The organism is Buttiauxella noackiae ATCC 51607 (genome assembly GCF_001654865.1).
In the GTDB taxonomy this organism is placed as follows: domain Bacteria; phylum Pseudomonadota; class Gammaproteobacteria; order Enterobacterales; family Enterobacteriaceae; genus Buttiauxella; species Buttiauxella noackiae.
This window is the reverse complement of record NZ_LXEO01000015.1, coordinates 1-57,671: the sequence shown is the minus strand read 5'-3', so window position 1 is coordinate 57,671 and position 57,671 is coordinate 1. Positions and strand designations below refer to the sequence as shown.

58 protein-coding genes, 3 pseudogenes and 1 riboswitch (1 of these 62 running past the window's edge) are annotated in these 57,671 nt (G+C 47.0%); of the genes and pseudogenes, 32 read left to right on the top strand and 29 right to left on the bottom strand.

What is annotated here, in order from left to right; translation table 11 throughout:
* From M979_RS06540 to ycgZ, 4 genes are all read right to left on the bottom strand, one after another.
* Positions 1-2,136, bottom strand: the start of a protein-coding gene (locus tag M979_RS06540; protein ID WP_064554185.1) for a peroxidase family protein. It extends 3,189 nt beyond the left edge of the window; only the first 2,136 of its 5,325 coding nucleotides appear in the window; its start codon is at positions 2,134-2,136; the stop codon falls past the left edge of the window.
* A 1,112-nt stretch (positions 2,137-3,248) separates the two neighbouring features.
* On the bottom strand, positions 3,249-3,527 hold the full coding sequence (locus tag M979_RS06535) for a biofilm development regulator YmgB/AriR family protein (protein WP_034455564.1): 279 nt from the start codon (positions 3,525-3,527) through the stop codon (positions 3,249-3,251).
* A gap of 37 nt (positions 3,528-3,564) precedes the next feature.
* Complete coding sequence (locus M979_RS23260) at positions 3,565-3,771, bottom strand: hypothetical protein (RefSeq protein WP_157093209.1); 207 nt, start codon at positions 3,769-3,771, stop codon at positions 3,565-3,567.
* A 289-nt stretch (positions 3,772-4,060) separates the two neighbouring features.
* Positions 4,061-4,300, bottom strand: coding sequence for a regulatory protein YcgZ (ycgZ, locus tag M979_RS06525; RefSeq protein WP_034455567.1), 240 nt, complete (start codon positions 4,298-4,300; stop codon positions 4,061-4,063).
* A gap of 347 nt (positions 4,301-4,647) precedes the next feature.
* Between ycgZ and M979_RS06520 the strand changes: the two genes are divergently transcribed.
* From M979_RS06520 to M979_RS06510, 3 genes are all read left to right on the top strand, one after another.
* Positions 4,648-5,868 carry a diguanylate phosphodiesterase gene (locus M979_RS06520; RefSeq protein ID WP_064554267.1) on the top strand — a complete coding sequence of 407 codons (1,221 nt, stop codon included), beginning with the start codon at positions 4,648-4,650 and terminating at the stop codon, positions 5,866-5,868.
* Positions 5,869-5,957: 89 nt separating this feature from the next.
* Complete coding sequence (locus M979_RS06515; RefSeq protein ID WP_064554183.1) at positions 5,958-6,698, top strand: MerR family transcriptional regulator; 741 nt, start codon at positions 5,958-5,960, stop codon at positions 6,696-6,698.
* A 103-nt stretch (positions 6,699-6,801) separates the two neighbouring features.
* Positions 6,802-7,029 (top strand): hypothetical protein, encoded by a 228-nt coding sequence (locus M979_RS06510; RefSeq protein ID WP_034455569.1) that lies wholly within the window; start codon positions 6,802-6,804, stop codon positions 7,027-7,029.
* Between the two features lie 370 nt (positions 7,030-7,399).
* Here the strand turns inward: M979_RS06510 and M979_RS06505 are convergent, their stop codons facing one another.
* Positions 7,400-8,050 (bottom strand): helix-turn-helix domain-containing protein, encoded by a 651-nt coding sequence (locus M979_RS06505; protein WP_034455572.1) that lies wholly within the window; start codon positions 8,048-8,050, stop codon positions 7,400-7,402.
* 372 nt (positions 8,051-8,422) lie between these two features.
* Between M979_RS06505 and M979_RS06500 the strand changes: the two genes are divergently transcribed.
* From M979_RS06500 to M979_RS06470, 7 genes are all read left to right on the top strand, one after another.
* The gene (locus tag M979_RS06500; RefSeq protein WP_064554182.1) at positions 8,423-9,055 is read left to right on the top strand and encodes a winged helix-turn-helix transcriptional regulator; all 633 of its coding nucleotides are present in this window, start codon (positions 8,423-8,425) and stop codon (positions 9,053-9,055) included.
* Between the two features lie 373 nt (positions 9,056-9,428).
* Entirely contained in the window at positions 9,429-9,959 is a 531-nt protein-coding gene (locus M979_RS06495; protein WP_034455575.1) for a fimbrial protein, read from the top strand.
* An 80-nt stretch (positions 9,960-10,039) separates the two neighbouring features.
* Positions 10,040-10,717 carry a fimbrial biogenesis chaperone gene (locus tag M979_RS06490; protein WP_064554181.1) on the top strand — a complete coding sequence of 226 codons (678 nt, stop codon included), beginning with the start codon at positions 10,040-10,042 and terminating at the stop codon, positions 10,715-10,717.
* Positions 10,718-10,779: 62 nt separating this feature from the next.
* Positions 10,780-13,341 carry a fimbria/pilus outer membrane usher protein gene (locus M979_RS06485; RefSeq protein ID WP_083963895.1) on the top strand — a complete coding sequence of 854 codons (2,562 nt, stop codon included), beginning with the start codon at positions 10,780-10,782 and terminating at the stop codon, positions 13,339-13,341.
* Positions 13,338-14,300: a fimbrial protein gene (locus tag M979_RS06480; protein WP_064554180.1), complete on the top strand. Its 963-nt coding sequence runs from the start codon at positions 13,338-13,340 to the stop codon at positions 14,298-14,300. Before M979_RS06485 ends, M979_RS06480 begins: the two co-directional genes overlap by 4 nt.
* Before the next feature lie 42 nt (positions 14,301-14,342).
* Complete coding sequence (locus tag M979_RS06475) at positions 14,343-14,876, top strand: fimbrial protein (protein WP_064554179.1); 534 nt, start codon at positions 14,343-14,345, stop codon at positions 14,874-14,876.
* Between the two features lie 38 nt (positions 14,877-14,914).
* On the top strand, positions 14,915-15,538 hold the full coding sequence (locus M979_RS06470) for a helix-turn-helix transcriptional regulator (protein ID WP_034455577.1): 624 nt from the start codon (positions 14,915-14,917) through the stop codon (positions 15,536-15,538).
* Positions 15,539-15,622: 84 nt separating this feature from the next.
* Here the strand turns inward: M979_RS06470 and M979_RS22420 are convergent.
* Positions 15,623-15,813: pseudogene (locus tag M979_RS22420) on the bottom strand (hypothetical protein); the annotation flags it as partial.
* A gap of 11 nt (positions 15,814-15,824) precedes the next feature.
* On the opposite strand from M979_RS22420, the pseudogene M979_RS23595 reads away from it, so the two are divergent.
* Positions 15,825-15,923, top strand: a pseudogene (locus tag M979_RS23595) (metal-sensitive transcriptional regulator); the annotation flags it as partial.
* Between the two features lie 53 nt (positions 15,924-15,976).
* On the opposite strand, the gene M979_RS06465 reads toward M979_RS23595, so the two are convergent.
* A complete protein-coding gene (locus tag M979_RS06465) occupies positions 15,977-16,561 on the bottom strand; it encodes a recombinase family protein (protein ID WP_034455578.1) in 585 nt (194 codons plus the stop codon).
* A 557-nt stretch (positions 16,562-17,118) separates the two neighbouring features.
* Here M979_RS06465 and M979_RS06460 point away from each other — a divergent pair.
* From M979_RS06460 to brnQ, 6 genes are all read left to right on the top strand, one after another.
* Positions 17,119-17,772, top strand: coding sequence for a LuxR C-terminal-related transcriptional regulator (locus M979_RS06460; protein WP_064554178.1), 654 nt, complete (start codon positions 17,119-17,121; stop codon positions 17,770-17,772).
* Positions 17,773-17,938: 166 nt separating this feature from the next.
* A complete protein-coding gene (locus M979_RS06455; protein WP_034455580.1) occupies positions 17,939-18,472 on the top strand; it encodes a fimbrial protein in 534 nt (177 codons plus the stop codon).
* Between the two features lie 43 nt (positions 18,473-18,515).
* A complete protein-coding gene (locus M979_RS06450; protein WP_034455581.1) occupies positions 18,516-19,187 on the top strand; it encodes a fimbrial biogenesis chaperone in 672 nt (223 codons plus the stop codon).
* A gap of 28 nt (positions 19,188-19,215) precedes the next feature.
* Entirely contained in the window at positions 19,216-21,750 is a 2,535-nt protein-coding gene (locus tag M979_RS06445; protein WP_064554265.1) for a fimbria/pilus outer membrane usher protein, read from the top strand.
* Positions 21,751-21,758: 8 nt separating this feature from the next.
* Positions 21,759-22,784 (top strand): fimbrial protein, encoded by a 1,026-nt coding sequence (locus tag M979_RS06440; RefSeq protein WP_209439626.1) that lies wholly within the window; start codon positions 21,759-21,761, stop codon positions 22,782-22,784.
* Positions 22,785-23,099: 315 nt separating this feature from the next.
* Entirely contained in the window at positions 23,100-24,269 is a 1,170-nt protein-coding gene (gene brnQ, locus M979_RS06435; RefSeq protein ID WP_064554177.1) for a branched-chain amino acid transport system II carrier protein, read from the top strand.
* A 198-nt stretch (positions 24,270-24,467) separates the two neighbouring features.
* Here brnQ and arsH read toward each other — a convergent pair whose 3' ends face one another.
* Complete coding sequence (arsH, locus tag M979_RS06430) at positions 24,468-25,172, bottom strand: arsenical resistance protein ArsH (RefSeq protein WP_064554176.1); 705 nt, start codon at positions 25,170-25,172, stop codon at positions 24,468-24,470.
* Positions 25,173-25,258: 86 nt separating this feature from the next.
* Here arsH and M979_RS06425 point away from each other — a divergent pair, with 86 nt between their 5' ends.
* From M979_RS06425 to arsC, 3 genes are read left to right on the top strand one after another with little or no spacing between them, the layout of a single operon-like run.
* A complete protein-coding gene (locus tag M979_RS06425; protein ID WP_034455583.1) occupies positions 25,259-25,579 on the top strand; it encodes a metalloregulator ArsR/SmtB family transcription factor in 321 nt (106 codons plus the stop codon).
* Positions 25,580-25,625: 46 nt separating this feature from the next.
* Positions 25,626-26,915, top strand: a complete 1,290-nt coding sequence (locus M979_RS06420) for an arsenic transporter (RefSeq protein WP_064554175.1) — start codon at positions 25,626-25,628, stop codon at positions 26,913-26,915.
* Positions 26,916-26,967: 52 nt separating this feature from the next.
* Positions 26,968-27,396, top strand: a complete 429-nt coding sequence (gene arsC, locus M979_RS06415) for a glutaredoxin-dependent arsenate reductase (RefSeq protein WP_064554174.1) — start codon at positions 26,968-26,970, stop codon at positions 27,394-27,396.
* Positions 27,397-27,519: 123 nt separating this feature from the next.
* Here arsC and M979_RS06410 read toward each other — a convergent pair whose 3' ends face one another.
* Together M979_RS06410 and M979_RS06405 are read right to left on the bottom strand one after the other, a co-directional pair.
* Entirely contained in the window at positions 27,520-27,882 is a 363-nt protein-coding gene (locus M979_RS06410; RefSeq protein WP_064554173.1) for a VOC family protein, read from the bottom strand.
* Between the two features lie 114 nt (positions 27,883-27,996).
* Positions 27,997-28,467 (bottom strand): GNAT family N-acetyltransferase, encoded by a 471-nt coding sequence (locus M979_RS06405; RefSeq protein WP_064554172.1) that lies wholly within the window; start codon positions 28,465-28,467, stop codon positions 27,997-27,999.
* A 206-nt stretch (positions 28,468-28,673) separates the two neighbouring features.
* On the opposite strand from M979_RS06405, the gene M979_RS06400 reads away from it, so the two are divergent.
* Entirely contained in the window at positions 28,674-30,287 is a 1,614-nt protein-coding gene (locus M979_RS06400) for an ABC-F family ATP-binding cassette domain-containing protein (protein ID WP_064554171.1), read from the top strand.
* Between the two features lie 147 nt (positions 30,288-30,434).
* Positions 30,435-31,136: a GNAT family N-acetyltransferase gene (locus tag M979_RS06395; protein WP_064554170.1), complete on the top strand. Its 702-nt coding sequence runs from the start codon at positions 30,435-30,437 to the stop codon at positions 31,134-31,136.
* Positions 31,137-31,317: 181 nt separating this feature from the next.
* Here the strand turns inward: M979_RS06395 and M979_RS23740 are convergent, their stop codons facing one another.
* From M979_RS23740 to M979_RS06380, 4 genes are all read right to left on the bottom strand, one after another.
* Complete coding sequence (locus M979_RS23740; protein ID WP_273213459.1) at positions 31,318-31,482, bottom strand: YnfU family zinc-binding protein; 165 nt, start codon at positions 31,480-31,482, stop codon at positions 31,318-31,320.
* A 202-nt stretch (positions 31,483-31,684) separates the two neighbouring features.
* Positions 31,685-32,851: a methyl-accepting chemotaxis protein gene (locus tag M979_RS06390; RefSeq protein ID WP_064554169.1), complete on the bottom strand. Its 1,167-nt coding sequence runs from the start codon at positions 32,849-32,851 to the stop codon at positions 31,685-31,687.
* Positions 32,852-33,051: 200 nt separating this feature from the next.
* Positions 33,052-33,642, bottom strand: a complete 591-nt coding sequence (locus M979_RS06385) for a lipid-binding SYLF domain-containing protein (RefSeq protein ID WP_064554168.1) — start codon at positions 33,640-33,642, stop codon at positions 33,052-33,054.
* Positions 33,643-33,905: 263 nt separating this feature from the next.
* On the bottom strand, positions 33,906-34,175 hold the full coding sequence (locus M979_RS06380; protein ID WP_034455595.1) for a hypothetical protein: 270 nt from the start codon (positions 34,173-34,175) through the stop codon (positions 33,906-33,908).
* Between the two features lie 252 nt (positions 34,176-34,427).
* On the opposite strand from M979_RS06380, the gene M979_RS06375 reads away from it, so the two are divergent.
* The gene (locus M979_RS06375; protein WP_064554264.1) at positions 34,428-35,153 is read left to right on the top strand and encodes a substrate-binding domain-containing protein; all 726 of its coding nucleotides are present in this window, start codon (positions 34,428-34,430) and stop codon (positions 35,151-35,153) included.
* Here M979_RS06375 and M979_RS06370 read toward each other — a convergent pair.
* The 3 genes from M979_RS06370 to M979_RS06360 are packed head-to-tail and all read right to left on the bottom strand — an operon-like array spanning position 35,137 to position 37,932.
* Complete coding sequence (locus M979_RS06370) at positions 35,137-35,889, bottom strand: ABC transporter ATP-binding protein (RefSeq protein WP_034455596.1); 753 nt, start codon at positions 35,887-35,889, stop codon at positions 35,137-35,139. The two genes, M979_RS06375 and M979_RS06370, sit on opposite strands and share 17 nt — an antisense overlap.
* Complete coding sequence (locus M979_RS06365; protein ID WP_034455597.1) at positions 35,886-36,890, bottom strand: FecCD family ABC transporter permease; 1,005 nt, start codon at positions 36,888-36,890, stop codon at positions 35,886-35,888. The genes M979_RS06370 and M979_RS06365 overlap by 4 nt, the downstream gene beginning before the upstream one ends.
* Positions 36,880-37,932 (bottom strand): ABC transporter substrate-binding protein, encoded by a 1,053-nt coding sequence (locus M979_RS06360; RefSeq protein ID WP_064554167.1) that lies wholly within the window; start codon positions 37,930-37,932, stop codon positions 36,880-36,882. Before M979_RS06360 ends, M979_RS06365 begins: the two co-directional genes overlap by 11 nt.
* 142 nt (positions 37,933-38,074) lie before the next feature.
* Here M979_RS06360 and M979_RS06355 point away from each other — a divergent pair, with 142 nt between their 5' ends.
* From M979_RS06355 to M979_RS06345, 3 genes are all read left to right on the top strand, one after another.
* Entirely contained in the window at positions 38,075-38,866 is a 792-nt protein-coding gene (locus M979_RS06355) for an ABC transporter ATP-binding protein (protein ID WP_083963896.1), read from the top strand.
* A 90-nt stretch (positions 38,867-38,956) separates the two neighbouring features.
* Positions 38,957-39,134: riboswitch (cobalamin riboswitch) on the top strand.
* 178 nt (positions 39,135-39,312) lie between these two features.
* Complete coding sequence (locus M979_RS06350) at positions 39,313-40,269, top strand: ABC transporter substrate-binding protein (RefSeq protein WP_064554165.1); 957 nt, start codon at positions 39,313-39,315, stop codon at positions 40,267-40,269.
* Positions 40,269-41,273 carry a FecCD family ABC transporter permease gene (locus M979_RS06345; RefSeq protein WP_064554164.1) on the top strand — a complete coding sequence of 335 codons (1,005 nt, stop codon included), beginning with the start codon at positions 40,269-40,271 and terminating at the stop codon, positions 41,271-41,273. The genes M979_RS06350 and M979_RS06345 overlap by 1 nt, the downstream gene beginning before the upstream one ends.
* A gap of 3 nt (positions 41,274-41,276) precedes the next feature.
* Here the strand turns inward: M979_RS06345 and M979_RS06340 are convergent, their stop codons facing one another.
* Positions 41,277-41,786 carry an RrF2 family transcriptional regulator gene (locus M979_RS06340; RefSeq protein ID WP_034455602.1) on the bottom strand — a complete coding sequence of 170 codons (510 nt, stop codon included), beginning with the start codon at positions 41,784-41,786 and terminating at the stop codon, positions 41,277-41,279.
* Positions 41,787-42,008: 222 nt separating this feature from the next.
* On the opposite strand from M979_RS06340, the gene M979_RS06335 reads away from it, so the two are divergent.
* Positions 42,009-43,208: an NAD(P)/FAD-dependent oxidoreductase gene (locus M979_RS06335; protein WP_064554163.1), complete on the top strand. Its 1,200-nt coding sequence runs from the start codon at positions 42,009-42,011 to the stop codon at positions 43,206-43,208.
* Here M979_RS06335 and M979_RS06330 read toward each other — a convergent pair.
* Positions 43,205-43,993 carry a phosphotransferase family protein gene (locus tag M979_RS06330; RefSeq protein WP_064554162.1) on the bottom strand — a complete coding sequence of 263 codons (789 nt, stop codon included), beginning with the start codon at positions 43,991-43,993 and terminating at the stop codon, positions 43,205-43,207. The genes M979_RS06335 and M979_RS06330 overlap by 4 nt on opposite strands.
* A 22-nt stretch (positions 43,994-44,015) precedes the next feature.
* Positions 44,016-44,306: a VF530 family protein gene (locus M979_RS06325; RefSeq protein ID WP_034455605.1), complete on the bottom strand. Its 291-nt coding sequence runs from the start codon at positions 44,304-44,306 to the stop codon at positions 44,016-44,018.
* 145 nt (positions 44,307-44,451) lie between these two features.
* Here M979_RS06325 and dsbG point away from each other — a divergent pair, with 145 nt between their 5' ends.
* A complete protein-coding gene (dsbG, locus tag M979_RS06320; protein ID WP_064554161.1) occupies positions 44,452-45,216 on the top strand; it encodes a thiol:disulfide interchange protein DsbG in 765 nt (254 codons plus the stop codon).
* Between the two features lie 24 nt (positions 45,217-45,240).
* Here the strand turns inward: dsbG and M979_RS06315 are convergent, their stop codons facing one another.
* From M979_RS06315 to M979_RS06285, 7 genes are all read right to left on the bottom strand, one after another.
* Entirely contained in the window at positions 45,241-46,176 is a 936-nt protein-coding gene (locus tag M979_RS06315; RefSeq protein ID WP_064554160.1) for a zinc-dependent alcohol dehydrogenase family protein, read from the bottom strand.
* A 63-nt stretch (positions 46,177-46,239) separates the two neighbouring features.
* A complete protein-coding gene (locus tag M979_RS06310) occupies positions 46,240-47,691 on the bottom strand; it encodes a tagaturonate reductase (RefSeq protein WP_034455607.1) in 1,452 nt (483 codons plus the stop codon).
* A gap of 225 nt (positions 47,692-47,916) precedes the next feature.
* Positions 47,917-48,846: a VirK/YbjX family protein gene (locus M979_RS06305; RefSeq protein ID WP_064554159.1), complete on the bottom strand. Its 930-nt coding sequence runs from the start codon at positions 48,844-48,846 to the stop codon at positions 47,917-47,919.
* Between the two features lie 155 nt (positions 48,847-49,001).
* The gene (locus M979_RS06300; protein WP_064554158.1) at positions 49,002-50,447 is read right to left on the bottom strand and encodes a GGDEF domain-containing protein; all 1,446 of its coding nucleotides are present in this window, start codon (positions 50,445-50,447) and stop codon (positions 49,002-49,004) included.
* 171 nt (positions 50,448-50,618) lie between these two features.
* Positions 50,619-51,545 carry a glutaminase B gene (gene glsB / locus M979_RS06295; RefSeq protein WP_034455612.1) on the bottom strand — a complete coding sequence of 309 codons (927 nt, stop codon included), beginning with the start codon at positions 51,543-51,545 and terminating at the stop codon, positions 50,619-50,621.
* Positions 51,546-51,714: 169 nt separating this feature from the next.
* Entirely contained in the window at positions 51,715-52,509 is a 795-nt protein-coding gene (locus tag M979_RS06290) for a PhzF family phenazine biosynthesis protein (RefSeq protein ID WP_034455613.1), read from the bottom strand.
* Between the two features lie 81 nt (positions 52,510-52,590).
* Positions 52,591-53,409 (bottom strand): PhzF family phenazine biosynthesis protein, encoded by an 819-nt coding sequence (locus M979_RS06285; protein ID WP_064554157.1) that lies wholly within the window; start codon positions 53,407-53,409, stop codon positions 52,591-52,593.
* Between the two features lie 165 nt (positions 53,410-53,574).
* On the opposite strand from M979_RS06285, the gene M979_RS06280 reads away from it, so the two are divergent.
* Positions 53,575-54,768: a sugar transporter gene (locus tag M979_RS06280; protein WP_064554156.1), complete on the top strand. Its 1,194-nt coding sequence runs from the start codon at positions 53,575-53,577 to the stop codon at positions 54,766-54,768.
* 43 nt (positions 54,769-54,811) lie between these two features.
* On the opposite strand, the gene M979_RS06275 is transcribed toward M979_RS06280, so the two are convergent.
* Positions 54,812-55,483 (bottom strand): MarC family NAAT transporter, encoded by a 672-nt coding sequence (locus M979_RS06275; protein ID WP_034455616.1) that lies wholly within the window; start codon positions 55,481-55,483, stop codon positions 54,812-54,814.
* Between the two features lie 199 nt (positions 55,484-55,682).
* Between M979_RS06275 and marR the strand changes: the two genes are divergently transcribed.
* The 3 genes from marR to marB are packed head-to-tail and all read left to right on the top strand — an operon-like array spanning position 55,683 to position 56,777.
* Positions 55,683-56,117, top strand: coding sequence for a multiple antibiotic resistance transcriptional regulator MarR (gene marR, locus M979_RS06270; protein ID WP_064554155.1), 435 nt, complete (start codon positions 55,683-55,685; stop codon positions 56,115-56,117).
* Positions 56,118-56,138: 21 nt separating this feature from the next.
* Positions 56,139-56,513, top strand: coding sequence for an MDR efflux pump AcrAB transcriptional activator MarA (gene marA, locus M979_RS06265; RefSeq protein ID WP_034455621.1), 375 nt, complete (start codon positions 56,139-56,141; stop codon positions 56,511-56,513).
* Between the two features lie 48 nt (positions 56,514-56,561).
* Positions 56,562-56,777: a multiple antibiotic resistance regulatory protein MarB gene (gene marB, locus M979_RS06260; RefSeq protein ID WP_064554154.1), complete on the top strand. Its 216-nt coding sequence runs from the start codon at positions 56,562-56,564 to the stop codon at positions 56,775-56,777.
* A gap of 45 nt (positions 56,778-56,822) precedes the next feature.
* On the opposite strand, the pseudogene eamA reads toward marB, so the two are convergent.
* Positions 56,823-57,653: pseudogene (gene eamA, locus M979_RS06255) on the bottom strand (O-acetylserine/cysteine exporter); the annotation flags it as partial.
* Positions 57,654-57,671: the final 18 nt, after the last annotated feature.

Genomic DNA, 57,671 nt, shown 5'->3' with positions numbered 1-57,671 from the left:
TCCAAACTCGTTTTTCCGCTCGGCAAGCCCGCCAATCCAGAAGTCGACCATGTTCAGACCGGACTCTTTAGTCGCCCATGCGCCAGTACTGTTGAAGAAATCCATCGCATCGGCAGGCGGTTGAGAAGTGCCATCGCCAAACAGCAAGAAGTTCACCGCATCGCGTTTGCCTTGAATGGTGGTAGCACCAAGAATCAGCTCATGTTGGCCGTATGCGGCCATAAAGTTGATGATGGAGGCAGGGTTTTTCAGGTAAGTCGTGAAGTCGGCCCAACTGGTATAAGGGCGCAGTTCACTGTTGCCGCTAAGTTCAAAGAACTGCTCACGGGCCTGGTTCAGTGTTGGCATTGCCGTATCACGGCCACGAGCAATGTTAAGAGCGCCTAAATCAAGCGGTAAACCGATCAGGTTGTTTCGCAGTGCATCGGTAATAAACTCATCAATTTCGTTACCCACTTGCCGCGTCATGCCACGAACAATCGCGCCAATTGCTTGTTCGTCGGAAACCGCACCACCGTTAATTTCATTAAAGGCAACCGGATTCAGGAACGCTTCAATCAGGCCAATGTCACCGTTTTGCATATCAATATCAGTACGCGCCACGGTTTCTGTCAGCATCGAGTGGCCAAAACGGTAAACCACATGTGCGAACTCAGCAAAGATCAGCGGGTTAATGTCTGCCGTGTTGGAGAAGACAAACGGGTCGACTGCAGGTTGTACGGTGCGGGCGAACTCTTCGAAGACCAGGTGCTGATACTGCATCTCCGTGGTGAAACGGCCTGCCTGGAATAAATACTCACCGTTCCAGACCAGGGTGCTGGTATCAGCTGGCAGTTCCGTTATCTGGTGCGCTGGCATCAGCCATTGGTTGATAAGTTCGATATCACCAGTTGCCAGCAGGGTGGTTTTATACTCTTCCACCAGGCGGTTATGCTCGCTGTGAAATACGGCATGCACCGCGGTTAAACCGATGTTTTCATTACCGCGCCCGTCACCGGTGATGAAGTGCCGATCGAGCAGCTCGTCATCATAAGTTCCGGCTGGCTGAGCGCCGCCAATGACATCATCGTTGTCAGCTACCAGCCCGGCTTTTGGCGCAGCGGTGTGGGCAATGTCGTCCAGGAATGCATGCCCGGTGCGCAGCGTTCCGGCAGGTAAGAAATCACCATTCGCTTCAACTAACCCGGCGGTGGTAACGATCTGCACTTTGCCATTTTCACTTAAGATCAAGTTGCCGTAACGGTCAGTGGCCAGCAGCGGAACATTAAACACGTCCTGATCGGTGAGTTTGATACCGAGCAGGGTTTCAGCCTGGTTTTTGACATCAGCCCAGGTTGCCAGCCCACCGTTTGCGCCGCCTAATAAGTTGCCGGTTGGTTCAGGCTTGCCATCAATCATGACGTATTCGCGGATGAATATCTGATGTGACGGGTGGGAGGTGTAGGTCTGGTTTTGATCGATGAATGGAGTGGTGAGGTTTACAGTTTCATGGTTGGCATCAACTTTTGCCCTGGTTAATACCATAAAGTTAGTGGGCGACCCTTCCACATATAAGGGGTCATCGGGTTGCAGCGGAATGAATACAATGCCGTTTCCCTCCTTTGGAATTAAATCCAGACCGTGGTCAAAGAATTGCCCGAATAGTGTCATCCAGCCATTGAAAGCAGGGGACAAGCCCACATCAGGAGACAGGTTTGGAATCGACAGGCTACCATTTGCCGATGTGGTTCCACCTCCAGGGGCATCTTGTAAGTTGTTATGCGCTTCGACTGCTGCCGGGTTTGACGCGGTTTGGTCAGATATCAAGTTACTGATAATACGCGGGTCTGCGTCAGTGACCGTCCCACCGAGTTGAGTATAACTGGTCATGGCATCCGCATCTTGCCAGTTCAACGCGGTGAGTCTTGGCATGTTTTGATCGGCTGAACCATATAGCTCCTGACCCGGTAGAAGGTTATTCCAGGAGCCATCTACGGTGCGAATACCGTAGGGTAACAACGGGCTGGAAACTAAGTCCCGGAGTGCATCGCCATTAATACTACCGTCTGGGTTTGTCGCTGCTTCAGATATTTTTATCTGCTTGAGAATAAAAGCAAGATCGTGCAGCGTGACAGTAAAGTCATATTGTGAGGCCATAAATAATTACCCCTATCTTTACTTTGAACTAGCTATCATCACTCTTTCCTGTCGTTTTCAAAAAAGGGCAGGCGAATGAACCGTGTGTATTGAAATGAATTATCGAGTTGCAATGACGCAACCAATGTCCATGTTATGTAATTTAAAATATTGGCTACCTTATAAGAGTTATTCTCCCTGTAAAAATACTTAGCTGAATAAGTTTATTCCTTCTCTCGCAAAGATAATTTTATGTAAGTTACAGGCAGCCTTGACCTTTTGAATTTGCAGATGCATTCAAGGCGGAGGGTTTTAAATATTGATCACTCGTATATTGGCTGAGATTTTAACCCTGCATGACACTTTTGTTATATTCATAACTATGGTTTTTCTTTGGGTTACTTCTCTCATACTTTCTTATGAGAAAAAATAAAATTTGAAACAATTCAGTAGAGCAGTAATCACAATGCGTTACTTTTTTAATGTAAGAGTGGAGGGGGCAAGATTTTTTTCAGCTGAACAAGATGCGAAAATCGACCCAATTTATTGATAAATATAATTTTTAAATTTAACATCTATGCCTTGGGTGTTTAGCATTTTACCAAAAAAAGTCAAATGATAAAAAATCTCATCAGTCATAACGGCAAGTGATATTTTCATTTCTTTACGTTCCGATTTTTAGTCGGCAAAGTATTTATGCTACTACTTTCATAACTCGTTAATATTAATGTTTCGATGGCAGGTTATTTTCATAAGGTAATAATGCTGTGTAAATAGCACGCTAATTAAACATGTTCATTATTCGAATGAAAACCAACAACACCCATACCATTAACGTTGTGTAGGGAAAATAAAAGTAGCAAGAGGGCTGGTACCAACTCATTGCATTTGTCGTGGCTCATCAAATTGGATTTATTACTGATTGATTAAAAGATGGGTTATTTTTAGCGTCAGAGTGGCGCTGAAACAGTGGTGTTGACTGGTGAATCTGCGGTTAGTCGATTCTCCAGACGAAATTTTTATCTCACTACCACAAGATTTGCTGTCATCCCGGAGCGGGGATGACAGCGTACTTTTCTATTTGTCTTAAGCCAATCGTGCAAAAGTTGAAAATTGATACTATCGCTGCACGATTAAATGTCATCAAAAGTATGGTCAACGACAATCTCGAGGGTTTTACGCACGATGTCGATGGTGACGACATCATCAGTGGATTCAATTGCCTCAATCAAGCGCTGAATTATGGCTTTATTAGTTAAATGTCCATCAGTAGCAAGAATGCTGCGTATTACCGCTCCAAGTAATACGGCCTCATCAGCCAGCATGTCGCCAGCGTTACGAAAATATGCAGTTAAAGCCGTGTTTGGCAGGGTGGCATAAATTTCTGATTTATGAAGCGTCATCTGAGTCATTTACTTTCACCATGAGTAAGTTGAGTGTGTAGGACAGTCAGTGTTTTTTACTGCTGCCAGGATCAGGGCTATCGTCGAATAACGGATATGCCTTGTTTTTTTGTTTAACCGGGCTCTCCATGTCCCACTGCTTTTGAGTCGGAACTGGGTTACGTCGCGAGATACCCAGGCGTTGGTGACTGATATCGGCAATCACATCCGCTATCACATTTCGCCGTTGTGCATCTCTTTCTGACGCTTCCATTGTTTGCAGTCTTTCAATCAGGGACCGAGTGCTGATGGGTCCGTTATCGTAAAGGATTGATAGAACTGCCTCTCCAATCAGTTGATCGATTAGTTGCTCTCTTTTACTTCTGCTCATAACTGCGTCTCTTCTTGCCACCGAGTTTCGTTGCCGAAATGTGGCTTGAAATCAGCCCTCGCTCAGGAGGTCAGCTGAAGGTTGCCAGGCTTTTCTATATTGCCTGAAATAATGCTCCCGCAAGTGTTGATCTATTAAGCCATGTAATTTGCGCTATCAGGACCGTTTAAAGTTAACGGTCAAAAAGCAGGCCAATTAAAGTGTGGTAGTGACTCTCTTCTTCAGGACCCGATGCTTCTTCAACCCGACGTAACAATTTTGTGCAGATTGCTTTGCGGTTCAAACTGCGTCCGTCGCTCAGGATCTCCACCACTATTTCCCCGAGTGTTTCCTGCTGGGAAGGCAGGGCTGCTTTAGAGAAATATCGGGTGATAGCATTAGCTGTATCGGGTACGTAGTTGTTCTGTTGCATCAGTCACTCCTGTAAATATGCAGTATTTAATAAAATGTACAAACAAAGTTATACAATGATTAAAAAGTTGTACATAGAAAAGCGTAAGGATTTTTCTTAAAAGCTTAAGCATTTAATGCTATACATTAATTTTCAACTAGTTAGCTTGATAAGTAATTTGCATTCATAACATTTGGTGTATAGGTTCAGCATTTCTGTGTATCAGGCGTGATCAAAAACCGAGTAAACGAGGTGTACAAACGTTCATTTATTGTTAATAAGTTATTAATTTTAATGTATTTTAAATGAGGGGTTTGGCAGGTCATCTGCTACTGTAAATGCCTAAACAGCTTTCAATTGGACACAGCATGCTTACTACCATCATTTATCGCAGCCATATCTGTAAAAACGTACCGTTCCACTCGGTTACGGATATGGTTGCAGCTGCAAATGTTAAAAATGATCAGGCCGACGTGACGGGCATTCTGCTGTTCAACGGCACGCATTTCTTTCAGATGATTGAAGGCCCGGAAGAGAGCGTTTTGAATATTTATCAGCATATTTGTCGGGATAATCGCCACTACAACATTGTTGAGTTGCTTTGTGATTACGCTCCTGCGCGGCGATTTGGAAAAACCGGCATGGAACTCTTTGATTTGAGGGAGTACGACAGGGATGAGGTGCTGCAAGCTGTGCTGGATAAAGGGACCTCAAAGTACCAGCTGTTTTATAACGACCGCGCGCTTAAATTTTTACGCACATTCGTTGAAGCGACTGAAAAAGAAAACTATTTTGAAATTCCGCCAGCGGATTCCTGGCTGTTTATCTCCGACAAAAAAGACGTTCATACGCAAGCCGTTATTGCTGATAATTCGGCAGATTGTAGCTTTGCATTCCAGCCTATGGTGGACCCGTTCGCGCAGAAAATTTTGTCAACTGAAGCTTTGCTGCGCACAGCTGGCGGGGAGTCAACGGCTACTTATTTTGCAGGGTTTACTGGAAAGGCACTTTACGAAGCGGACCTTAATAGCAAGAAAGTCGCCTTTGCGATGGCCAGTTCGCTCAAACTTGGCGAGCAGTCTGTTTCCGTTAATTTGTTGCCTATGACCCTGGTGGTGATTCCTGGTGCTGTTGATTTCTTGTTAAGAGAGATTCAGATAAACGGCCTTGTTCCAGAGCAAGTAACCGTAGAATTTACTGAGAGCGAGGTGATATCGCGCATTGATGAGTTCACCGATGGCATCAGACAACTTAAGGCCGCAGGGATTAGTGTAGCGATAGATCATTTCGGTGCCGGATTTGGCGGGCTATTGTTGCTGTCACAGTTTCAGCCAGACAGAATTAAAATTAATCGTGAACTGATTAAAGATGTCCATAAAAGTGGCCCACGGCAGGCAATTATCCAGGCCATTATCAAATGCTGCGCTTCGCTTGAAATATCCATTTCGGCGGTTGGAGTGGAAAAGGCCGAAGAGTGGATGTGGCTGGAATCAGCTGGTATCTCGCATTTTCAGGGCAACTTGTTTGCCCGTGCCCAGTTAAGTGGCATTGCCGCCGTAGCCTGGCCAGAAAGGAAAGCAGATCTCTAATTCAGGTTGTACAATGTAAAAAAGGTTGTACAACCAGCACGGAGTCGTTAGTTTCGACATGGACGTTTTAAGCTCACAACGAGGGATTAATGACCTTATACAGTATCGGTGAAGTTGCCGAACGATGCGCAATCAACCCTGTCACGCTGCGCGCGTGGCAACGCCGTTATGGATTATTCAAGCCGCAGCGCAGTGAGGGCGGACATCGGCAGTTTGATGACGAAGATATCCTGCGTATCGAAGAGATTAAACGTCTGATAAAAAGTGGCGTGTCCGTAGGGAAGGTTAAAGCATTGTTGGAAGCGAGTCAGACAACGACTCATGACCATGAAGCGTGGCGACCGCAGCAGGAAGAAGTGATGACTGTGTTGCGTCTTGTACAACCTGCAAAACTCCGCACAAAAATTGCAGCTTTAGGTCAGGTATTTAGTGTTGATATCCTCATTGACCATATTTTTATCCCGGTACGTCAATGTCTTAGCCTGGATAAAAATACTTCAAGAGCAATGATTAGCCTTCTTGATGGGTTGCTGATTGAGTACGTTATCCAGTGCCTCGCTGACTCTCGAAGCAAAGAAGGTAAAGACACATTACTGATCGGCTGGGAAAGCGAGGAGAGAACCCGTCTTTGGCTCGAAGCCTGGCGCCTTTCACAACATGGCTGGCGTCCTGATGTGCTGGCAGACCCTCTGGATTCACCTCGACCGGAATTGTTTCCAGGTCAGCATATTTTTGTCTGGACAGGGAAGGTACTAACTTTGCGCCAACAGGAACAACTGGAACACTGGCAGAAGCAAGGGTTTGCCATTAAGTTTCATTCAGGTCAGTAACGCGCGTTATAACCAAATCGTGAGCTATAACCCTGTATAAAAATGCGGAACGTGGTTAATAGATAACTTCGGCCAGGTTCAGGCATAGCTAACAGGATGCAATATGGAAAATTACGCGAACATTAGTGGTGATTCACAAGTTGTTAGTTTCCAGATTGATACCAATTCGATCAAAGTCCGTTTTAAAAATAATCACGTGTATCTCTACGATCTCCGCCATCCAGGACCTGAACATCTGGAAAAGATGAAAGAGTTGGCTCGGGCAGGATGGGGCCTGAATACTTACATCGAGAGTGAAGTGAAGTCCGATTATTCTTCCAAGGTATTTTAACGCGTAAAACGAAACTGAAGGACTGTACGTCGGTTACTTCAGTTCTGTTTCAATTGTGTTCATCAAGACTTATGGCATGCGGATTTGCAAAGAGGAGATGAGTTAGCATGATGAGTTACCGGATGGCGTTGTATCACCATATGCAATTTAACATAATATACATTATGCGCACCATGATAAGCTAAGGCGAAATCCAGAGGGCTCATGGCTAAGTCTATCTGGCATAACATGTTCTTTCATCTGTCGCTTAGTTCGCATAACGGTTGAAATGGCTTGCGGCCTTTTATCGGGTTACCGCATTGGTAAAGTGATTCGACAGTCAGTAACCACTCTCCTTCTTCGGCACTACAACCGCATGACCATTCCAGTATTAATAGCGTGACGGAATGTTATTTATCGCTTTCAGCAGGCCTTTTTCGGTCACAATATAATTCCCCGTTTTAAGCTGGGCCAGTATCTTCATAATCGTGCTGCGGGAAAGAAATGTACGGCTCAAAATGTAAGAAACGATGCTGACGCTATTTCTTACCTCTTCGGTTTCATTCATCAACTCATATAGTTGATAGCAGATAACTTCATAAGAGGATAACGATGAAATTTTCGTACAGTGATCATAAATTCTTGTGGCTGTATAAATTAACAGCGTAGAAAGGTTTTTCCACAAGTTGTCCCTGTCGATAATCCGGTTAGCCTCTTCAATGGTGAGGATGCTGATTTCAGATGCGGCCTGCGCCCGGATATAAAGATAGTCATTTTCCACCAATTGCGTACTTAAACCAAAAACGTAAGGTGCCGCTTCTGAATTTAATATCATACCGTCAGCATAACGATAGAGGGTAACATTGCCGCCATGCAATAAAAAACAATTGTGCTGCCCTCCTGTTTTATAATTCAATGACTGCTTATCAGCAGTCACTATTTTATTTGCATTCGGCGCAAGGCTGTTGATAAGCAAATTAATGTCAGCCAGTGGTTTTTTATGCATCATATTGCAACCAATTAAAATAGAGGTTTTTTTCATAAATCGTCATGCGGTTTACGAACAACCGCAATCCTGTCATTTTTCCAGATGAGTGGATTATGATAATTATTAATAAAATTTAAAAGTTTTCTGACGGTGTAAAATTACACCCCAAAAAAGACTTGTGCGCGTTGTATCAATGATCTGTGCCCTTCCACTGTTCTCTTCAGCATCCTCAGAGACATTTCCATCAATAAGTAAATGTATATAAATTAACAGCTCGCATTAGATGTTACTGATGGAATATTTACATTAAAAGCATCGCGCTGATACCCAGCCAAACTATTGATTAAGAAAGAAATTGGTAAACTACGTAGCAGTGCTATCTTATGCTATATTTTAAACAGCCATTTATTATGGGGCGAGGCATTTATGATCAACATACATCACGATCATAGCAAGGATATTTCCGCGACCGTTGAGCTTGTAGAAAAGCTCACGCCCTTTGTGACCTTCATAACGGCGCCTCCCGATACCCGCTTTTACCTTTATATCAATGGCCATTCGTACTGTTATCTGGTGCGCAGTGGCATCTGTAAAGTTTATCACCGGAATGACGAACTGCTGCTCGGCACGCTCCTTGTCCCTGGGATCATTGGTATTAGCGCAATACTTCCTGTTGAGGCGGGGCTATTTATTCAGACACATAGTACATCCGAGATAGCAACTATCAGCACCGTACAGGTTCGGCAACTTATTGCTGATAACAATCTCTGGAAGTTACTGGCCAGTCATGTTTCCCGGGTCACCAGCCGACTCTATACCATAAATACCTATTTCAACGTTTCCAGCGCATACGAAATCACCCGCATTCAGTTACTTGAACTAATGAGCGAACCTCCTGAATACAAAAATAATGTTTCTGCTGCCCATTATGTTCAGCAAAAAACATCGCTTTCCCGCAGTAGTATTATGAAGATACTGGCGCAGCTGAAAAAAGGAGGGTATATCAGAATCGAAAACGGCATTCTGATGGAGATTTACCACCTCCCGTTAAAGTACTGACTTATCCTATGGCATAAACTTTATGTTTTTCATTTGTTAATAAATGGATTGGTTTTTATTAAAACCCCGAGCATCCGACAAAGCCACGTTAATAACCTAGCCGCTTAAAATTCCGGTGTAAAATTACACTCAAAAAAATCTTGATGTATTTTTGCTCATCACTGAGAATACCCATAGAAATAAAAAGAAAGATAAAAACACTCAATAGTCATAAAGTGCGCTGATTATCACCTTATTATTTATATTGACCGGCATTTCCTCTATTACTATTAATGCGAAGAGAGGTGAATGTTTATGGATATAGAAGATATTGCCGCGCAACATGCAATATCTTAGTTAAAAACACCAATTAATATACTCAAGGAGATGAATCATGAATAATAAACTATTGCCTATAGCAATGATGTTTTCGTCCGTATTTAGTATTTCTGCGATGGCCGCCGATGGGCAGGTGAATTTTTCGGGTGAAATTATTGACTCTGCCTGTCAGGTCATTAATACCCCCAGCAATCCTCTGCAAGTGACATTGGGCCAGGTCAACAGGAGCGCATTTTCTGGCGCAGGTTCAACGGCTGCAGCAACCAAATTCACGCTCCAGCTTGCCGACTGCCCGGTTAGCGCCACCGCTGCCGCCGTTAAGTTTGATGGCAGTTCCATCTCCGGGAATAACAGCGTTCTGGCGCTGACCCAAGAGCCCGGTGTGGCCTCAGGGGTCGGTATTCAGTTATCCGACGATAGCAATACCGTTGTGCCGTTATATACAGCATCAAAACGCTACAACCTGAATACGGGCACCGGGGTGATGAACAATCTGGATTTTGTCGCACGTTATATTGCGACGGCGGCTTCGGTGACGGCAGGTCTGGCAAATTCAATGGCAAGCTTTACCGTTATCTATAACTGATTTTGGTCAGAATACCGGAATGGTTATTCGAGCCGTTGATAAATAGCCGGCTCTCCCCTTCTCTTTTGTGAATATTGAATATGAAATTGATTCCTTCCACACTGTTGGCAGCGTTATTAATAAGCGCTGGGTTAGCCCAGGCGGGCATGATTGTTGGCGGTACCCGCCTTATTTACAACGGCAGCAAGAAAGAATCTTCGCTGAAGGTCAGTAATCCAGACCGACAACCGTATCTTATTCAGAGTTGGGTAGAGCCTGCTACGGATGGCGCAGAAAAAGCCCCCTTTGTAATAACGCCGCCGCTGTTTCGCCTCGATGGTGGACAAGAAAATGTGCTGCGCGTCGTCCGGGTAGGCGGCAACCTGCCGCAGGACAGGGAAACGCTGTATTGGATGAGTATTAAGTCCATCCCGTCTGCTGAGAAAGATCAGAGCAAGAACACGCTACAGATCGCGGTGAAAACGCGCATCAAACTAATATATCGCCCCCAGAGCTTAAAAGGCGTGCCGGAAGAACTCACCGAAAAACTAACCTGGCAGCGCATCGGGAACCGTCTACAAGTCAGTAATCCCACGCTATTTTATATGAACTTTCAGAGCGTCACCGTCGGTAACAACACACTGTCGGAGGCTACTTACGTGGCACCGATGAGTAATGCCAGCTTTGCGTTACCTGCAGGCGGTGGCAGCGGCGTGGCCTGGAAAATCATTAACGATTACGGCGGTGTGGGCAATCTCCATCACGCCACATTGCAGTAATAACCTGGTAGCCAGGCAACAAGGCATTATTAATTTCCCCTTTACATAAGGGAAGTAACTAAATGAATAACCAGACAGAGCACGATGAATATACACCGCTAAGCATCTGCGGACTATTCTCGCTTGTTTCCGCATCAATATTCTTTTTCAACTGTATTTCCTTCTCGGTACATGCGCGGGAATATTTTAATCCGTTGATGCTCGAGATTGATAATCCGCAGCAGGGAAATACAGATTTAACGATATTTGAAGAGGGAAATGGTCAGGCGCCTGGCGTTTATCGGGTAGATATTTATATCAATAACCAGCAGCAGGAAACGCAGGATATTGAATTCAAAACGCAGACCACGCCGCAGGGGAAAGCTCACCTTCAGCCCTGCCTGAGCGTTAGTCAATTAAACTCGATGGGAATAAAAACCACGCTCTTTCCTGAATTAGAACAACACGGGGCGCCTTGCGCTAACCTTTCGGCAATCCCGCATGCCAGCGCCGAATTCCACTTCAGCGCCCAGCAACTCCTGCTGAGTATCCCGCAGTCGGCCATTGCGCAAAACCCGCGTGGCTATGTACCTGAAACACAATGGGATGACGGGATCCCCGCTCTGTTACTTAACTATAATCTGAGCGGCGCCAGCACGGTTTCCCGTCATGGTGGCGGCAACGACAGTAGTAGTCAGTACGCCAACTTACGGCCAGGCATCAACGTCGGGCCCTGGCGGTTGCGCAATTACACTACATTCCTGCGGGACTCTCACGGCCAGCCTCAGTGGGATATGGTATACACCTATCTGAACCGCGACATTCGCCCTCTGCGCAGTCAGTTAATGCTCGGAGACAGCACTTCGCCGGCAGATGTGTTTGACAGCGTCCCTTTTCGGGGCGTGCAGCTGGCATCGGACGACGACATGATTCCCGATAGCCTGAAAGGCTATGCGCCCGTGGTCAGGGGAATTGCCCGTACTCATGCGCAGGTGATTATCCGTCAGAACGGTTACGTGATTTACCAGAGCTATGTGGCGCCCGGATCCTTTGAAATCAACGATATGTATGCTACCGGTGGCAGTGGCGATCTCTACGTGACGATTAAAGAGGCTGACGGTAGCGAACAGCTTCTCGTGGTCCCCTTTGCTTCTCTGCCGGTATTACAGCGTGAAAGCCGCCTCAAATATTCGCTGACCAGCGGCCAGTATCGCGCTTATGACAGCAGCGTCGACCACACGCCGTTTGGCCAGGGGACGTTGATATACGGTTTACCGCACGGTTTTACCGCCTACGGTGGTGGCCAGTTCGCCAGCAAATATCATTCGCTGGCGCTTGGAATAGGCAAAAATCTTGGCGACATTGGAGCACTCTCCCTGGACGTGACTCAGGCGTGGTCGCGCATGCAGGAGCAACCACAAGAAACAGGCCAGTCATGGCGCGTTCGTTACAGCAAAAACATTGTACTGACCGGCACGAACTTCGCCATTGCCGGTTATCGCTATTCAACGGACGGTTACTACAGCATGCAGGAAGTTCTGGAAACCTGGCGTGACAGGCAGATCCAACCGTATAACGAGCGTAAGCGTAACCGCACGGAACTCACGATGAGTCAGAACCTGTGGGAAGGCGCAGGCTCGCTGTCGCTAAGCCTGATCAGCGAAGATTACTGGAAAAGCAATCGCACCATGCGTTCGACGGGCATCGGATACAACAACAGTTGGAATGGCATCAGTTATGGCCTGAACTATAACCTCAACGAAAACACCACGGCCACTGACGGGCACGGCGACAAGGTATACGGCCGCGACCGAATCCTTTCGCTCAACGTCAGTATCCCGCTGAGCCGTTGGACGGTGAACAGCTGGGCTTCCTGGAACTTGAATCACAGCCAGAAAAGTGGAACCAGCAATACCCTGTCACTTAACGGTACTGCACTTGCCGATAACCGCTTGAGCTGGGGTCTGCAACAGGGCTATGGCAGCCAGGGAACCGGTAATAGCGGTGCTCTGTTGGCCGATTATCGGGCGACAGACGGGGAAGTGAACGCAGGCTACGCCTATGATGCGCGCAGCAGGCGTCTGAACTATGGCGTTCAGGGGGGAATGGTCATGCATGCCGGAGGGGCTACATTCGGGCAGCCAATGGGGGAGACCGTTACGTTGGTGCAGGCACCGGGGGCATCGGGCATCGGGGTCAGCAATCAGACCGGGGTGAAAACCGACTGGCGTGGATATGCGCTTATCCCGTTCGTTAATCCCTACCGTAAAAATCAGATTCAACTGGATACAGAAACCTTCGATGACAACACCGAAGTGGCATTAACCAGCCAAACGGTAATTCCCACCCGTGGCGCGGTGGTAAAAGCTGACTTTCAGACAAGCGTGGGAAATCGACTGTTGATGACGCTGCTACAGGCCAACCAACAGCCGGTGCCGTTTGGCGCCATCGTCACGCAAGCCGGTCAGGTGAATAAACAGAGCTTTATTGTTGGGGAGAATGGCCAGGTGTACCTGACCGGGCTCGGGCAGAACGGGCAATTACACGCGAAATGGGGTAAAGATGCACACGAGCAATGCATCGCCCGTTTCAGCCTGCCGGAAAAACACGAAGAGATACTGGTTATTAACGGGAGGTGCCAATGAGCACATTACGCTTATTAGGGATGATTTTCCCGGGGCTATTTTTAATGCTCAGCGCATTTTCCGCCTGCGCCACCTGTAGTTTTTACCGCGGGACAGCCCCTATGATCTGGGACAATATCAACATCGGAACCGTATATGCACAGCGCGACACCCCGGTCGGCTCAATAATTTACAGCACGGTTTTGCCTGCGACTTTCTCAGGCGAGTGGCTAACCTGTGGCAGCGGTGAACTCATCTCTGCAACCATGTTCCGGGATGCTGTCAGCGGCTTTTCGCATATTTATGACACCGGTATTCCGGGAGTGGGAATCAAGGCCTATTATCAGACCAGCGGTACTTTCGATAATCCTCCTCGCACCGGGATAAATAGCTCTTCCGGTGGAACAGTTTCCGCATTAGGACTCGGCAGTGGCGTCAAGATTGAATTGTATAAGACGGGCCCAATTAGCTCCGGAAATATTGAACCAGGCTTATATTTTCAGAAAACCTATGGCGAACTGGAAGTTGTCAGGGGGAGTATTGTCGGCGGGCAGGTTATTCAGGTGGCCTGCTCCCTACGCAATCAGAATATTAACGTCGCACTACCCGATGTCTTAGGTATTGATTTTACTGGCCCAGGTGCAACCCCTGGCGAAACCTCATTTACGGTTGATCTTGACTGTGATGCCGGGGCGCGAATTAACGTTTCATTAAGCGGCAGCAAAAGTGCCGAAACATCTGACACCAGTATTCTGGCTTTATCTGGCGCAGGAACAGCAGGCGTCGCCAGGGGCGTAGGAATTCAACTGCTTTATGGTAATACACCGCTGAAAATTAATAATAATATTGTGCTGAAAACGTCAACAGGTGGCCAGGAGTTTCCTGCTGATGCCTTTACGGCACGCTATTTCCAGACCAGAGACAAAGTAACCGCCGGTAGCGCCAACTCCACGGCAACGTTAAATATCACTTATCAATAACCGCTGAGTATCACACCAGTAATAAAAGAACAGGAGATATCAATGAACAGAACCAGATGGATCATCATGACATTATTTTCTGCGAATTGTTTGATGACGCTGACGAATATTTCACAGGCCGACCCGGTGAATATCAATATTACCGGTAAAATTATTGCATCAGCTTGTACCATTGATGCGGCAAATTCCAACCTTAACGTCGACTTGGGAAGTATTCCGATCAGTACGATGAACCAGGCCGGTAATACAAGCCCCTACAAGATTTTCGATTTGATACTGAAAGATTGCCCGCTTTCAACCACCTCGGTCACGGCGGCTTTTTCCGGCGAACTGGCGCCGGGCGGTAGCACCGATTACAACAATACGGGGACGGCGCAGAATATAAACGTGCAGCTAAAAGAGAGCCAGTCTGGCGGAAACGGCAGGTTTTTAGGGCCAGGAACAACGTTAACCAAAAGCGTAGCAGTCGACCATACCGCAACTTTCCATATGGGCGCCCGTGCGATTGCTTCGTCGTCAGACGTGATGCCTGGTACGGTAGTGAGTTTGTCGCAAGTGACGTTTACTTTTCAATAATCCTAAGTGTCAATATATCTGCTGTGGCTCAGGGATAAATGAATATATTAATAACAGACCCGTACGAATTCTATCGTCATGGATTACAGCATTTCTTTATCGATACCTTCTACGGGTATATTTCTGAGAATATCTTCTTTTTAACTGATTACGATCCTCTCTCTTTTTACCAGGCGGATGTGACAGTGCTTACATTATCACCAGGGGAGCATTTTATGTGTATTCCTGAACTACGAGCCAGGCAAAAAGGTATTGTGATTGGACTGGTGGATGAGTCTCTGGAGATCAATTCCATCTTGCCGCTCTGTTTTTCCGATATGATTATTATCCACCGCCGTGAATCACTTGATGAGATTAAAAATAAAATACTCTCCGCATGGCAAAAAGCCCCACAGCAAAAAATACCGTGGTGTAAGGATTTTTGCATGAGTTGCCACAGAAAAGATTTCACCCTACGTCAGGGAATGATCATGTCATTTATTTATCAGGGGATGCTCCAGTCTGAAATTGCCAAAAAATTAACGATCGCTGAGAAAACGGTATCAACACATAAATGTCTTATCATGAAGAAATTTAAGCTGCGTACCGACCGTGATTTAATACATTTCCTCAGAAAACTGGCCGACAAAAATGTATTACCTGTTTTTCCTGCGAATATTTAAGTATCAGAATAGGTTTATTGGCGTGATGAATTGGGCTGAGGGGCAGAAAATAATTGACCTGAACATGTGTTTGCTCAGGCCATATTACCTTTTGCATCGGTTATTGCAGGGCGCGATCAAACCGTGATACCCCATATAAATCCCAACCAGCGCAATTAGCATACTGGAGAAATATAGCGCCGACGCGTCAGTGTATCGAATCTGCTCCAGCGCATGGTTGCCTGGCGTACGCTATATGCTGCAGCCGCACCGACCGTCACCAATCGTGAAGCCAATGGGTTGATGCGGGCATCTGATCGATCACATTGTTCGCGAAGATAGTGAGGCAAAACGTGAGAACGACTTAGACGTAGTGCTGAAAGTTTTAGACTCTTACATCAAGTAAAGCCGCCGCCCAGCACTCTGGCTGTTGTCAATTTCGGGGCAGCTTCCCTGCCCTTAGATATCATTCACATTGACTATTGTCTGCTTCACCCGGGAGATAGTTGACCTTCCACAATTTAGCGTTTTTTGGATCTCGCTGTAACTCGCGCCAGCAAGTAACATCAGGGAAATGCGGTGATGAAGCCCTTCATTGACCGGCCTCCCGGCGGCACTTCCCGTGATGGTTCTTCTTTTCGCAAATGCGGGGTCTTTCTGAAGATAGGAAATAACATTATCCGCTAATTCCATCAGTGTATCTGTTGATGCTTTGCTCGCCAGTCGTTCCGCCGGGCTTGCAATATGCAGCCCACGAAGCGTTGCCTTTACATTCAGGGCGACGACATTCAAACCGGCATCGGTACTGTTTCTCAGCGTAACCCACTGTTGCTTTGGAAGGCGGGCTAAAAAAACGAATTTAGTGATCAGAAGAACATCGCCGGGGTTGGCCTGCGTCAGCAACTGGCGGAGACGGGTATATTCTTTGTCGTTTTCTTCGAATATATGGTCAATCCGGAAATCGAGCGTCTCGCTGGCAGCGATCAACGCACTTTTTGCCTGTTCATATTCTTCATTTATGGGTAAATAGGCGAAGATTTTCATCGGTTGTCACTGTAGCGTAGTCACAGATAGTCCCCATATTATACATATGGGACCAGACTCGGACAATCAAGGCAACACAAATAGGCCATGGTATAAGTCCTTAAAATAGCAGCTATTAACACCGTTCAACCTTTCCTCTGGGCCATGATTATACTTTTAAAGCACAAATACACAAAAATTAAAGGACCAGTCTCATTATGATTAACGCCATCAGCACTTGATATTAGCGTAATCATTTCCTCTTATAACAAGCGAATATTCAGCCATCTGATAACAATTTTATTACTTCCGGGGTTTATTTAACCAGAACTATTTTGCTGTGTTTAGCTATCAATCATTTTTGGCTGTTCTCAGGAATAATCCGTAGATTATGGATCAATCTTAACTCACCAATTAATGGTATGTTTTACATGGCTTTTTATATTGAGGAAATTATTATATTTACTTCTCAACCCGTAAATTCAGAATGTTCTGGTATTGCGCAGAATTTCTTGGTTGCTAGTTAACTCATATCGAGTAACTATTAAGTCAAGGGAGTACTATTAAGGTTCTCTGTTATGATTATAGTCGTGTCGTCGAATAGGTTCTTTTATGACGGAATAAGTGTTCTTTCTGAGCAAGCCTTGAAAAGGGCTGATAATTTTTCAAGAGTTGTCTATTCGTCGAACATCAGCCATATTGAAGAGTGTGTTTTAAGTGCGGCGAAAGCAATCATTGTTGATTATAGCCTTCCTGATTTTCAATCGCTGGTGAAGTTGATAGAGGTTAAGTATAAGAATACTGATTGCGATGTTATATTAATCGCCAGACAAGAACGCTTCTTAAACACTGCTGAAAATATTCTTATTAACACCGTATCTGATCTTGTTATTGATGTGGTAGCTGATGTAAAAAAACTAAAGTTATATCTTGAATATATCAACGCGGAAAAACACTCAAAAATCATCATTAAAAACATGGTATGGTCTGAAATTGAGAAGAAAATAAATCTTACAAAAAAAGAAGACATGATATTGCCATATATCATTTCCGGGAAAAATAACAAAGAGATATCACGGTTTATTGATATTAGTGACAAGGTCGTTAGTCAACACCGGCGTAGTATATACAGAAAATTCAATGCGCACAATTTAACAGAATTTTACAACGCATTTCAGAAAGCGACACAGATTACGCAAACCAGCGAGGAAAACACCGTTGGGTTTTGTTAAGTGAGGAGGTTATTAATCGTCAAGGAACTGACATTACATCATTTTATGGCCAGCATATTTATGCTGAAGCGCGTTATGTATTCATAATGCTTTATGCTAAACCCGCAAACTCTTATTTATTGCTCATAAACTATTTTGGGCAAAATCAAAACAGATGGAGCTGTCTATGAAAATTAAAACACTTTGTATGGCCATGGCCGTATTCACTGCAACAGCGCACTATGCCAATGCCGCGGATGGAAAACTAACTTTCCAGGGGAATATCACCAATTCATCCTGTACTATTTCTTCTGGTGAAAGCTCGACAATAACCGTACCTATGGGGTCAATTCCAAAATCTGTCTTCGAAGGGGGGAATAAGTCTGGGCCACAGGTTGGTTTCAGAATCTCACTGACGAATTGTGATGCAGGAACTTATTACTTAATCATTGATGGTGCAACCGTTGATGGAGAAGACAACATTCTGGCTCTGGACGATGCCGGCAGCGATACCACTGGTGTAGGTATTAAAATAACCGACACCAACAATAAGGCAGTAACCATTTCCAAGAAATTTGAGAGCACCGATGCTTCAATTACCATTGCTAACCAGGGTGGAGCTGGCGCGTTTCTTTTAAAAGCGAACTATCAAGCAATTGCTGATACAGTTGAACCCGGTGTTGCGAACGCCACCGCCCATTTCACCATCGTCCAGCATTAATATTTACAAGCCATGGATGGCGTAAATTAAAAATGGAATCACTATGAAAAGATATTTATTTATGTCGCTTCTTCTGTGTATGGCGCAGGCCCAAAGTGCTATACAAATTGAAAGTTCGCGTATTATTTATTCCGGCAACTCAAATTCGGCATCGGTTAAAATAAATAACATTTCAACCGAGAACTATATTGTGCAGTCCTGGTTAGATAAAGGCACTGACAAAGGCGGCGAAAAGCCACCGCTTGTAGTTACCCCTCCGCTGGTTAAACTTAAACCCGAGCAGTCAGCAATATTACGTTTTATATACTCGGGTAACGGACTGCCAGTCGACCGAGAAAGTATATTTTGGCTGAATGTACAGGAAGTGCCGCCAAAGTCGAAGCAGGAAAATGTTCTCCAGCTGGCAATTAGAACCAGGCTGAAACTTTTCTATCGCCCACCACAAGTAAAAAATACACTTGTTGATGTGGTGAAAAAAATGTCCTGGCAAATAAAAGACAATCAACTGCTCATCAAAAATGATGGTCCGTTACATATTACGCTCATCTCTGTCGCAGTAGCTGATAAAAATGGGAAAGTATCTCCGGTTAACATTCCGATGGTTTCACCATTTAGTACGCTAGTCGTTCCTGTTGCCGGGAAAACACGCGTGGTCAAAATGAATTACATCAATGATTACGGTGCCGTTGTGGCTATCCAGCCAGCAACTAAATAATTAACTGTGATTTCCAGGGAGAGGAATGATGAAAGCTGCCCATGCTGGTTATTATTTTTGCGCGCTGTTCATTTCTGCATCCTGCGACACCATGGCCGCGGAAAAATACAACACACTTTTTCTTCATGGCATCGACGCCAAATCCCTGGCTGATTTTATCAGCCATGATGATGAAGTGTTGCCCGGTGTTTACCCGGTCGCGATTTATGTCAATGATGTGCAGGTTGATAGCCAGAATGTAGAATTTTCTCGTTCACCGGATGATGATAAATTACAGCCATGCTTAACGGCAAAGCAATATCAACAATATGGCATAAAACTACCGGAGAGTAGCCTTCCCTGCTATTCACTCAGAAAAAACGTCTCTGGTGCACAGGAAGCTCTGGATATATTTCGCCATCGTCTTGATATTACTATTCCGCAGATATACACCCATCCCGTTCCCCAGGGTTATATCTCCCCTGCCCGTTACGATGACGGTATTAATGCGGCGTTTGTTAATTACAACTTCACCGCTGACAATAACAGAAGCGATATTAGCGATCAGACATATCAGTACCTTTCACTTAATAGCGGGATCAATGTTGGCGCCTGGCGTTTTCGCAATAATTCCTACTGGAACAAATCGAGCAACGGTACTGCGCGCTGGAAAAACGTCTCAAGTTGGGTAGAAACTAATATTGTACCGTGGCAGAGCCATTTGCTTATCGGGCAGGCTAGCACCCCTGGGGAGATATTCAATAGCGTGCCATTTCGCGGTGTGCAATTAAACAGTGATAACAGTATGTTACCCGATAGCCAGAACGGCTATGCCCCTACTATTCGCGGCATTGCCAACAGTAATGCGCGTGTTGAAGTACGGCAAAATACCTATCTTATTTATTCGACTAATGTCTCTCCCGGCCCTTTTGAGATAAATGATATTTATTCGGTTAACCGAAGCGGTGATTTTTATGTCACGATTATTGAAGCCGACGGCACTAAAAGCACCTTCACCGTGGCTTACACGGCCTTACCAAACCTGGTTCGTCGCGGTTTATGGAACTATCAATTAGCTGCCGGGAAATACTATAACGCTAACAACGCTTATGCTCCGGCTTTTATTCAGAGCACGGTATCCCATGGTCTGAACGACACCTTTACCTTGTATGGCGGTGTGCTGAATGCGGAAAACTACACGGCGAGCGCCCTGGGGGTTGGGACAAATCTTGGTGCCATAGGTGCATTTTCGGCGGATTTAACCTGGGCTGATACCGCGCTTGCCAGCGGTGAGCGGAAGCAAGGTAGTAGCGTGCGCTTTTTATATGCGAAATCATTTCGCGGTTCAGGGACCGATTTTCAAATCGCTGGTTATCGCTATTCAACCTCAGGTTATTACGACTTTTCAGAAGCAATTGCTGAGCATCAACGCTGGGACAATGGGTCATACAAAAATTATTACTGGGAGGAACAAGATCCCAATGATCCTGAATGGGTGGTCAGGAAACCCGAAACGTTTTACACCCCGAGTTTTAACACTAAAAAAGAACGTTTTGATTTCTCAGCAAGTCAGCATCTTGGTGAACAAACGTCCTTTTATCTAAATTTTAGTCAGCAAAATTACTGGCAAAACACCGACCATGATATGTCTGTTCAGGGTGGAATTAGCTCCAACATTGGTCGGGCCAGTTATAGTATTTATTATCAAAACAGCCGTAATCATTATTCCACTCACGATGATAGCGTCAATTTTCGCATATCCATTCCGTTCTACTTTAAAAACCAAAACAATATGACGGCATACTTTAGCGTTAATAACAGCCAATCCTCTGGCGCATCCGCGACTGCCGGGGTCAACGGCACGTTGCTTGACGATGGACGCATGAGCTATGCAGTAGAGACGACCTACGATCGGAGTTCCAAATCAACTAACAGTGCCAGTGTCGGTTATCAAGGGCAATTCGCTAATGCTTACGCTGGATACAGTTACAATAATTCCAGTCAGCAGACCAGCCTTAACCTCTCTGGCGGCCTGATCGCTCACCAGGGAGGTGTGACGTTGTCACAGCCACTCGGGGAAACATTCTCGCTGATAGAGGCCAAAAATGCCGCTGGTGTCAGTATTGAAAATCAGCCAGGTGTTGCTATCGACCGCTTTGGCTACGCCGTTTTGCCCCACACCATTCCCTGGCGGGTTAATACCGTGGCATTAAACACCGAAGATTTCGGTTCTCGCATTGATGTACCGGCCGCGGTAGCCGATACCGTTCCAACCCGTGGCGCAATTACCCGCATAACATTCGAGACCTACAAAGGTGAAAGCGTGCTTATTCACAGCAAACTTGCGGATAACAGCGTGCCTCCGCTCGGTGCTACCGTTTTCGCGGCTGATGGCCGAAACAGCGGCTTGACCGGACCCGATGGCGACATCTTTATTTCTGGCGTTTCGGGTGGAGACAAATTGCAGGTTAAATGGGGTGATGCCCCTGAAGAACAATGTCAGTTAACCCTTCCTGAACTGAACGAAGACGCAAGCCTGGCGGTTAGCGGCTATCGCGAACTCACCCTACCTTGTCGCCAGTAATCGAGGAAATGATGAAAGGATACCTACACCTGGGTCGCTGTCTGACGGCCCTGCTAATCATGATGATCATGCCGCAAACGGTTTATGCTTTGACCTGTGAAGCGTCAAATTCAGCGGTCAGCGAAACGGTGAATATTGGCCAGGTGATTAAGGCATCCAGTTCTGAGATTAAGGCGAACCAAAAAATTTGGGTGTCTTCGGTCATCAATGCCACCTTTACCTGTAGGGATACGGATAGCCACCCGCAAGGTGAAATGGCCTATTTCTGGCTTGATCCGAAAAAACAGGCTGGCACTATTCCTTCATTTATTTCAATCGGCGTGACCTACAACGGGATTGATTATCCGCTGGAGAATGGCAAGAAAGTCGAACTTGGGCCGGCGACGATTTGTAACAGGGTTGCTGGCAAATGTGTTTCCCCTGCAACACCCCAGACCTTCAACCTTGATTATCAGGTATATATAAAAGCGACCGGCAAAGCAGTGCCAGCGGGTGGGGTAATTAAAGATAACCTGAATCTATCTTTGTTCCAGGTTGATGGTGAAGGAGGACTACGCGGCGGTGATACCAATTTCAATTTATTTATTACCGGGCTAAGTAAGATAAACCTGATGGCGTGTGTTCCCACCATCGCCATAACACCTGACAAAATCGATTTTGGTTCCATGACCTCTTTTAACGCATCCCCCGGACGAGTTGAGAAAAAGTTAGGCTTTAATATTGCCTATGGACTGCAAATCAAGGGAACGGGAGTAACCTGTACAACTGAAAACTTACTCGCGACTTTCAGCACGACAAATCAGCTACAGGACAAAACTATTATTTTGCCCGCGTCGGACAGCGGGTTTGGCATTATCCTCTCAAACAATGTCACCCTGGAGCCAAGAATTGAGATGAATGCACCACAGGTGGTTACTGTTACCGCGGGCAATACGATCAATAAGGCTTACACTGCGGGGGTACTGTGGCTAAGTGCAAAACCGAAGACGGGGAATTTTTCCGCTACCGCGACGGTTACGGTGACTTTTCAATGAAGCGTGGATGATTGGCCTGATGATATTTCAGCATCCAGGCCACCATTTCGCATCTGTAAAATCACCTCAAATCCTGTTGTTAACAGATTGTAGTGATTAAAAAAGCAAACACCCGGGTTCTCATGCTGCGTGTCATAAACACGTTCAGTTAATAATTCTAAAAAAACTCCTGAAAGGATTGATTTTTAATCAGACAACAGAATAAGACAAAAAATAACGGTTAATTTAAAAATTTAATTTTACCAAATGAACAATAGAATTTATTTAATACTCAAAATAATGATTTAAGCATAATTTAATATTGGTATTAACAACATGACACAAAAAATAACACTATCACTCCCGAAAACGCTGGCGCTTGGGGGGATGACTCTCGCTCTATTTCTTGGGGCTGGGAATATTATTTTCCCGCCACTGGTTGGTATGCAAGCCGGGAGCAACACCTTTACGGCAGGATTTGGTTTTATCATCACGGCAGTATTATTCCCTGCTCTCGCCATCATATCGCTGGCCATCAATAGCGGTGATATTAATGAATTAACTCAACCATTAGGTAAACGCGTAAGTTTCATTTTTATTAGTGTCTGCTTTCTGACTCTTGGCGTTCTATTTGGTACTCCAAGGACGGCAACAATCAGCTATGAACTTATTGCTCACGGCGCAAAAGAGTCATGGGGTCAGAAAATTCTATTTTCAGTGGCATTTTTTGGCCTTGCCGGCGCAGCACTGGCTAAACCCGGAAAACTATTGGAGATAGTCGGATTTGTTCTTTCGCCTGTGAAGATAAGTGCATTAATTTTCATTGGGATTTGCGCATGGATTCATCCAATTGGCGCCATTACTTTTGCAGAAAATGCTTATCAGGAGCATGCCTTTAACACAGGTTTTATAAATGGCTATCAGACCTTAGACGTTATTAGTGCCCTGTGCTTTGGCGCGATTATTACACACACCTTGCAACAACGCGGCATTGCCTATAAAGCAGGAATTTTTAAATACTCCGCAATCGCCGCCATTATCGCCGCTGTGGGGTTGATACTGATTTATGTCTGTTACCTTTCAATGGGGGCCCACAGCCCTGCATTACATGCCACAAACGGGCTGCAGATCATCAGTACTTTTGTGGAAACCTTATTTGGTGTTTATGGTCGCATACTGCTGTCGGCGATAATTACCCTCGCCTGTCTGGTGACGGCAATCGGCCTGGTAACCGGTACTGCCCAATATTTCAGCCAAAATACTGGTGTGTCTTATGGTTTGCTGGTCGTCATTTCGCTGATTGCTTCCGCCGGTATTTCCGTGCTTGGCCTAAATTCGCTGACTGCTTTTGCTGTGCCAGTACTTTGCGCCATTTATCCAGCGGCATTAACCGTTGTGGCCCTTGGGATTATTCGCAAATGGATTGATATTCCGAGTAATTTATATGGAATCATTTTTTACAGCTCACTGCTGATAGGTATTATGAGTCTGTTTGTCCATAGCTAAGTCATATCCGACTATACGTATTTTGGATAAGCCGTAAATATAAATGGCTGGCCGATATACAGGGCCTTTATCTTCAGATTAGTGGATCTGCAGTCTCAAGGAGACTACGGATCCTTTTCACGATATTTATTCCGGTAATCATCAATTTTCCTTTAAGGTTTTAATTGCTTGCAGAGAGGTTTCGGTATTTGAAGGTGCTCATATTTTTTCCTGATTAACCCGAGCGGACAGCGACTGATGGCTTTCCTTCCTTTCGCTATAGCGGTCGGCCAGATACTCAGTATGGCCTTTCAGGATTAACGTTATTTTGAATAGTTCTTCTGCTACATCCACAATCCGGTCATACCAGGCTGAGGGTTTCATACGTCCTTCATCATCAAATTCTTGCCACGCCTTCGGTACCGATGACTGATTTGGAATGGTGAACATTCGCATCCAACGGCCAAGTATTCGCATCTGATTTACCGTATTGAATGACTGCGAACCGCCGCTAACCTGCATTACGGCCAGCGTTTTCCCTTGTGATGGACGAACAGCACCTTCGCTCAGTGGTATCCAGTCAATTTGGGCCTTCATCACTGAACTCATAGCTCCGTGTCTTTCCGGAGAACTCCACACCATTCCATCACACCACCTGACCAGTTCCCGCAATTCGCGCACTTTCTGATGGGTTTCCGGCGCATCATCAGGTAAAGGCAGGCCGGAAGGATTAAAGATTTTCACCTCAGCCCCCATTTCGCTAAGTAAACGCCCTGCTTCTTCGGCTGCAAACCGGCTGTACGACCGCTGCCGAACTGAACCGTAGAGGATTAAAATGCGCGGCATCGTTTGGGTATCGTCTTGCAGTTTGCTGGCAATCTCATCATCAAAATATTCCTGTTCGATTGCTGATAAATGCGTCATGAAATTTCCCCATCTTAAAAACTAAGCTTTAAAAGAAAACATATATGATTTAACATATGTATCATAAATTCATAGCGAGGTTCAACATGCTACAGCCTGTTCAACTTTTTAAACTGCTTGCCGATGAAACCCGTTCGACCATTGTGATGCTACTCCGAGAGTCCGGTGAGCTGTGTGTCTGCGATATCTGTGCAGTAACAGCAGAATCCCAACCCAAAATATCCCGCCACATGGCTCTGTTACGCGAAGCGGAGCTGGTCACCGATCGCCGGGAAGGAAAATGGGTACATTATCGTCTGTCACCACACATGCCAGCCTGGGCTGCGACCATTATTGAATCCGCATGGAATAGTGAGCGAGATAACATCCAGAAAAAACTCAGTGCGGCTTCATTATCCTCATGTTGATAACGAAGAAACATATTCACTTAATCAAATATGAATGGGGTTTGTAATGTTAGTGGCTAGTGCGATTTTTTTGCTCACTCTCGTTTTGGTCATCTGGCAGCCCAGAGGTCTTGGGATTGGCTGGAGCGCCATACTAGGTGCTGGCCTGGCATTACTAACAGGCGTCGTTCACCCTGGGGATATCCCGATAGTGTGGCAAATAGTCTGGAATGCGACTGCCACCTTTATCGCGGTGATAATTATCAGCCTACTGCTGGATGAATCAGGTTTCTTTGAATGGGCCGCATTGCATGTTGCACGCAGGGGCAATGGCCGGGGCCAACTACTTTTTACCTGGATTGTTTTGCTGGGTGCAATGGTGGCGGCACTGTTTGCCAATGATGGTGCCGCACTTATCCTGACTCCGATTGTCATTGCGATGCTGCTGGCGCTGGGTTTCAGCCGGGGGGCAACGTTAGCCTTTGTCATGGCCGCAGGATTTATCGCTGATGCCGCCAGTCTGCCTCTAATTGTCTCGAACCTGGTAAATATCGTTTCGGCCGATTTCTTTAATCTTGGGTTCACGCAATACGCAGCCGTGATGGTGCCGGTTAACCTTGTCGCCATTGCAGCAACGCTGGTTATATTGCACCTGTTTTTCCGTAAGGACATCCCTGCCGTTTATGATGTTTCTCTACTAAAAGAGCCGAAAGAAGCAATCCGGGATGCCCGTACTTTTAAAGCCGGTTGGCTGGTCCTACTCTTGCTATTAGTGGGATTTTTTGGTCTGGAACCACTCGGCGTACCAGTGAGTCTGGTCGCTGCCGTTGGCGCACTGATTCTGTTTGCTGTCGCAAAGATTGGTCATTCAATTAATACCGGCAAAGTACTGCGTGGTGCGCCCTGGCAGATTGTAATTTTCTCATTGGGTATGTACCTGGTGGTCTACGGTTTGCGAAATGCGGGACTGACCCACTACCTTTCCGCCCTACTCAATCAACTTGCACAGCAAGGATTGTGGGTGTCGACATTAGGAACAGGGTTCCTGGCAGCCTTCCTTTCGTCAGTTATGAACAATATGCCGACCGTTCTGATCGGGGCCCTGTCGATTGATGGCAGTGTAGCCTCGGGGGTTATCAAAGAAGCAATGGTTTACGCCAACGTTATAGGTAGCGATCTGGGGCCAAAAATCACCCCTATTGGCAGCCTGGCGACATTGTTATGGCTGCATGTTTTGTCGCAGAAAAATATCACAATTACCTGGGGGTATTACTTCCGGGTAGGCATAGCCATGACTATTCCAGTGTTGTTCATCACACTGGCGGCCTTAGCCCTGCGATTGTCAGTGGCCTTATAACTGTTGTTTAAAGTACGGCCCATTTTATGGGCCTCAGCGAGAGATCATCACGATGAGCAATGTAACTATTTATCATAATCCCGCTTGCGGAACGTCCCGCAACACATTGGAATTAATTCGCAACAGTGGCACCGAACCTACGGTTATTCTGTATCTGGAAACACCGCCAGCCCGGGATGAACTGCAAAAGTTAATTGCCGATATGGGGATCACGGTCCGTGCGTTATTACGTAAGAATGTCGAACCCTACGAACAATTAGGGTTGGCAAGTGACACCTTCAGTGACGGCCAGTTGATTGATTTCATGTTGCAGCACCCAATCCTGATTAACCGACCAATTGTCGTCACACCATTGGGTACCCTGCTATGTCGGCCTTCAGAGATGGTTCTGGAAATATTAACTGATGGGCAACGCGGCGCATTCACCAAAGAAGATGGTGAGCAGGTTGTTGATGAACAAGGTAAGAAGATCGATAAATAGCGGACAATCAACAAACTATTAGCCGCTGCAGGTTTTAATTCCTACAGCGGCCTTTTGCAGATAATACGAACATACTCATCCCTGGCTTCTTGCTGTATTTGGGCAGAAATATAACTCCCCTGTTCACCATGCTTCTGGTTCGCGAAGCATATGTACAATATTACAAGGGCTCATAACCCAACCCCCTTTAAACCCCTCAGGCAAGGGCTCTACAGCATCACAACGCACAACTCCACACTCCTTAATATGCGCTTCAGCTGATTTAAAATCAGGTGTAAACAGCTCAAGCCAGACCTCCGCCTGACTCAAACCAGGCGCTTCATCAATCCATAAACGGTTTGGGCCAAATACAAACCCGGTAGCCGGTGCTTTGTCTGTGATTTCCTTGAGCCCGATAGCATTGCGATAAAAATCAAGCGTCTGCTGGTATTGATGTGAGGGCACTTTAATCGCGATATCAATACCCCCCTTAATTTCTGCATTCATAAAACTTTCTCCTGGCTCGAAGTGGTAAATCAGAATAGTTAAAGACAGATTCTGAGGAAAAACGAGTCATTCGCTCATCTGTCAGGATAGTCGAGAGGGAGAAAATTGGGTGGGCTATAGCTCGATGGACATGTCCATGCAGCGCAAATCTGCCTGGGCAAGAGATGATGGATACAGGTTTTCTCGTAATAGAATAAAGCCATGTTTTTGATAGAAAGACTGCGCATTAGGCGTCGATGACAATGTTAATTGTTTAAACCCACGTTTACGCGCCTCGTCTTTGATCATTTCAAGAATAAGACCGGCAAATCCTTTACCAATATAATCGGGGGAGGTAAAAATAGCCTCAACACTTCCCGTAGAAAGATCGAGATAGCCTGTTGCAACAGGCCGACTGTTCTGTCCATCAATGACGAAAAATGGGTTGTTAGTGATAACCACTCTGTAATTTTCAGGCATTGCTTCAGGTGTCCATGCCGCAATTACCGCTGCGCTATAGCTACTCTGACATCCATGGCGAATAGACTGGTTTCTAATACTCCAACACTCTTCTGCCTCTTTTGGCGTTGCCAATCTCACTTTCATCGCTTCACTCCCCATTTGCGCGAATTGACCTTAATCACGCTTATTATCCGATCCTTTACTTTTTTCATACCCTATTTAAAATGTCTATCATCATTTCTTCTTTATAGGTATTCGTCCAATGCGCCATTGATGCTGCCGTCTGTCTGACGGCCAATTTACTTGTCCCGGTTTATCGGGTCAGTTGCTGGCATCTATGGAGTAGTTATATGACGAATTTTTTCATCACGCTTGAAAGCGTGTCTTTTGTATTACCTGACGGTTCACCGCTGTTCTCACAACTCAATGAATCTTTCGACTCACGCCATACCGGTATTGTGGGGCGAAACGGTGTGGGTAAAAGCGTTCTCTCGCAGATTCTGGCGGGGAAAATCCTTCCTTCATCCGGTAGATGTAACTGTTCTGGCGATGCGTATTATTTGGCACAGCAAACCCACTATCAGGCTGAAATGACCGTTGCAGAGCTTGCGAGGGTTCAATCCATTATCAGCGCACTTGAGCGCATCGAAATGGGTAGTATCTCGACGGTAGATTTTGAATTGGTTGGCCAACAATGGGATATACGCCAGCGTTTGCAAATTGAGTTAGAGCGATGCGAACTGGGGCATCTTGCAGCATCAACGCCTGTAAGTCAGTTGAGTGGTGGCGAAGCCATGCGCGTCTCACTCATAGGAGCATTGCTTTCACAGGCCGATTTTTTGATTCTTGATGAGCCCAGTAACCATCTTGATAGAGCAAACCGTCTGGCTTTGATTGCTCAGTTACAACGCTGGCCCGCCGGGCTATTGACGGTAAGTCATGATCGGGAATTACTGGAGTCAATGCAGCGGATTGTTGAACTTTCCTCCATCGGCTTGAACAGTTATGGCGGTAATTACTCGTTTTACGCTCAGCAAAAAGCACAAGAAACACAAAGCGCCCTTCACCTACTGGAACAGCGAAAACGTGAGCGCCAGCGCGAACAGAAAAACCTTCAGGATCAGAAGGAACGTTTTCAGAAACGGCAATCACGCGGTCATCGCCAGGGCCGAGAAGCCAATCAGGCTAAAATTTTGCTGGGAGGACAAAAGCAACGCAGCGAGACGTCGGCCGGGAAATTAAACCAGCTTCACATTGCCGCTCAGGAATTACTTGATAAGCGTGTGCGTGAAGCTGCAGCTCGCGTAGAAGAGAATGCTGAAATCATTGTGCATTCGCTGGCCGTGAACTCTCCATCAAGACGACTGGTTGCAGAGCTCAACCAGCTACAACTGCCCTTCGTGACAGCCTTTTCTTCTCCATTGAACCTGTCGATATACACCGAGCAACGCATCGGTATCGTTGGGCGTAACGGCTGCGGAAAATCGACACTATTAAACGTACTGTCAGGCAAACTTCAGCCATTAAGCGGTGTTATCCGTATCCCACTTGGGCATACCTTGCTTAATCAACATTTCGACAATCTGGATCCGCAACGCTCAGTTCTCGACCAAATACGTGAAGCCAACCGCAGTGCCGCTGAGGCTGATTTACGTATGCGGCTTGCGCAGTTGGGCCTGGATGCTGGCAAAATCCAGATTGCCAGCGGATGTCTAAGTGGTGGTGAGCGCCTTAAAGCAGCGTTAGCCTGTGTGTTGTACGCTGACCCCGTACCACAACTATTGCTGCTCGATGAACCCAGCAACCACCTCGATTTACCTTCTATTCAGGCACTGGAAACAATGCTGCGGACTTATCAGGGTGCTCTGGTGGTTGTTTCGCACGATGAGACGTTCCTAAAGAACCTGAATTTAACGGAACGCTTATCTATCACCGAGGGGCATTTGCAACTTCAGGCATGCTAAAAGTGAAAGAGTTTTTCGGGTAAAGTGAAAGGCTATCAGCATGGTATCTCACTTCTAACGCTTGATTCGGCTTCATGATTTAATACGCTCTTTACTGTTACAACAATGGCTATCGCGCACATTTGCAAAATAGAAGGTGAATGATCGTTGAATACAAATAAATATGGTCAGCCCGTTGGTTTTCCGCTTTCCGACTGGCAACCTGCGCCCTTTCCAACCCGCACCCCAATCAGTGGCCATCACTGTAACCTTTTACCTCTTGAAATCAGCCATTGTGATGATCTTCTCGAGGAATTTTCACGGGCTCCTGATGATAGAGACTGGACATGGCTTGGCGCTGAGCGGCCTGGCTGTTTACAGGAAATGCAGCTTTGGGTTGAGAATAAAATTAATGATCCCGGGCTGGTTGCATGGGCCGTGGCGGAAATTAACAGTGGTCTTGCGGTTGGTGTCGTCTGCTTTAGCAATATTGATGTTGTTAACGGTGCGCTAGAAATAGGACATGTCACCTGGTCTCCCAAAATGCAACGAACCGCCATGGGCACAGAAGCCATATTTTTGTTGCTGAAAAAAGCATTTTCTCTGGGCTATCGCCGCGTGGCATGGCGCTGTGACTCACTGAATCTGGCCTCCAGAAATGCCGCAGAAAGATTGGGATTCACATTTGAAGGACGTTTTCGCCAGGCTATGACACGCAAACAACGTAACCGCGATACGGACTGGTTATCTATTATCGATATTGAATGGCCAATAGTGGAAAGCTCACTATCAGGCTGGCTTTCGCCGGGCAATTTCACAACCAGCGGAGAGCAAAAGCGCAAGCTGAAAAGTTTTCGAAGTAACCAGTGACGTTTTCAATGCTGATGAGCAAAGGAGTGCTTCGTTGGTAAGCGAAATATGAATGTTCAGGAGAGATTACAGCCGTTTTTATCGCCATTACGTGCGCTGATTTATAGGCTCAGCGCACGTTCTTGCCACAGAGAATATGAAGATGAGTGGCGTCAGTGGTGATTCTCTGTGGGCAACAGTATTAGCGAGGAACAACAAACAGTGATTTGCATTTTGGGCAGAGCAATGTTTGCCCCTGGCGAATTTTGCTGGCGGGAAAAGAGGCTTTATTTCCGCAGATTGGACATGTCACAGTGCCATTTGTGGCGTTACTAAAGCGCTTCATTGCATAATCGAATATTGACATGATGATTAGCCTTTCAATGAATGAGGTTCATCGTATCACGCCCTGAGCAAATAGCGCACAAGTTATCCGGCAGACAATTGAATCTTAAATTAATAAAAATAACTGCAACCGGATAAATGCAAATTTACGATTAAAAACTGCACCTTAGTACGTTGAATATCCAACAGTTGGGGTGCAATTCAGGCTGTTTAATTATGGCCATTCAAAATGTCTGCCAGTGACCTTCTGGTGGCTGTTTTTTCTGCTTCGTTGGGACGATGAGCGCAGAGACAGGCATCGTCATTTTGTCTTCATCATTCAAGCGTAAATTATTTGTTCTTTTTTGAAGCTCTACGACCTGGTTTTTTAGAACATCGGAAGATTCTGCAAGCTCCACAACGACTGCAGCATTACTCAGAGTGACCTTTTCCAGCTCGGATAACGCAATGGTAATTTGTTGAATACCTTTTTCCTGTTCATTGGTCGATAAAAAAATATGCTCCATCAGCATATTAAGATCGTCTGATCCTGAAACAATGTCGTGCATATTTTTTTCTGCTTCAGAGACAAGTTTTGCACCTTGCATGACATTGGTATTTGTTTTTTCAATCAGTGCTTTTATGTTTTTTGCAGACTCAGAACTTTTTTGAGCTAACACCCGGACTTCACCCGCAACCACGGCAAATCCTTTGCCATGTTCACCCGCTCTCGCAGCTTCAACCGCTGCATTCAGTGCCAGGATATTCGTCTGAAACGCTATCCCATCGATTATGCTAATAATTTCGGTCATTTTCTTTGAACAGTCAGTAATTGATACCATGTTCTCAGTGAGTTTATGCATCAACTGGCTCCCATGACCTGCGGATTTATGGGCTTCATTGGTGATGTCATTTAACTGCCGGGTGTTTTCTGCATTGCTCTTTGTTCCCGCCGAAATCTCTTCCATACTTGATGCTGTTTGCATCAGCATGGCCGATTGCTGTTCAGTTTTGACTGAGAGTTCCGCACTTTGGTTAGCCAGAGTCCCGGATAGAATGCTTGCTGAATTGGATGATTTTCTTATATCCATGACCAGACTGGATATTTCTTTTGCGAGGCTATTTATCCCTGGAATCAATTTACCCGCACAGTTATTGCCAAACTCGCGAATAGAAATTGATAAATTCCCTGCGTTGATTTCATCTATATTTCTTTTAACCTCGTTAATAGGCCTCACAAGATATTTAGTCATGTAGAACCATAAGGTTGAGATCAATACGACTCCAACGACGTTCAACATCAGGATGACATTCACGTTTGCTACCAAAAGGAAGGCCATCAGATCAATGAAGACAAAAGAGGCAGATATAAAAACAAGGATAACGGTTCTTACGCTGTAGTTGTTAAGCATACCTAACCCTATAACATGTTTTGCTGGTTCTTTATTTATTGTCGGTATTGATGAAAAAGCCAGTGCATAATAGAAATTGAAGCTATGTATTGCCATAAGCAAATGAAAGAGTTTTTTACACTTCTTTACCCTTCTGCTTTTCACCCTGGAAAATTACCCGATAAAAAAAACGGCACCATCGTGCCGTTAGTTTCTCTGCATTATTTACTGTTCAGAGCATCATCTGGCCAGTATTTGTAACCATTAACCATGGCTTGTGCGGCAAGGCCTTTTTCGGTCAGTTCGTATACACCCACGGGTTTAGGCACTGCAACATTGGTCGGAGCAACCGCACTTGCCGAAGCCCCCAATGCAGGCAAACCTTTGTCATCATATTTAGCCGCGGCATTTGCATCAGCACCAACAATATAGCCATTCTTAATAAAATCGCTCAGCGCTTTGCGGTCCTTAAACACCAGTACGGTTCGCTGTTGCTTCACCCCCATCCCCAATCCTGCCCCGGCCTGTGCCATCTTCATATAGGTGTCTTTCCCTGACTTAAGGTCTTTCACGACACCATAGCCACTGCCAAATCCAAATAACAAAATTTTGCTGCTGTTATTGGAGAACACCGCATACCCTTTTGACTTCAGAATCTCACTGCGGGCTTCAGGATGGACCTTATAGAGTTTTATCAGCGTATCAATTCGCATCTGCTGAATGGCACTCCGTTGCTGGCTAGCCGTATCGCCCTTTGCGCTACAGCCTGCGATGGCTAAAGCGGCAATGAGAATGATTCTTTTATACTTCATATATATCCTGACTCAAAAAAATAGCCGGCAAACTGAACAAAATCTGTTGCCAAATACTAAAAATATGAATGAGGATTTTATGTTTCAGCCGTGTTGCATGTTATTTAATTTGTGCTGATTTTTATTTTCTTTGTTTAATTTTATACAAGATTTAACTGGAAATAATTTTGATATTAAGATCAAGGCGATGTGCACAATAATCAGCCACATAGTGTGGCATTCAATTTTAATCTAATAAATCCCACACAATATGGGTATTCGTTTCAGCGGAATATAAAAACCAGTATAAATATAGCAAGAGGGAATAATGCCAGGAAAAGATAACTCCCAGAAAATTGACTTAACGAATCAAGACTTTCCCGCGAGTTTTCGTTAAGCTTTTTGATAGCCTCTTGCTTACTATTTGCATCAAATTCCAGTTGGTACTTCTTATACCCTTCTTGTTTTAGCTGCTGGACACTACTCTTAGAAAGCTCACTTTTAACAAACACTTTGGTTGCGCTACCCTTGACATAAAAAACGTATTTTTCCATTTCAGACTCCCCTGAGAAGTTGAATACGAACTCATCATTATTATTAACTAAATAGCAAGTCATACTATGCTAGTTTTAGTTTGAAAAAGGTTAACCATGTCAAAGTAGTGGTTAAATTCTAGCATGGGACTTAATAACATTATGGTGCCCACGATCTACCCATTTGATTGGCTACAACCTTCAGTTAGGAATTAATAAACAGTATTATTAGCCGGTGTATTCTCCATGACTCTTAAGGTTCAAAATCAACCAATGAGATCTCCTTTACCTTTGCTTGCTGCGGGCAGTTTACGACTGGCTTTAACCCCGCTACTTAACCATTTTACCCAACTCACAGGAATTGAGGTTGCAGCACAATATGGCCCGGCAGGATTGTTGAGAGAGCGTATTGAGGCGGGTGAGCCCTGCGCCCTTTTCGCTTCCGCCAACCGGGAGCATCCTCAGCATTTACTGACGGCAGGGAAAGCGACTGAAACCCATACTTTTACCTGGAATCAACTGGTGTTAACTACGCTAAAAAGTGGTGAATGGCTGGATTTGCTCGCTGATCCCACGCTACGGATTGGCACTTCCACACCGGGATGCGACCCGTCTGGCGATTACACCTGGGCACTGTTTGATAAACTCGAGCTACTTCAGCCGGGTCTTGGGCAACAACTGCGTCAGCGCGCAATTCCGCTGGTTGGTGGACGTGATACGCTCAGCATCCCGCCGGGAGAACTGGCTAGCGCCTGGATTTTGCACCAGGGCTTCGCCGATGTGTTTATCGGCTACGCGCATTACGGCAAAGCACTGGCCAGGCACACGGATATCCGTTGCGTAGCGATTGCGCCTGAACACAATATTCAGTGCGAATATCAGTTGGCTGTGCTTGAGAATTCCGCAGAAGTAATGGCGCTGGTTGAATTTATTCTTAGCCCTGACGGACAAAGGTTTCTGACTAGCGCGGGTTTTTTACCGCTTACTTCTCAATCGTAAAGAGTGGCGCAACAAACGGGGTGGCATAGTTGTCCATCCTGATTTTCCGCAACGTTAAACCGTAGGCTTGATACATATTCTCTTCAGTAACGATGGTGTCTGTTGTGCCAGCCAACCATTTTCCACCAGGCAAAAGTAACAACGTATGCGTTGCAACCTGTAATGCATGAACCGGATCATGGGTGGTAAAAACGATGCCGCGATGCTGCCGGTGAGCCAGATCGCTAATCAGTTGCAACACCACCTGTTGGTTGGCTAAATCCAGTGCTGAACAAGGTTCATCCAACAATAATATTTGGCTGGCAGTCACTAGCGCACGAGCAATCATCACTAATTGCTGTTGCCCGCCAGAAAGTGAAGTAAAAGGCGTTGAAACTAACTGAGCTATATTTAACTGCTCCAGCGCCTCGATAACTTTCTGCTTGTCCTCACTGCCCGGTTGTGAAAATAGTTTCACATGCTGCGCCCTTCCCATCAGCACCACATCGCTTACTGAGTACGGAAAGGGCAAGTGCGAATGTTGCGCCACAATGCCAATTCCCCCCTCATTCTCTATATTCCCTGCGAGGGGTTTTAATGTACCGGTCAAAGTGTCAAGCAACGTGCTTTTCCCCAAACCGTTGCGTCCGAGAACAGCCCAGACTTCCCCTTGCTGGCAATGGAAACTGAGTGGTTCAAACAATGGCGTTTTGTGTCCATACAATAGTTGCTGAACACGTAATTCACCCGTTTTCATCGACGGCCTCTGCGGCTTGAGTGTATTAGCAAAAAGGTAAACAGCGGTGCACCCAATAAAGCGGTGATGATTCCCAGTGGAATTTCGGCTTGCATTAACGTGCGGGCAATATCATCGACGACAATCATAAAACCGCCCCCCATCCAGAATGCGGTAGGGAGCAAGCGGCGATGGTCAACTCCCACGAGAAGACGCGCCAGATGAGGAATGACTAATCCTACCCACGCGATACTGCCACTGACAGCAACCTGTGCTGCGACTAAAAATGCACAGCAAACCAATACGCTGCGTCGCAGAGGCACCACGGAAACACCCAATGCCTGCGCCTCTTTATCGTTAAGTGACAATAAGTTAATGCGCCAACGCAGTTGGAACAAAATCGCACCAGAAATTATGACCGGAACAGCCAGCATCAAAACTTTATGCCAGTTGGCGGTTGCGAAACTCCCCAATAACCAGAAGACAATGTTAGGTAACACTTCTTCTGTATCAGCCTGGTATTGAATAAGGCTTACCAGGGCGGCAAAAAAACCGCTCAGGATGATGCCGGAGAGAATCAGCACCAACGCGTTTTCTCGCCCCTGCAAAGCGGCAATCGCATAAACCAGAATCAATGCGCTCAGGCCGAAGAAAAATGTCGACCCCATCATCAATAATGGGTCAAGCCCCAGCAGTATCGCCAGTGTGCCGCCAAAAGCAGAGCCGGAAGTCACGCCGATAATATGTGGATCAACCAGCGGATTATGGAAAACCCCTTGCAGGGTTGCGCCGCATAATCCCAGTGCACCACCGGCAAGCAAGGCCATCAGAATACGCGGTAGCCTTACCGTCCAGATGACCTGGTTGGCAATGCCTTGCGTGTCGGAGAAATGAGTTAGCTGATGGAGAACTTCACTTAGCGTAAGTGAATATTGACCTAAGCAAAGTGAAGCAACTCCCAGCAACAGCACTGAGAGAATCAGTACCAGTTGCTGGGGAATAAATGACTCACTACTTAGCATCGGGCTGCCAGTTCACACGATAAAATTTCTGGTAATAATCTTGTACCTGGGCATCAACATCGATGTTTTTATAAACATCCGGGTAGAGTTTTTTCGCCATCCACAACTCACCAATCGCCAGGGCTTCCGGCATTGGGTAACCCCAGGCTTTAGCATATTCAGGCATTAACCAGACACGGTGGTTTTTCACAGCATCGATCCCCTGCCAGTTCGGGTCGTTCAGGATTTCAGACACCACCTGCGGATAGCGGTCCTGCACGAAGATAACTTGTGGGTTCCACTGTAACACCTGCTCCAAAGAAACCTGGCGCGCACCTTTGACACTGGCCGCAGCGACGTTCAGCGCACCTGCGTGCTTCATCATAAGCCCGGTGTATTTGCCTGAGCCATAAGTCATCAAATCAGGGTTCGCCATGTAGACACGCACTTTCTGTGCATCCGGAATATTCGCAACCGGTGCGTTAAATTTCTCACGTGCCGCAAAGGTATACTTGATGAGTGCTTCACCCTGAGGTTTGCGCCCTACCACATCAGCAATTAAGCGGATGCCTTGTTTTAGCCCTTCGTTGTAGGCCAGCTCTTCATCCGCCATCGTCGGATTCATTTTATCCTGCTGCCCCTCAGTATCCTTTCTCAAAGAGACTGCCACGACAGGGATTCCAGCATTCTGAATCTGCTCAATCATCTCAGCGGGTGCATAGTTGGCGACGAATACCACCTGCGGGTGAATGGCCAGCAAGCTTTCGATATTTACCGCGGTGAGATCACCTGGAGTAGGCAGTGAGTTAATCTCAGGCATAAAGCGTGAAAACTCAGGGCCAAGCTGTTTTTTCCAGCTGGTCATCACACCGGCTATTTCATTTTGAGCATTAAGCTGAACCAATAGATTTAAGGTCTGATGCTGTAACACCACCACTTTTTCAACATGGTCAGGAATAGTAACCTGGCGACCAAGTTGGTCAGTGATGATTCTGTCTGCCTGAGCGTTTAATGCGAAAAATGCACTGGCGAGAACCAGCGCGATATTACGAAGGATTAACATAATTGCCATCTGGGAAGGAGTAAATTCGATGTATATTTAATTATATAACGTAGTCGATGGCAACTGATTATCGATCCTTACTGCTTGCCCGGCAAAACATGGCTGCTATCCTAAGCGCCATTTTCAGCTAATGACATTGCCGATGAACGCGCCTGAAAGCCTGCTATCTGTTCGTGACCTCACCCACTTCTTTGCCGGTAAAACACCACAGGTGAATGCGGTGTCATTTGATATTTATCCCGGTGAGTTTGTTTCGATAATAGGTCCAAATGGTAGCGGGAAATCGACTGTTTTACGGCTTATCATCAGTGAACTGATACCCGCCAGCGGTGAGGTTGTGATTCAGGGTAAAGCGTTACGCACCATGAAACCCATTGAACGCGCGCGCTCCGTCGCGCTACTGACCCAACATGACAATGCCGATTTACGTCTGACAGTGAGCGAATATGTGGCATTGGGACGCATCCCCTGGCAGGCCGAATACCCAAACGTTGAACATGAAAAAGCCATCACTGAGGCGATTAACGATGTTGGCATCACACACCTGCAACAGGTCTCTTTGGGAAAATTATCCGGCGGTGAGCGCCAGCGTGCAGGCTTAGCCCGTGTTCTGGCACAACAACCGGCTTTGCTGTTGTTGGATGAACCAACAAATCATCTCGATCCACTCGCCCGCCATCAGCTGCTCAGTCTCGTCAGGCACAAGAACATCACTACCATTGCTGTGTTGCATGATCTTGAATTGATTCAACCTTTCTCAGACCAGGTTCTGATGATGAACCAGGGGCAACTGGTTTGCCGTGGCACGCCGGCGCAGGTTCTGGACTCGCCCTGGCTTGCCAGGATATTCGGTATGCAAAGCCTGCACGTCACACATCCAAACAGTGGCAAAACACTGCGCATCTTCGAAGCCCTGCCATCACAATTTGATTGAAATACAAATAACTAAGTATTGTTTGATCTGACCAGACCTATTCACCCCATCAATTCCTGTATGGTGCGGCGGTTTATCAGGAAGCGAGATTTTCGCTTTCGGTTCTGCCGTTTTAGCGCACGTCGCTATCCGGGAAGTGAGGTGAAATTCCTCCGCAGCCCCCGCTGCTGTAATGCTGACGACACCACACAAGCCACTGTCTGTTGACGGGAAGGCGTGGTGAAGAATGATGCTAAGCCAGAAGACCGACGGCACAACCTCAAGAACGACCCTTCGGTGGGAAGGCGTTGTGTCACAGGTCGCGGTTTACTACCGTCATTTGCCACACCTGTACACAACTCAGTGTCGGGAAGTGTGCACAGGTGAGGTTCCATTCTGGACACCCTGTCCCGCTATTCATGTCCACAAGGTCAATCATGTGTGGCAATAGTGAATCAGGAGTATGTGTGAAAAAATCAATTCTGGCGGCGTTACTGGCTGTGGTTTCCAACGGTGCGGCTGCCTCTGGTTTCCCGGTAACCGTCGATAACTGTGGGCAACCTTTAACGTTCACGCAAGCCCCTAAACGCATGGTCGTTCATGATATCAATATGTCCGAAATGGCGTTTTCCCTACATTTACAACCGGAAATTGTTGGCGTTAGCGGCATTTCCGGCTGGTACAAAAATATCCCGGCATTTACTCGTTTGCAGGGTTCTATTCCGGAGATTGCGCCCAAATACCCTTCGATGGAAACGTTACTGGCGGCAAAGCCCGACCTGTTCTTCGCAGGCTGGAACTACGGTTTACGCGGCGATGTCACACCGCAGGCGCTGGCAAAATTTGATATCAAGACGCTGATCCTGAGCGAAAGCTGTATTCACGTTAATAGCCATCGTCCACGCGCCAGTATGGATTTGCTGTATGGCGACATGCTGCGCCTGGGCAAAGTCTTTGGCAAAGAAGAAGATGCCGTGAAGTTGGTCGATAGCTGGAAAAAGCAGGTGGCGAACTTAACCCAAAAGACGGCCGGGCATAAACCCGTTCGCGTTTTCCTCTACGATTCTGGCGAAGATAAGCCGTTCACCAGCGGTGCGTATGCCATGCCAACGGCAATTATCGAAGCTGCTGGCGGTAAAAATGTCATGGATACGATGGATAAAAGCTGGGCCGCAACCAACTGGGAAAGTGTTGCCGCCGCGGAGCCTGAGTTTATTATTCTGATGGACTATCAGTCTGACTATAACGGTGGCGCTGATGGATTACGGCGTTTCCTGGAACAACATCCGCTGATGAAAAACACGCCAGCGGTGCTTCACCATCGCTATGTGAAACTTAAGTATCAGGAACTGACACCAGGGCCTGCCAATATCACCGCGATAACTAAACTTGCCCGTGCATTTTATCCGGCAGCGTTTAACTAATGTTCGCTAACAAGCGTTTTTTGCTGATATGGATAGCGGCCCCGCTGTTGCTTGCGGGGCTTGCTCTGGCAAGTGTTGCGAATGGCAGCGTACCCCTCTCTTTTTCACAAGTGTTGACCGCCCTCGGCCTGATGCATGGGGAAGTCGCACCGATGATAAAGAGCATCGTGCTCGAATTACGGCTACCGCGCACGATACTTGGCATGATTGCCGGTGCCGGGTTGGCCCTGGTTGGTTCATTGCTGCAAACCACCACACGCAACGATTTAGCCGATCCCTTTTTATTCGGCCTGTCTTCTGGTGCTTCTGCAGGCGTGGTGCTGGTGATAACCCGTCTTGGCGACAGCCTGGGTTCTTGGACATTACCCATCGCCGCATTTGTCGGTGGGATGCTATCTGCCGCTGCCGTGATGATTATTTTTATGTCGCAGTCACATAAAGGAACTGAAAAGCTGATTATATGCGGGCTGGCAGTGTCATTTTTATTTGGGGCGTTGACCAACTTCCTGATTTTTTCCGGCGATCAGCGCGCAGCCAGCAATGCACTGTTCTGGGCTCTCGGCGGTTTAGGTTTTGCGCGCTGGGAAAATCTCGGATTTGCCGCTATCGCGCTGGTGATTCTCGTTGTGCTTATATCCCGGCGCTGGCAAGCCCTTGATGCGCTGTTGACTGGGGAACAAACCGCATGGTCGCTGGGAATTAACGTCAATCGCTTACGAACCGAGGTTTTTCTCTGCTGTTCTATGGCCACCGCAATCCTGGTTTCGCTAACCGGGGTGATTGGTTTTGTGGGGTTAATGGTGCCTCATCTGGCGCGCCCCTTTGCCGGAGTGCGCCACCGGAGATTACTGCCACTGGTGGGCATTATGGGGGCAATTCTTCTCTCTGCGGGTGACATTCTTAGTCGAACACTCGTCGCCCCGCAGGAACTGCCAATTGGGATTATTACCGCCGGTGTGGGCGGAGTGTTTGTTCTGGTGATTTTGCTACGCCGCGTCAGCTAAGTACTAAGCGTCACTACGGCGACGACCTATCCACTCTTCAATCTGGATAGGCAACGCTTCCGGCGCTTTTCTAAACATTCTGCGCGCCAAATCCAGCACGGTGTGCTGAGCAAGAGCTTCTTCCATACGTTGCTGCGCAACCTGCATCACATGGCGCACACCACACACGCCTTCGCATGCCCATGCGGGAGCTGGCTCATCAAAGATAGCCATGCGCTGGCGAATCTCTTTACAGTCAAAAATCGATTTTTCACCATCGATAGCCGCGACTATATCCAGCACAGTTATCTGATCGGCAGGTTTCGCAAGGCGAAATCCCCCTCCTTTTCCTTCGGTGCTTTCAACCAACTGAGCTTTGGAGAGCTTGGTAAAAATCTTCGCCAGATAGTCGTACGGAACGTTTTGTAGCTCAGCAATTTCTCGCACGCTCATCTCGCGTCCATCACCTTTGCTATCAACCAGACACATCAGGCTATGGATGCCGTACTCCACGCCAGAACTGTAAAATGCCATAAATTCTCCGCTCCATTTATTCTGAGTTAAATGATAAATCCTTCCTTGTTTTGAAGCAATTTCTGTCAGTTTTAATTATTGGTTTTTTTAAATATCAATTAATTTCAAATAATTAAGAGCAAATCCATTTCTGAGAACCCTAAAACTCTTGAAAATCTTAACTACGACAAATATTATCGCAGTTAAGATTTTCAATGACCGTCGAAAAACCAGGGATAAAACATGAAACAACAAATTCTTATTTTAGGCGCAGGGTTTGCAGGAATGTGGGCAGCATTGAGCGCTGCACGTTTAACCGATCTTCACGATCGTAACGATATTGAGATTACAGTCCTCGCACCGCAGCCAGAGCTCCGTGTTCGCCCACGCTTTTATGAAGCAGGAGTTGAAAATTTTGCAGCGCCCCTATTACCGCTGTTTGCAGCCACAGGAGTGAAGTTTATTGCCGGGTCCGCCAAAGAGATTGATGTTGCGAACAAACAAGTGTGGTATCACACCGCGCAAAAGCAACTGGCAGCGCTTCACTATGACCGCCTGGTATTGGCTACCGGCAGTCAAATCAACCCAATTGTCCCTGGCGCACATGAGCATGCTTTTGATGTCGATACGCTAGAAAGCGCGGCTCATCTTGAAGAACACCTTCACCAGTTAGTGGAGCAACCCGATAGCTATGCACGTAATACCGTGGTGGTTTGTGGCGGCGGTTTCACCGGCATTGAACTGGCAACCGAACTCCCTGCCCGTTTACGCGCTATTTTGGGAAATGAAACTCCGGTGCGTGTGATTATTGCAGACCGAAGCCCAGTGGTTGGTGGCCGGTACAGCGAAGATTTGTGTACGGTTATCAAACAGGCAAGCGACGAGCTTGGTGTTGAATGGCAGCTTGAAGCAGATATTGCTTCTATCAATGAACATGGTGTTAAGTTTAAGAACGGCGATTTTATTGCTTCAAACACGGTGATTATGACCATGGGCGTACAGGCCAGTCCCCTTACCGCGCAAATTCCAGCCACGCGCGATTCACAAGGCCGCCTGCATGTTGATCAAAATCTGAAAGTAGTTGGCCATGAAGACATTTATGCGACCGGTGATGTGGCCCATGCCCGTACAGATGACAAAGGCAATACTGCCCTGATGACCTGCCAGCACGCAATCATGCTCGGACGTTTCGTGGGCAACAACGTTGCTGCTGACATAATTGGTGCCAACCCATTGCCATACAGCCAGGTAAACTATGTGACCTGCCTGGATTTAGGTGCATGGGGTGCGGTTTACACAGAGGGATGGGATCAGGTCGTGAAATCTACCCGCGCGGAGGGTAAGAAAATTAAAATCGCTATTACTAACGAACTGATTTATCCGCCTAAACCGGAGAAGGACATTGCCTTTGCGGCAGCCGATCCGTTAGCACCGTTTGTTTAAGGTAAAAATTGCCGTAGCTGTATTAACCAGTCTGGCAAATATTTGCGATACCAATCGATATACTTGCTGAGCTCGGCCTTATGGTTGCGAGAAAGAATATCGAGGACTTCGGTGACTATCCATAATTTGCAGATAGCAATCTCCTGAGCCAGTGCTGCGGCATCAGCGGAAGGTGAAACTTCCTGATATCGTTTTGCGATATGAATGTAATCACAGATGTTTCCCATCCCTTTAATTAAGGGAGCGAGGTCAATTGCCGGGCTGCCGGTACTGAATCGCTCCCAATCATATAACACCACGTCTCCCTTTTCTCTTATTCCCCAATTCCCTGCATTAGTATCGCCAGAGATAAGCGTTTGGGCGCTAAACAGGCATGAGCCATATTTTTCAAGATCGAGAAAAATCGCAACAGACTCATTTGGTAACTTCAGCAGCTCAAGCGCCTTTATAGTTTTGTCCCGTAGCCAATGGTGGTGTTTAAAAGTCCAATGCTTATCGACTGGATATTGGTGAATACGCGTAATTGTCGTTAATACATCGCGGTGTTCTGCTAACGCGTGTTGACTCAGAGCGTGGGGAATATATTCCAAGGTTAATGTCTGGGTTTGCGCATCGCAAGCTAACAGCTCGGGGATGGCGATACCTGCGGAGCGAAATGCGGGAGCAACATCCTGGTAAAACTGAAACTCAACTGCGCTGGTCGAGCTTTTTTCAATGCATTCGATACCATGGAATGACGTTCGACGAACACGGGCAGCCCCCATTTTTGCCAGACAGTCACTCATCAATTCGCCCCGCTATTGGTTACTATTCCCGATCTTTCTTACTTTGCCAGTTGGCCCAAGGGCTATCAGCAGGAAGGTCTGGTGAAGCCTCGTGTGTGGTCTCTACCATATCGATATACAGATCTTCGACTTCTTTGCGTGCCCATGGAGTGCGGCGCAAAAATTTGAGACTGGATTTCACGCTTGGGTCACTTTTGAAACAGTTGATATTGATAAGTTTTCCCAGTTTTTCCCAGCCAAAATGAGCAACTAACGCATTCACAATAGCTTCAAGCGTCATTCCGTGCAGTGGGTCTTTTGATGAGTTGGTCATAAAGCGTCCGGTAGTTCTAAATAATTGCGCATAAGATAACAAAATAACGCGACCTCATCTTTCTAAACGAGAACTTTCATTACAAGCGTACGACATGTAGCCTAACCCGGCATACATTCATCAAGAGAATGAGAAGGATTACGTAATGAAACATGCAGTATGGACTCTGTCGCTTGCCCTGCTAACCAGCACTTCTACGCTGGCTACTGAGGCTAAACTCCCTGCCCCAATTACCGCCTTACAGCAGCAAGGTTTTGAACTGAAAGGTGAATTTAAAGGTCCAGGTAACCTGCCAGGTTACGTGATGCAATTCCAGGGGCAAGGCACAACAGTGTTCCTGACCCCGGATAAACAGCATGCAATTATGGGGAATTTGGTTGATGCCACCGGGAAAAACCTCAGCGATGCGCAAGTCGAAAAATGGGTTTATGCGCCTATGGCCAAAGAGATGTGGCAGAAACTTGAAAAAAATCACTGGATAGCCGCAGGGAAAGCGGATGCTCCGCAAATTGTCTACGCCTTTGCCGATCCTTACTGCCCGTACTGCACTCAATTTTGGCAGAATGCGCAGCCGTGGCTGAGTTCAGGAAAGGTACAACTGCGTGTCTTAATGGTTGGGATGTTACGCCCGGACAGTGGACAAAAAGCCGCCGCGATCATGATGGCTGAAGATCCCGCTAAAACACTGGCGGAATATGAGAATAGCAAAGGGAAATTGGCACTGAAAATACCGGCAGCCATCAAGCCAGAAATCACGAAAGCGCTGGAAGATAACCTGGCGTTAATGGATGAGCTCGGCGGGACGGCCACTCCTTCTATTTATTACCTCAATAAAGATGGGCGTCTGCAACAACATCAGGGCCTGCCGGATGAAGAAACCATGAAAACGATCATGGGCGGCGATAAGTAATCATTTATGGGTGACGTTGTCACGTTACATCGCCAAAACTGGCTTATAACGTCGCCCTGAAACAGCAAATTCCCGTAGTGCGTCTCGCCACTCTTCCAGTGCAAATAACTGTACTTCCGGTAACTGGCTGCTCGCAAGCAGCGGCCAAAGCTCGACGAACCATTGCTGCCACTCATTTGAGTCAGTGACTGCCAGCGTATCGCGCAGATGAAAGCGCTGCGGCCTTGAGGCATAACTTTTGGCTTGATAAGGCTCCCCACTCAGTAGGCCATACGAAACATAGTCCGCATCAGCCTGAAGATGAGATAGCAGCAAAGTCGCAAGACTCCCGCCTACCGCATCGAACACTACATCGGCTTGCTGAGCGATAATTCGCAGCCCTTCATGGTCATCAGTGATAAGCGGCCTAATGCCGCTCTGAAGCAACATAGGTTTTTGATCTTCACTACGACACACACCAACAACTTCTGTCGCCCCCTGAATCGTGGCCCACTGAGCAAGCAATGCCGCACATGATGAGTTTGCCGCGGTCAATAACACGCGCTTACCTCGCACCGACCATTGTTTAAGCATCACGAAGGCCGCAAGCGGGTTAATATAGCCTCGGGCGGCCAATAGATCTGGAATGTTATCAGGGACAGGTACAGCCCATTGTTGCGGGCAATCAACCCAGTGCTGCCAGGTACCATCGCCGCGTAGCGGCAAAACGCGTTTGCCAATCCACTCTGGGTTATCCGCATCGCTAACGACACCAACACCTTCGTAGCCCACTATTCGTGGCGGCATGACCCGGTGGCGATAAGCGCCAGTTATCGGAATGAGATCTGAAGGATTGACAGGGGCATAGCGCATTTGTACGCGCAACATTGCGCAAGTGCGTCGTGCAAGTTCTGAGTGTTCGTGGGTGATGACCTGTTCAGGCTCGCCAAATCGCCGGAACCAGAGTGCGGAATTGCGCATAAAAAAAGTGCCTCTAAGCTAAGCCTGGAGGCACTATATCAAGGTTTTCTACCGGTTTGGCACTTAGCAGTAACGAGCTACCGCAGCACGCATACCCTGAGTCAGAATAACCTGCAAATCTTCGCTAACTTTAGCAACCAGACCTGGAACCTGAGTCAAATCCTGGCCCCAATGATCGCTGTCGCACAGTACCGCTTCAACCAACTGCTGCTCGGTGATCTGTTTGTCGCCAAGTGAAGTCCACAGTTGCTGATAACGCACCAACCAATGCTCGTCATCCTGTAACGGATAGCTTTCGTTGTTACGCTCGCCTTTATAGAAGGCAATCAGTGCCGCCAGTGCGAAAGTCAGACGCGCAGGTAAAGTACCGTTCGCCTGCTGACCTGCCAGCAATTGCGGCAGAATACGGGTACGGAACTTGGTCATACCGTTCAGCGCGATAGACAGCAGTTGGTGCTGAATATACGGGTTCTGGAAACGGCTGGTTACGGCTTGTGCGAATGACAGTAATTCGTCACGCGGCAGATCCAGTACTGGGATGATTTCTTCAGCGATAGTTTTTTCCACGAAGCCACAAACTTCAGCATCGTTCATAGACTCGCCAACAGTGTTCAAGCCAGCCAGATAAGCAACCGGAACTAACGCCGTGTGAGCACCGTTCAGGATTGCAACCTTACGTTCTTTATAAGGTTTGATGTCATCAACGATCAGCACGTTCAGCGGATATTTATCCAGACGCAGCTCTTGTGCCAATGACGCTGGCCCCTGAATAACAAACAGGTAGAAGTGTTCAGCAGCAGCCAGGAAGCTATCTTTGTAACCCAAAGATTTTTCTATATCGGCAGCTTCGTCACGTGGATAACCCGTCACGATACGGTCCACCAGCGTAGAACAGAATGTGTTAGCGTCGTTCAGCCACTGGGTGAATGCTGCAGGCAGCTCCCACTCTTGTGCATAACGCAGAACCAACTCTTGCAATGCGTCACCGTTGTAGTCGATCAATTCGCAAGGAATGATAACCCAACCTTTATCCGCAGCACCGTTGAAGTGGTTGAAGCGTTCGAACAGCAAACGAGTCAGTTTAGCCGGGTAGCTTACTGCTGGCGCATCTTCAAACTTATCGCCTGCATGGTAGCTGATGCCAGCTTCAGTGGTGTTGGAGAACACGAAACGCATGTCTGGGTTATGAGCCAGTTTCAGGTATGTTTCATATTCTTGATAGACGTTGATTTCACGGGTAACGGAGCGAATCAGGCGCGAGTCACTGACCGCTTCGCCCTGCTCGTTCAGACCACGGATAACCGTAGTGTAAAGCCCATCCTGGGTAGATAACGACGGCGGGAATGCGCTGTCGATCGGACGTACGATAACAACGCCCGCATTTAAGTCCGTGTGTTCATTAAGAAGATCGACTTGCCAGTCGATGAAAGCACGCAGGAAGTTGCCTTCACCAAACTGAATAATACGTTCAGGATATTGGGCGCCAGGGAAGTCTTGACGATTAAGTGTTTTCACTATGTTGTTCCTTGGTGTGTACAGGATGAGCGACCATAAAAATCCTGTCCAAATTACCAGAACTCAACAAAGTGAAACCCCGTTTTGATCAAACTAAAGTTATTATACCAATTATCTTGCTTGCCATGTGCGAGGGGTGCGACATCCGTCACGTTTGTTTTGCTGTCGCACCCTCAATTGAAAAACCACACGCTCATTTGGTATAACATCTCTAGGCTAAGGCGGTTAACTCAGTTCAGCGAACTGGGTTTGTAGCTCATTAAGCAATGAATAGCGCTTGCGGTATTCCGAGCGTTTTTTACTGGCAATTTCACTCAGATCTTTTTGCGGTAATGACAATGGTAGGCGGTAAAGATGCTTATCATATTTTTCACCGCTAATTGATTCCCAGAATTCATTATAACTGGCGTGAAAATGCTTACCCTTACTGAGCCGATAACGCAGTCCACGGAATACATGCCCGTCGTTACTCACCCCATAAATGGCTTTTATTCCCTTTTGTGCAGCTAATAACCACAAAACTTCCATGAGCAGACGTTTAGGAAATAAACCGTGACATGCTTTGGTTGCCGTTTTGATTGTGTCATGAGGTACACTGCGATGAGCACCCTGCAGTCCGCCAATAAAAATCGCATCTCCTGTAATACAGAATGTTAACGCGGCAAGTCTTATCCCGTTCATGTTAAACCAAAGAGTACTCTCACCTTCACGTTCTGCACCCAGTGCGGTACTGGCATTAATCTCTATTTTTTCACCGTCTTTGCCGCTCAGCTCCAGAAGGCGTGTTTGTTCGGGTGACATCAAGCCACGGGCCAGTGTTTTGCAGCCCAGTTTTTCAATAAATTGGTAATGGTTGAGAATGGCATCTACACGGTCAGCAGCACGCATGCCCAAATATAAATAATGGCGATGGATTTTACTTGGTAGCGTTTTCTGTGCTTTTAGCAGCGTTGAAAAATAACTCTGCCGCGCCATTGAATTAAAGAAACGCAATGTCTGTCGCGGAGCCAGCAGCGTGCGCAAAAGGAATTTCGCCCGGTATGACTTTTCATGCCAGATATCGCAAGGCGTAAGATCCCCGCTAACCAGAGCCATGATAGTGGAAACCCCTGCATTATTTTTTTGCAGTGACGGATGCTGATCCAGAATAGTCATTTTGCCTCCAGGCGATATACTTTGCTTCACTCAAGGTGAATTCCTCTTGCAAAGTTTATTCGCTGGAACCTATACGCTTTTACAACGGCCTAATAAAAACTCTGGCTTGGGCATTTCTCAGAATATGTATATAAATCTGAATAACAAGGCGCTATCTAAACAGACGCTGCTATATCTTCCTGATTTATGAGCGAAGTACTGACCTGGTTACGACCGCTGCGCTTTGACAGATAGAGATACTTATCGGCTTCGGCCAGCAGCGCGTTAAACGCATCAAGCAATGACTGTTTTTCTGGTGTGGTGGCAGCAAGGCCAATGCTGACGGTGATAAACAATGTTTGTTGCTGATAACGAAACGCCGTGAGTTCTATACTCTGGCGAATCTTCTCCGCAATCTTATATCCTTCATCTTCGGAATTGGTGCTACAAGCCACCACAAACTCCTCCCCGCCCAGACGTGCCACCAGCCCCTCTTCACCCACCGCTTTTCTGAGTTGCGCAGCAAAAGCACGTAGCACGACATCTCCGCATTCATGGCCATAGTTGTCGTTAATGCGTTTGAAATAATCGATATCCAGCAGCATCACACACAACTTTTGTCCTGGTTTATGCATTAACGGAGCGGTAATTTTCAGCGCTTCATAAAGACCTGAACGAGAATGCACACCGGTAAGATAGTCATAATCGGCACGCAGTGAGGTCTGTTTAATCAGGCGGTTAATGGCATCTACACTCACCGACACAATCAGCGGGCAAATCGCCATAGTGGCAATACCCAGGCGTGCAGAGAACATCTCATTCACCACCAGCGGCTGGCTATGATGAATCACCACTATTGAATTGGCGACCAGAACAATCTCCATACCGCCAGTTAAAAGTGTAATCAACGCGGTAATCGGCAATGGGTAGCGAATTGCGCACCAGATAAGGGCTGGCAGCGGGAACGCCAGGCTCCCTGCACCACCAATTACCACCGAGGCAATCACCGAAATGATAACCCCCAGCAACGGGTACAGTTTTGAAAAATGAAAAGCAGGCATCTTGCCCCACTGTGGCCATTTAGCCATCAGCAGAAATGGCATCATCAGGACCCCGGTAGAAAATTGCTCACTAAACCAATCGGCAAACAAAGGAAGAAACTGACGATAGTCTGATGAAGGGCCAAGGGAACCTAACGATCCTAATAAAGAACTGAGCACCGCACCGATAAGACAAAAATAGAAAATTTTAAAGGCATTAATTGCCCAATTATTTTCATTTTCATCCCGGGAATAACGGAGTAATAGCAGGGCTACAATGATAATAAACACCATATTGGAGAGATTTATTATTGCTGACTGCCAACCCCAATGCGTGGTAAAGGCGTCATAAATCACCATAGCGCTATAACAGAGGAAATAATATACAGGACGATTCAGGAACGGGTTGCGTACAAACACCGCAGCCAGCACGGCATTCAGCGGCCAGAACAGAGACAGCTCATCAATCAGGCGAAGTGAGGCCCCAAAAAAGTAAAACAATGTAGTGATGACAAATATATTTATCGCGTTAGCCAGCCGTTTTTCAGGCGAAAAACACACAAACTCAATTTGGTTAGACATGCTATTTTAACTCATATTTATGCATGCACTGCTTAATAAAATCATACTGCGAGATGAGTGCAAAAAATAAATTTTAGCTTAGCAGATTTTATCTGGTACAACCTGCGGGCAACGAGATAAAGCTCATATGCCTGAACTATCAGGCTCTAATATGCCTTGCTTACGAAAATCTTAGAAGATTGAGCGGCCTATTCGCTGCGCCAGAATCTCAAGTGCTGCCGTTCCCGCGAGCGAGTTCCCCGAAGCATCCAATTCCGGGCACCAGACAGCAATCGACATCTCGTGGGGCACAACGGCAATGATTCCACCGCCAACGCCCGATTTACCCGGCATTCCGACACGATAGGCAAATTCACCGGCGCCATCATACATTCCGCTGGTGACCATCAATGCATTAATCTGCCGGGCTTGTTGAGCTGTAATAACGGGATCAGCAAGATGCAATGCGCGCCCCTGGTTTGCCAAAAACAGGAACGTTTTCGCCAACTCAGTACAACTCATCTTCAACGCGCAGTAGTGGAAGTAATTTTGCAGGACGGTAATAACGTCATTGTCGAAATTGCCGAATGATTTCATAAGCCAGGCAATAGCCGCATTACGTGCCGAATGTTCAAACTCAGATTTCGCCACGCGGGCGTCATAAGCAAGGTCCGGTTGTTCCGCAAGCACACGCACCACTTCCAGCATACGTTGCCTCGGTGCGCTAAGGCGAGTTTGCAGCATATCGCACACCACTAACGCGCCAGCATTAATAAACGGGTTACGGGGTTTACCTTGTTCAAGCTCCAACTGGAGTAAAGAATTGAACGGCTGCCCTGATGGTTCTTTACCCACGCGTTGCCAGATTTCATGCTCGTCATAACGCGCCATTGCCAACGCCAGACTCAGTACTTTAGAGATCGACTGAATGGAGAAACGCTCGGTCGCATCGCCTGCACTAAATACCTCACCTTCAACGGTGCAAACAGCAATCCCCAGCTTGTCACCTGGAATTTCCGCCAGAGCAGGAATGTAATCCGCTACTTTACCGCGACCAATTAATGGCCGTACCTGAGTAAGAATATCTTCCAGTAATTGATTATCTAACGGACCTGGCACTGCAAACTCCTGATTGGCGGGTATTTTACGCCCGCCATTATATCAGACCACCGCCACAGCCGTTACCTTCCGCCAGATGATTAATGTTCATCACTATCGTCGCTGAGGCATCCCGCACATACTTAACTAACAGCTCTAACCCTCATATATCGCTTTATGGGGAAACAACTCAGCTACGCAGGAATACCTTACCAATCAAATAGGTTGCGGCTTTTCCCGCAATCAGCACTCTATTGCCGACAAGTTGGCAACGCAAATCACCACCACGACTGGAAACCTGGCGAGCAAGCATTTGCGTTTTACCTAAGCGGTCCGCCCAGTAAGGAATCAGCATGCTATGTGTTGACCCGGTAACAGGATCTTCGGGTACAGATTCTCCCGGGCAGAAAAAACGACTGACAAAATCATACTCGCCGTCGCCCGGTGCGGTAATACAGACCATTTTTCCAAGCGGTATCATCGCATTGATATTTGGGCAAACAGCTTCTACCTGTTGCTGAGTTTCCAGCACAACCATGTAATCCCGCGCAACACGCACTTCTTTGCATTGCGTAATACCTAACGTTTCCAGAAGCAATGGAAGCGGCATAACGGGTTCTGATTCCCAGGCAGGGAAATCAAGCGTCAACCAATCCCCGTTACGTGTCACCGACAATGGACCAACAAAGCGCGTATCGAAGTGAATCGTGGTTTCCGGGTAATTGAGATATTCGAAAATCACATGTGCTGCTGCAAGGGTTGCATGGCCACAGAGATTAATTTCCCCCTGCGTAGTGAACCAACGTAATTCGTAACCGCTATCGGTGGTAATAAAAAATGCCGTTTCGGATTGATTATGTTGGCGAGCCATAGCCAGCAGAGTTTCGTCAGGCATCCATTCCGTAAGCGGGCATACTGCTGCCGCATTGCCGCCAAAAGTGGTATCGCTAAACGCATCTACCATATAAAAATCAATTTGTTGCATAGCCTCTTCTCCCGGGTAACTCAATGGCACTTACCATTTCATAAAAACAATGACGACCAGTACAGTTAAAAGCGCGTTAAATCACACGTTGGGCTGTGCGGCCGGGCGACGCAATAATACTTTACCAACCAGGTAAGTTACCGCCTGGCCCGACATCAGCACCCTATCACCGACCAGTTGGCAGCGAATATCGCCTCCACGGCTGGAAACCTGGCGAGCCAACATCTGTGTTTTGCCTAGCCGTTGCGCCCAGTAAGGAATCAACATGGTGTGGGTTGAACCGGTAACCGGATCTTCGGTAATTGCCGCAGCAGGTGAGAAGAAACGGCTGACAAAATCGTAACCTTCAATTTCGGCAGGAGCCGTGATGCAGACCTTTTGGTTGAGCTTGAGCATCAGTTGAATATCCGGCCTTACCGCTTCAACCTGCTGCTGATTCTCGAGCACCACGGTATATGTGCGCCCAAGTCTGACTTCCTGATAGTCGCTAATCCCCAGACAATCGAGAAGTAATTGTGGCGGCTCAACAGGCTCGCTGCTGGTTGCCGGGAAATCCAGCGTCAACCAGTCGCCATTCCGCGTGACTGTCAGTGGACCAACAAAGCGTGTAGCAAAGTGGATGGTGGCCTCCGGGTAACTCAGAGACTCAAAAATCACATGCGCTGTTGCAAGCGTTGCGTGGCCACACAGATTAATTTCCCCCTGCGTGGTGAACCAGCGCAATTCAAAACCATCATCAGTGTGAATAAAAAATGCTGTTTCTGACTGGTTATGCTGACGAGCCATAGCCAGCAGCGTTTCGTCAGGCAGCCACTCCGTAAGCGGACACACCGCTGCCGCATTGCCGCCAAAAGTGGTTTCAGTAAAGGCATCTACCATATAAAAATCAATTTGCTGCATCGCTTTTCTCCACCACATATTCCACTTACATACCATGCCATGAGAGCCAGAATTATCAGCACAATTAAATGAGACTTAAATCACAAAATGGGTTGTATGGCTGGATCGATGGTTTTATGATCACCTCCTCACCTAACAGTTCATTTATCAGCGCGAAACCAATCTATGACAATAAGTAATGTCTCACGCAAAACGGCATGGTTACGCGTCGTAACACTCGCGGTTGCAGCCTTCATTTTTAATACCACCGAATTTGTTCCCGTTGGTTTGCTTTCCGATATCGCCAGTAGTTTTGGTATGCAAACTGCGGAAGTCGGAATCATGCTGACTATCTACGCATGGGTCGTTGCCCTGATGTCTCTGCCATTTATGTTATTGACCAGTCAGGTTGAGCGTAAACGGCTGTTGATTGGCATCTTTACCTTGTTTATCGCAAGCCATGTGCTGTCATTCCTGTCCTGGAACTTTACTGTGCTGGTAATAAGCCGCATTGGTATCGCGTTCGCTCACGCAATTTTCTGGTCGATAACGGCATCATTGGCCATACGTATGGCACCTGCGGGCAAAAAAGCCCAGGCATTGAGTTTGATTGCAACAGGCACTGCGCTGGCAATGGTTTTAGGTTTGCCGCTTGGGCGTGTCGTCGGCCAGTATTTCGGCTGGCGAACAACCTTCTTCGCCATCGGCGTAATAGCCGCCCTGACACTCTTTTGCGTCATCAAGCTGCTGCCGAAATTACCAAGTGAGCATTCCGGGTCACTGAAAAGTTTGCCGCTGCTATTCAAACGCCCGGCGTTAGTGAGTCTGTATGTGCTGGTAGCCGTAGTCGTAACCGCGCATTACACCGCTTATAGCTACATTGAGCCGTTTGTACAAACCGTGGCAGGACTGAGCGCCAACGTGGCCACCTTCCTGTTGCTGGTTCTTGGTGGCGCAGGGATTATTGGTAGCGTGTTGTTTGGCAAGTTGGGCAACCGCCATTCATCAACGCTGGTTAGCGGCTCTATCGGTTTGTTAGTTCTCTGCCTCGCATTGCTCTTGCCTGCAGCACAAAGCACAGTAAACCTGACGATATTAAGCCTGTTCTGGGGCATCGCAATTATGATTCTTACGTTGGGTATGCAGGTAAAAGTACTGGCGCTGGCTCCGGATGCAACCGACGTCTCGATGGCGCTCTTCTCAGGAATTTTTAACCTTGGGATTGGTGCGGGCGCTTTGGTCGGAAATCAGGTCAGCCTGCATTTTGATATGTCGAGTATCGGGTTGGTAGGTGCAGTTCCGGCACTGGCGGCGCTTATCTGGTCGGTGTTGATATTCCGTCGCTGGCCCGTGTCGCTTGAAGAGCAGCAAAGCCAATAAGCAAGCTAAGGGCTACGGTCTGAAACCGTGGCCCTTATTAAACTTACTGCGCCGGGAAGTGGGTAATAATTTCCAGTACGCCGTTAATAATAAATTGCACGCCCATACAAACCAGCAAGAAGCCCATCAGACGGGAAATTGCCTCAATACCGCTCTTGCCAACCAGACGCATAATCGCACCAGAACTGCGCAAACTACCCCATAAAATTACGCCTACCAGCGCAAAAATAAGCGGCGGAGCCACCAGAACAACCCAGTTGGAGAAATTGACACCGTGTTCGATTGTTGATGATGAACTGATAATCATCGCAATCGTACCAGGACCTGCAGTGCTGGGCATCGCAAGCGGCACAAACGCGATATTAGTATCCGGCTCTTGTTCCAGTTCCTCAGCTTTCGTGTGCGCCTCAGGGGACTCATGTGCCTTTTGTTGGGGGAATAGCATCCTGAAGCCAATAAACGCAACAATCAAACCACCCGCAATACGTAGACCGGGTATCGAAATACCGAACGTATTCATCACAACTTGCCCAGCGTAATACGCAACCATCATGATGATGAAGACGTTGACAGACGCCATCAACGCGGTTTTATCACGCGCTTTTTTGTTCATATCTCCGGCAAGGCCGAGGAACAATGCCACAGTAGTCAATGGGTTAGCCAGCGGCAGTAGCACCACTAACCCAAACCCTATGGCCTTAACCAATTCCATCATCTTTTACCCTTCATTCGGTGGCTTTATGCGCGGCTGAGTATAGCAGCCAACCGTCAGCGTTTACGTTATCGGATTTGTATCAATGTTAAAATCTGAACCGTTTTAGCTATTCGTGTCATCACAGAACCATCACATTGACTTATGATTGCCTAAGCAATAATATCCACCGTGATTAAATATACTTGCCTGGGCAATCATAGTGAAAAGCACTAACGATCTGTTTAACGAAGTCATTCCTTTGGGGCGCCTTATCCATATGGTTAACCAGCATAAGGATCGCCTGCTAAACGATCACCTTTCCCCTCTCGATATCACCGCTACGCAATTTAAGGTGCTTTGCAGCATTTATTGCGAAGGGTGTTTGCAGCCAGTGGAACTGAAAAAAGCGTTGTCGGTAGATCTCGGTGCGCTCACGCGCATGTTAGATCGCCTGCTATCAAAAGGATGGATTGAACGCCTGCCCAACCCAAACGACAAACGCGGTGTGCTGGTACGGCTGACGCCTGAAGGGAAAACATTGTGCGAAAAATGCCACCAGCTTGTGGGGCAAAACCTGCATCAAGAGTTAACAAAAAACCTGACAGATGAAGAAGTGGACACACTTTATCAACTGCTGACAAAAGTATTACCGTAAAACCTGAAAAGAGGTGAAACGATGTCCAGACGGAACAATGATGCCATAACCATTCAAAGCATTTTGGACTGGATAGAAGAGAATCTGGAGAACCCTTTGTCACTTGAGAAGGTTTCACAGCGTTCTGGCTACTCGAAGTGGCACCTGCAAAGGATGTTTAAAAAAGAGACCGGCCACTCATTAGGCCAATACATCCGCAATCGCAAATTGACCGAGATCGCCCTCAAGCTTAAAGAAAGCAACGAGCCGATTCTCTATTTAGCAGAGCGTTATGGGTTTGAGTCACAACAGACACTCACCCGCACGTTCAAGAATTACTTCTCTGTGCCTCCTCACAGATACCGCGTTGCGTGTTCAGGTGGCGAAGGAAAGTTTATTCACGCGCTAAATCATTAAAAACTAAATGCTATGCAACCGTCTAGTTAAAACAGACACCGAGGATTTATGAAACGTTTTATCGGCGCTGTAAGCCTGGTACTGATTCTGGCTTCCGCTAACGCTCTGGCGGAACAGCCCGGCAGTTTTAACGCCACCCAAAGCAATCACGGCGGGATGATTCTCCCTCCTTCTGACAACAATACCAATTGCAGGTCCCGCGATACAATTGGTGATAAGTCAGAGTTGTTGGGCACGCCTTACTACCACGAAAGTACGCGCTAATTTCCGCATCTGGCGGGCGCACTTATGTTAGCCCGCCAGAAGAAATTAACTGACTATCGCCCGCCTAATCCGCAAACCAAAGACGTTAATATACAAGCCGCCCATGATCAGTAGCGCCCCGGCCAATTGCGTTAACGACAGTGTTTCATCCAGTAACCACGCGGCACTCGCCATCCCCACAACGGGCACCAGCAACGACAATGGCGCAACTCGCCAGGTTTCATAGCGCCCCAGCAAACTTCCCCAAATACCGTAACCAACAATCGTCGCCACAAAGGCCAAATAAATCAGCGACAAAATTGTCGTCATATCAATGGCAATCAGGCTTTGCCACATCACGTCTGGGCCATCAAGCAGGTAACTGGTGGCAAAGAACGGCAGTACCGGGATTAATGCGCTCCACACCACCAAAGACATAATGGGTGGACGAGACTCAAGCTGCATGATTTTCTTATTAAAGATATTCCCACATGCCCAGCTAAGCGCCGCCGCCAGCGTCAACATAAAACCAAGCAATGCAACATGCTGCCCACCGAGACTGCCCTCAATCAACACCAGCACCCCGATCACCGCAAGCGTTATTCCCGCCAGTTGTTTGCCTTGCAGGCGTTCCTGGAACACAAACGCGCCGAGGATAATGGTGAAAAATGCCTGCGCCTGAAGTACGAGTGAAGCAAGCCCTGCGGGCATACCAAACTTAATCGCGCTAAACAGAAACGCAAACTGCCCGAAACTGATAGTCAGCCCGTAAGCCGCAAGCAGGCGAAAGGGAATTTTAGGACGCGCGACAAACAGCAACGCGGGAAAAGCAACCAACAGGAAGCGCAGACCCGCCAGCAACAGCGGCGGCATATTGTGTAGCCCCATTTTAATGACTGACTAGTCCTGATATAC

Bases quoted from the DNA above. Each gene is read 5' to 3' on its own strand.
- marA (WP_034455621.1), top strand. From the start codon at position 56,139: ATGTCCAGACGGAACAATGATGCCATAACCATTCAAAGCATTTTGGAC.
- M979_RS06410 (WP_064554173.1), bottom strand. From the start codon at position 27,882: ATGAATGCAGAAATTAAGGGGGGTATTGATATCGCGATTAAAGTGCCC.
- M979_RS06325 (WP_034455605.1), bottom strand. From the start codon at position 44,306: ATGACCAACTCATCAAAAGACCCACTGCACGGAATGACGCTTGAAGCT.
- ycgZ (WP_034455567.1), bottom strand. From the start codon at position 4,300: ATGCAACAGAACAACTACGTACCCGATACAGCTAATGCTATCACCCGA.
- M979_RS06495 (WP_034455575.1), top strand. From the start codon at position 9,429: ATGAATAATAAACTATTGCCTATAGCAATGATGTTTTCGTCCGTATTT.
- M979_RS06385 (WP_064554168.1), bottom strand. From the start codon at position 33,642: ATGAAGTATAAAAGAATCATTCTCATTGCCGCTTTAGCCATCGCAGGC.
- M979_RS06460 (WP_064554178.1), top strand. From the start codon at position 17,119: ATGATTATAGTCGTGTCGTCGAATAGGTTCTTTTATGACGGAATAAGT.
- M979_RS06455 (WP_034455580.1), top strand. From the start codon at position 17,939: ATGAAAATTAAAACACTTTGTATGGCCATGGCCGTATTCACTGCAACA.
- M979_RS06305 (WP_064554159.1), bottom strand. From the start codon at position 48,846: ATGACTATTCTGGATCAGCATCCGTCACTGCAAAAAAATAATGCAGGG.
- dsbG (WP_064554161.1), top strand. From the start codon at position 44,452: ATGAAACATGCAGTATGGACTCTGTCGCTTGCCCTGCTAACCAGCACT.
- M979_RS06520 (WP_064554267.1), top strand. From the start codon at position 4,648: ATGCTTACTACCATCATTTATCGCAGCCATATCTGTAAAAACGTACCG.
- arsC (WP_064554174.1), top strand. From the start codon at position 26,968: ATGAGCAATGTAACTATTTATCATAATCCCGCTTGCGGAACGTCCCGC.
- M979_RS06420 (WP_064554175.1), top strand. From the start codon at position 25,626: ATGTTAGTGGCTAGTGCGATTTTTTTGCTCACTCTCGTTTTGGTCATC.
- M979_RS06275 (WP_034455616.1), bottom strand. From the start codon at position 55,483: ATGATGGAATTGGTTAAGGCCATAGGGTTTGGGTTAGTGGTGCTACTG.
- M979_RS06280 (WP_064554156.1), top strand. From the start codon at position 53,575: ATGACAATAAGTAATGTCTCACGCAAAACGGCATGGTTACGCGTCGTA.
- arsH (WP_064554176.1), bottom strand. From the start codon at position 25,172: ATGACGCATTTATCAGCAATCGAACAGGAATATTTTGATGATGAGATT.
- M979_RS06300 (WP_064554158.1), bottom strand. From the start codon at position 50,447: ATGTCTAACCAAATTGAGTTTGTGTGTTTTTCGCCTGAAAAACGGCTG.
- M979_RS06360 (WP_064554167.1), bottom strand. From the start codon at position 37,932: ATGTTAATCCTTCGTAATATCGCGCTGGTTCTCGCCAGTGCATTTTTC.
- M979_RS06505 (WP_034455572.1), bottom strand. From the start codon at position 8,050: ATGAAAAAAACCTCTATTTTAATTGGTTGCAATATGATGCATAAAAAA.
- M979_RS06315 (WP_064554160.1), bottom strand. From the start codon at position 46,176: ATGCGCAATTCCGCACTCTGGTTCCGGCGATTTGGCGAGCCTGAACAG.
- M979_RS06285 (WP_064554157.1), bottom strand. From the start codon at position 53,409: ATGCAGCAAATTGATTTTTATATGGTAGATGCCTTTACTGAAACCACT.
- M979_RS06335 (WP_064554163.1), top strand. From the start codon at position 42,009: ATGAAACAACAAATTCTTATTTTAGGCGCAGGGTTTGCAGGAATGTGG.
- M979_RS06290 (WP_034455613.1), bottom strand. From the start codon at position 52,509: ATGCAACAAATTGATTTTTATATGGTAGATGCGTTTAGCGATACCACT.
- M979_RS06345 (WP_064554164.1), top strand. From the start codon at position 40,269: ATGTTCGCTAACAAGCGTTTTTTGCTGATATGGATAGCGGCCCCGCTG.
- M979_RS06510 (WP_034455569.1), top strand. From the start codon at position 6,802: ATGGAAAATTACGCGAACATTAGTGGTGATTCACAAGTTGTTAGTTTC.
- M979_RS06475 (WP_064554179.1), top strand. From the start codon at position 14,343: ATGAACAGAACCAGATGGATCATCATGACATTATTTTCTGCGAATTGT.
- M979_RS06425 (WP_034455583.1), top strand. From the start codon at position 25,259: ATGCTACAGCCTGTTCAACTTTTTAAACTGCTTGCCGATGAAACCCGT.
- M979_RS06490 (WP_064554181.1), top strand. From the start codon at position 10,040: ATGAAATTGATTCCTTCCACACTGTTGGCAGCGTTATTAATAAGCGCT.
- M979_RS06340 (WP_034455602.1), bottom strand. From the start codon at position 41,786: ATGGCATTTTACAGTTCTGGCGTGGAGTACGGCATCCATAGCCTGATG.
- M979_RS06485 (WP_083963895.1), top strand. From the start codon at position 10,780: ATGAATAACCAGACAGAGCACGATGAATATACACCGCTAAGCATCTGC.
- M979_RS06535 (WP_034455564.1), bottom strand. From the start codon at position 3,527: ATGACTCAGATGACGCTTCATAAATCAGAAATTTATGCCACCCTGCCA.
- M979_RS06480 (WP_064554180.1), top strand. From the start codon at position 13,338: ATGAGCACATTACGCTTATTAGGGATGATTTTCCCGGGGCTATTTTTA.
- M979_RS06400 (WP_064554171.1), top strand. From the start codon at position 28,674: ATGACGAATTTTTTCATCACGCTTGAAAGCGTGTCTTTTGTATTACCT.
- M979_RS06445 (WP_064554265.1), top strand. From the start codon at position 19,216: ATGAAAGCTGCCCATGCTGGTTATTATTTTTGCGCGCTGTTCATTTCT.
- M979_RS06405 (WP_064554172.1), bottom strand. From the start codon at position 28,467: ATGAAAGTGAGATTGGCAACGCCAAAAGAGGCAGAAGAGTGTTGGAGT.
- M979_RS06465 (WP_034455578.1), bottom strand. From the start codon at position 16,561: ATGAAAATCTTCGCCTATTTACCCATAAATGAAGAATATGAACAGGCA.
- M979_RS23260 (WP_157093209.1), bottom strand. From the start codon at position 3,771: ATGGAAGCGTCAGAAAGAGATGCACAACGGCGAAATGTGATAGCGGAT.
- brnQ (WP_064554177.1), top strand. From the start codon at position 23,100: ATGACACAAAAAATAACACTATCACTCCCGAAAACGCTGGCGCTTGGG.
- M979_RS06330 (WP_064554162.1), bottom strand. From the start codon at position 43,993: ATGAGTGACTGTCTGGCAAAAATGGGGGCTGCCCGTGTTCGTCGAACG.
- M979_RS06500 (WP_064554182.1), top strand. From the start codon at position 8,423: ATGATCAACATACATCACGATCATAGCAAGGATATTTCCGCGACCGTT.
- M979_RS06370 (WP_034455596.1), bottom strand. From the start codon at position 35,889: ATGAAAACGGGTGAATTACGTGTTCAGCAACTATTGTATGGACACAAA.
- M979_RS23740 (WP_273213459.1), bottom strand. From the start codon at position 31,482: ATGTCAATATTCGATTATGCAATGAAGCGCTTTAGTAACGCCACAAAT.
- M979_RS06450 (WP_034455581.1), top strand. From the start codon at position 18,516: ATGAAAAGATATTTATTTATGTCGCTTCTTCTGTGTATGGCGCAGGCC.
- M979_RS06390 (WP_064554169.1), bottom strand. From the start codon at position 32,851: ATGCTTAACAACTACAGCGTAAGAACCGTTATCCTTGTTTTTATATCT.
- M979_RS06515 (WP_064554183.1), top strand. From the start codon at position 5,958: ATGACCTTATACAGTATCGGTGAAGTTGCCGAACGATGCGCAATCAAC.
- M979_RS06440 (WP_209439626.1), top strand. From the start codon at position 21,759: ATGATGAAAGGATACCTACACCTGGGTCGCTGTCTGACGGCCCTGCTA.
- marB (WP_064554154.1), top strand. From the start codon at position 56,562: ATGAAACGTTTTATCGGCGCTGTAAGCCTGGTACTGATTCTGGCTTCC.
- M979_RS06365 (WP_034455597.1), bottom strand. From the start codon at position 36,890: ATGCTAAGTAGTGAGTCATTTATTCCCCAGCAACTGGTACTGATTCTC.
- M979_RS06375 (WP_064554264.1), top strand. From the start codon at position 34,428: ATGAGATCTCCTTTACCTTTGCTTGCTGCGGGCAGTTTACGACTGGCT.
- M979_RS06380 (WP_034455595.1), bottom strand. From the start codon at position 34,175: ATGGAAAAATACGTTTTTTATGTCAAGGGTAGCGCAACCAAAGTGTTT.
- M979_RS06355 (WP_083963896.1), top strand. From the start codon at position 38,075: ATGAACGCGCCTGAAAGCCTGCTATCTGTTCGTGACCTCACCCACTTC.
- M979_RS06470 (WP_034455577.1), top strand. From the start codon at position 14,915: ATGAATATATTAATAACAGACCCGTACGAATTCTATCGTCATGGATTA.